General features: G+C 70.2%; 51 protein-coding genes and 1 riboswitch (1 of these 52 running past the window's edge). Of the genes, 20 read left to right on the top strand and 31 right to left on the bottom strand.

The features are described from left to right. The 11 genes from Q673_RS24260 to Q673_RS24210 all read left to right on the top strand — a co-directional run. A protein-coding gene (locus Q673_RS24260) for a sodium:solute symporter family protein (RefSeq protein WP_023005258.1) crosses the window boundary here: on the top strand, positions 1–772 show its 3' portion. Its footprint begins 689 nt before the window's first position; only the last 772 of its 1,461 coding nucleotides appear in the window; the start codon falls outside the window, past its left edge; its stop codon occupies positions 770–772. A gap of 194 nt (positions 773–966) precedes the next feature. Beyond that, entirely contained in the window at positions 967–2,268 is a 1,302-nt protein-coding gene (gene glyA, locus Q673_RS24255) for a serine hydroxymethyltransferase (RefSeq protein ID WP_023005257.1), read from the top strand. Positions 2,269–2,318: 50 nt separating this feature from the next. After that, positions 2,319–3,569, top strand: a complete 1,251-nt coding sequence (locus tag Q673_RS24250; protein ID WP_023005256.1) for a sarcosine oxidase subunit beta family protein — start codon at positions 2,319–2,321, stop codon at positions 3,567–3,569. Positions 3,570–3,581: 12 nt separating this feature from the next. Then, on the top strand, positions 3,582–3,956 hold the full coding sequence (locus tag Q673_RS24245; RefSeq protein WP_023005255.1) for a sarcosine oxidase subunit delta: 375 nt from the start codon (positions 3,582–3,584) through the stop codon (positions 3,954–3,956). Then, the gene (locus Q673_RS24240) at positions 3,953–6,991 is read left to right on the top strand and encodes a sarcosine oxidase subunit alpha family protein (RefSeq protein ID WP_023005254.1); all 3,039 of its coding nucleotides are present in this window, start codon (positions 3,953–3,955) and stop codon (positions 6,989–6,991) included. Before Q673_RS24245 ends, Q673_RS24240 begins: the two co-directional genes overlap by 4 nt. Beyond that, positions 6,984–7,634, top strand: a complete 651-nt coding sequence (locus tag Q673_RS24235) for a sarcosine oxidase subunit gamma (RefSeq protein ID WP_023005253.1) — start codon at positions 6,984–6,986, stop codon at positions 7,632–7,634. Before Q673_RS24240 ends, Q673_RS24235 begins: the two co-directional genes overlap by 8 nt. Positions 7,635–7,697: 63 nt before the next feature. Continuing rightward, the gene (gene purU, locus Q673_RS24230; RefSeq protein WP_023005252.1) at positions 7,698–8,564 is read left to right on the top strand and encodes a formyltetrahydrofolate deformylase; all 867 of its coding nucleotides are present in this window, start codon (positions 7,698–7,700) and stop codon (positions 8,562–8,564) included. A 99-nt stretch (positions 8,565–8,663) separates the two neighbouring features. Next, complete coding sequence (locus tag Q673_RS24225) at positions 8,664–10,043, top strand: L-serine ammonia-lyase (RefSeq protein ID WP_023005251.1); 1,380 nt, start codon at positions 8,664–8,666, stop codon at positions 10,041–10,043. Between the two features lie 175 nt (positions 10,044–10,218). After that, positions 10,219–10,980 (top strand): sulfite exporter TauE/SafE family protein, encoded by a 762-nt coding sequence (locus Q673_RS24220; protein ID WP_023005250.1) that lies wholly within the window; start codon positions 10,219–10,221, stop codon positions 10,978–10,980. 134 nt (positions 10,981–11,114) lie between these two features. Beyond that, positions 11,115–12,521 (top strand): D-alanyl-D-alanine carboxypeptidase, encoded by a 1,407-nt coding sequence (locus Q673_RS24215; RefSeq protein ID WP_023005249.1) that lies wholly within the window; start codon positions 11,115–11,117, stop codon positions 12,519–12,521. A 107-nt stretch (positions 12,522–12,628) separates the two neighbouring features. Next, the gene (locus Q673_RS24210; RefSeq protein WP_023005248.1) at positions 12,629–13,504 is read left to right on the top strand and encodes a DMT family transporter; all 876 of its coding nucleotides are present in this window, start codon (positions 12,629–12,631) and stop codon (positions 13,502–13,504) included. Positions 13,505–13,511: 7 nt separating this feature from the next. On the opposite strand, the gene thiE is transcribed toward Q673_RS24210, so the two are convergent. The 3 genes from thiE to Q673_RS24195 all read right to left on the bottom strand — a co-directional run bounded on the left by thiE (position 13,512) and on the right by Q673_RS24195 (position 15,405). Next, a complete protein-coding gene (thiE, locus tag Q673_RS24205; protein WP_023005247.1) occupies positions 13,512–14,129 on the bottom strand; it encodes a thiamine phosphate synthase in 618 nt (205 codons plus the stop codon). Then, the gene (thiM, locus tag Q673_RS24200; RefSeq protein WP_023005246.1) at positions 14,119–14,940 is read right to left on the bottom strand and encodes a hydroxyethylthiazole kinase; all 822 of its coding nucleotides are present in this window, start codon (positions 14,938–14,940) and stop codon (positions 14,119–14,121) included. Before thiM ends, thiE begins: the two co-directional genes overlap by 11 nt. 32 nt (positions 14,941–14,972) lie before the next feature. Then, positions 14,973–15,071, bottom strand: a riboswitch (TPP riboswitch). A gap of 73 nt (positions 15,072–15,144) precedes the next feature. Continuing rightward, positions 15,145–15,405, bottom strand: coding sequence for a hypothetical protein (locus Q673_RS24195; protein WP_023005245.1), 261 nt, complete (start codon positions 15,403–15,405; stop codon positions 15,145–15,147). A 197-nt stretch (positions 15,406–15,602) separates the two neighbouring features. On the opposite strand from Q673_RS24195, the gene Q673_RS24190 reads away from it, so the two are divergent. Both Q673_RS24190 and Q673_RS24185 read left to right on the top strand, forming a co-directional pair. Continuing rightward, the gene (locus Q673_RS24190) at positions 15,603–17,444 is read left to right on the top strand and encodes a DUF3413 domain-containing protein (RefSeq protein WP_023005244.1); all 1,842 of its coding nucleotides are present in this window, start codon (positions 15,603–15,605) and stop codon (positions 17,442–17,444) included. Between the two features lie 105 nt (positions 17,445–17,549). Continuing rightward, positions 17,550–18,068 carry a cytochrome b gene (locus tag Q673_RS24185; RefSeq protein ID WP_023005243.1) on the top strand — a complete coding sequence of 173 codons (519 nt, stop codon included), beginning with the start codon at positions 17,550–17,552 and terminating at the stop codon, positions 18,066–18,068. Between the two features lie 8 nt (positions 18,069–18,076). Here the strand turns inward: Q673_RS24185 and Q673_RS24180 are convergent, their stop codons facing one another. The 9 genes from Q673_RS24180 to Q673_RS24140 form a co-directional block, all read right to left on the bottom strand. After that, a complete protein-coding gene (locus Q673_RS24180; protein ID WP_023005242.1) occupies positions 18,077–19,768 on the bottom strand; it encodes a phosphoethanolamine transferase in 1,692 nt (563 codons plus the stop codon). 83 nt (positions 19,769–19,851) lie between these two features. Then, positions 19,852–21,237, bottom strand: coding sequence for an ATP-binding protein (locus Q673_RS24175; RefSeq protein WP_023005241.1), 1,386 nt, complete (start codon positions 21,235–21,237; stop codon positions 19,852–19,854). Continuing rightward, entirely contained in the window at positions 21,234–21,914 is a 681-nt protein-coding gene (locus tag Q673_RS24170; protein WP_023005240.1) for a response regulator, read from the bottom strand. Before Q673_RS24170 ends, Q673_RS24175 begins: the two co-directional genes overlap by 4 nt. 7 nt (positions 21,915–21,921) lie before the next feature. Beyond that, positions 21,922–22,605, bottom strand: a complete 684-nt coding sequence (locus tag Q673_RS24165) for a hypothetical protein (RefSeq protein WP_023005239.1) — start codon at positions 22,603–22,605, stop codon at positions 21,922–21,924. After that, positions 22,602–23,444, bottom strand: a complete 843-nt coding sequence (locus Q673_RS24160; protein ID WP_023005238.1) for an SDR family oxidoreductase — start codon at positions 23,442–23,444, stop codon at positions 22,602–22,604. The genes Q673_RS24165 and Q673_RS24160 overlap by 4 nt, the downstream gene beginning before the upstream one ends. Further along, a complete protein-coding gene (locus Q673_RS24155; RefSeq protein ID WP_023005237.1) occupies positions 23,431–24,123 on the bottom strand; it encodes a TenA family transcriptional regulator in 693 nt (230 codons plus the stop codon). Before Q673_RS24155 ends, Q673_RS24160 begins: the two co-directional genes overlap by 14 nt. Next, complete coding sequence (locus Q673_RS24150; protein WP_023005236.1) at positions 24,120–25,604, bottom strand: AMP-binding protein; 1,485 nt, start codon at positions 25,602–25,604, stop codon at positions 24,120–24,122. The genes Q673_RS24155 and Q673_RS24150 overlap by 4 nt, the downstream gene beginning before the upstream one ends. Next, positions 25,588–26,250, bottom strand: coding sequence for a thermostable hemolysin (locus tag Q673_RS24145; RefSeq protein WP_023005235.1), 663 nt, complete (start codon positions 26,248–26,250; stop codon positions 25,588–25,590). Before Q673_RS24145 ends, Q673_RS24150 begins: the two co-directional genes overlap by 17 nt. 95 nt (positions 26,251–26,345) lie before the next feature. Beyond that, a complete protein-coding gene (locus Q673_RS24140; RefSeq protein WP_023005234.1) occupies positions 26,346–26,831 on the bottom strand; it encodes a C40 family peptidase in 486 nt (161 codons plus the stop codon). Positions 26,832–26,983: 152 nt separating this feature from the next. Between Q673_RS24140 and gloA the strand changes: the two genes are divergently transcribed. Beyond that, a complete protein-coding gene (gene gloA, locus Q673_RS24135; protein ID WP_023005233.1) occupies positions 26,984–27,517 on the top strand; it encodes a lactoylglutathione lyase in 534 nt (177 codons plus the stop codon). 112 nt (positions 27,518–27,629) lie between these two features. Further along, complete coding sequence (locus Q673_RS24130) at positions 27,630–28,610, top strand: ABC transporter substrate-binding protein (protein WP_023005232.1); 981 nt, start codon at positions 27,630–27,632, stop codon at positions 28,608–28,610. Between the two features lie 79 nt (positions 28,611–28,689). Here the strand turns inward: Q673_RS24130 and Q673_RS24125 are convergent, their stop codons facing one another. From Q673_RS24125 to Q673_RS35530, 4 genes are all read right to left on the bottom strand, one after another. Then, positions 28,690–29,427 carry a DODA-type extradiol aromatic ring-opening family dioxygenase gene (locus tag Q673_RS24125; RefSeq protein ID WP_023005231.1) on the bottom strand — a complete coding sequence of 246 codons (738 nt, stop codon included), beginning with the start codon at positions 29,425–29,427 and terminating at the stop codon, positions 28,690–28,692. 135 nt (positions 29,428–29,562) lie between these two features. After that, positions 29,563–30,765, bottom strand: coding sequence for a lipocalin-like domain-containing protein (locus tag Q673_RS24120; RefSeq protein ID WP_023005230.1), 1,203 nt, complete (start codon positions 30,763–30,765; stop codon positions 29,563–29,565). After that, the gene (locus Q673_RS24115; protein ID WP_023005229.1) at positions 30,762–33,269 is read right to left on the bottom strand and encodes an FtsX-like permease family protein; all 2,508 of its coding nucleotides are present in this window, start codon (positions 33,267–33,269) and stop codon (positions 30,762–30,764) included. Before Q673_RS24115 ends, Q673_RS24120 begins: the two co-directional genes overlap by 4 nt. Beyond that, positions 33,269–33,955, bottom strand: coding sequence for an ABC transporter ATP-binding protein (locus tag Q673_RS35530; RefSeq protein ID WP_023005228.1), 687 nt, complete (start codon positions 33,953–33,955; stop codon positions 33,269–33,271). The genes Q673_RS24115 and Q673_RS35530 overlap by 1 nt, the downstream gene beginning before the upstream one ends. Positions 33,956–34,117: 162 nt before the next feature. On the opposite strand from Q673_RS35530, the gene Q673_RS24105 reads away from it, so the two are divergent. Further along, the gene (locus Q673_RS24105; protein ID WP_023005227.1) at positions 34,118–35,125 is read left to right on the top strand and encodes an AraC family transcriptional regulator; all 1,008 of its coding nucleotides are present in this window, start codon (positions 34,118–34,120) and stop codon (positions 35,123–35,125) included. A gap of 12 nt (positions 35,126–35,137) precedes the next feature. On the opposite strand, the gene Q673_RS24100 is transcribed toward Q673_RS24105, so the two are convergent. The 11 genes from Q673_RS24100 to Q673_RS36830 form a co-directional block, all read right to left on the bottom strand. Next, positions 35,138–36,790 carry a fatty acid--CoA ligase gene (locus tag Q673_RS24100; protein ID WP_023005226.1) on the bottom strand — a complete coding sequence of 551 codons (1,653 nt, stop codon included), beginning with the start codon at positions 36,788–36,790 and terminating at the stop codon, positions 35,138–35,140. A 17-nt stretch (positions 36,791–36,807) separates the two neighbouring features. Beyond that, positions 36,808–37,995 carry a beta-ketothiolase BktB gene (bktB, locus tag Q673_RS24095; RefSeq protein ID WP_023005225.1) on the bottom strand — a complete coding sequence of 396 codons (1,188 nt, stop codon included), beginning with the start codon at positions 37,993–37,995 and terminating at the stop codon, positions 36,808–36,810. A gap of 15 nt (positions 37,996–38,010) precedes the next feature. Next, positions 38,011–39,117, bottom strand: a complete 1,107-nt coding sequence (locus tag Q673_RS24090) for an acyl-CoA dehydrogenase family protein (RefSeq protein WP_043524515.1) — start codon at positions 39,115–39,117, stop codon at positions 38,011–38,013. 44 nt (positions 39,118–39,161) lie between these two features. After that, positions 39,162–40,706, bottom strand: a complete 1,545-nt coding sequence (locus Q673_RS24085; protein WP_023005223.1) for an acyl-CoA synthetase — start codon at positions 40,704–40,706, stop codon at positions 39,162–39,164. A 45-nt stretch (positions 40,707–40,751) separates the two neighbouring features. Next, complete coding sequence (locus Q673_RS24080) at positions 40,752–41,978, bottom strand: ABC transporter substrate-binding protein (protein ID WP_031217797.1); 1,227 nt, start codon at positions 41,976–41,978, stop codon at positions 40,752–40,754. Positions 41,979–42,238: 260 nt separating this feature from the next. Then, the gene (locus tag Q673_RS24075) at positions 42,239–42,766 is read right to left on the bottom strand and encodes a hypothetical protein (protein WP_023005221.1); all 528 of its coding nucleotides are present in this window, start codon (positions 42,764–42,766) and stop codon (positions 42,239–42,241) included. After that, positions 42,763–43,071 (bottom strand): nucleotidyltransferase domain-containing protein, encoded by a 309-nt coding sequence (locus tag Q673_RS24070; protein WP_023005220.1) that lies wholly within the window; start codon positions 43,069–43,071, stop codon positions 42,763–42,765. Before Q673_RS24070 ends, Q673_RS24075 begins: the two co-directional genes overlap by 4 nt. A gap of 97 nt (positions 43,072–43,168) precedes the next feature. Beyond that, positions 43,169–44,167: a metal ABC transporter substrate-binding protein gene (locus tag Q673_RS24065; protein WP_023005219.1), complete on the bottom strand. Its 999-nt coding sequence runs from the start codon at positions 44,165–44,167 to the stop codon at positions 43,169–43,171. Positions 44,168–44,186: 19 nt separating this feature from the next. Continuing rightward, positions 44,187–45,077, bottom strand: a complete 891-nt coding sequence (locus tag Q673_RS24060; protein ID WP_023005218.1) for a metal ABC transporter permease — start codon at positions 45,075–45,077, stop codon at positions 44,187–44,189. Further along, positions 45,061–45,795, bottom strand: coding sequence for a metal ABC transporter ATP-binding protein (locus Q673_RS24055; RefSeq protein WP_023005217.1), 735 nt, complete (start codon positions 45,793–45,795; stop codon positions 45,061–45,063). The genes Q673_RS24060 and Q673_RS24055 overlap by 17 nt, the downstream gene beginning before the upstream one ends. Further along, positions 45,795–45,944 carry a hypothetical protein gene (locus tag Q673_RS36830; protein ID WP_200861397.1) on the bottom strand — a complete coding sequence of 50 codons (150 nt, stop codon included), beginning with the start codon at positions 45,942–45,944 and terminating at the stop codon, positions 45,795–45,797. The genes Q673_RS24055 and Q673_RS36830 overlap by 1 nt, the downstream gene beginning before the upstream one ends. 154 nt (positions 45,945–46,098) lie before the next feature. Here Q673_RS36830 and Q673_RS36825 point away from each other — a divergent pair, with 154 nt between their 5' ends. After that, a complete protein-coding gene (locus Q673_RS36825) occupies positions 46,099–46,380 on the top strand; it encodes a hypothetical protein (protein ID WP_200861396.1) in 282 nt (93 codons plus the stop codon). A 7-nt stretch (positions 46,381–46,387) separates the two neighbouring features. Here Q673_RS36825 and Q673_RS24045 read toward each other — a convergent pair whose 3' ends face one another. Next, on the bottom strand, positions 46,388–47,566 hold the full coding sequence (locus tag Q673_RS24045) for an FAD-dependent monooxygenase (protein WP_023005214.1): 1,179 nt from the start codon (positions 47,564–47,566) through the stop codon (positions 46,388–46,390). A gap of 114 nt (positions 47,567–47,680) precedes the next feature. Here Q673_RS24045 and Q673_RS24040 point away from each other — a divergent pair, with 114 nt between their 5' ends. Next, complete coding sequence (locus Q673_RS24040; protein ID WP_023005213.1) at positions 47,681–48,151, top strand: TspO/MBR family protein; 471 nt, start codon at positions 47,681–47,683, stop codon at positions 48,149–48,151. Positions 48,152–48,243: 92 nt separating this feature from the next. Here Q673_RS24040 and Q673_RS24035 read toward each other — a convergent pair whose 3' ends face one another. Together Q673_RS24035 and Q673_RS24030 are read right to left on the bottom strand one after the other, a co-directional pair. Beyond that, positions 48,244–50,622 (bottom strand): putative inorganic carbon transporter subunit DabA, encoded by a 2,379-nt coding sequence (locus Q673_RS24035; RefSeq protein ID WP_023005212.1) that lies wholly within the window; start codon positions 50,620–50,622, stop codon positions 48,244–48,246. After that, positions 50,619–52,229 (bottom strand): NADH-quinone oxidoreductase subunit L, encoded by a 1,611-nt coding sequence (locus Q673_RS24030; RefSeq protein WP_023005211.1) that lies wholly within the window; start codon positions 52,227–52,229, stop codon positions 50,619–50,621. The genes Q673_RS24035 and Q673_RS24030 overlap by 4 nt, the downstream gene beginning before the upstream one ends. A gap of 128 nt (positions 52,230–52,357) precedes the next feature. Between Q673_RS24030 and Q673_RS24025 the strand changes: the two genes are divergently transcribed. Continuing rightward, positions 52,358–53,257 carry a LysR family transcriptional regulator gene (locus Q673_RS24025; RefSeq protein WP_023005210.1) on the top strand — a complete coding sequence of 300 codons (900 nt, stop codon included), beginning with the start codon at positions 52,358–52,360 and terminating at the stop codon, positions 53,255–53,257. Here the strand turns inward: Q673_RS24025 and Q673_RS24020 are convergent, their stop codons facing one another. Continuing rightward, positions 53,258–54,100, bottom strand: coding sequence for a Tim44 domain-containing protein (locus Q673_RS24020; protein ID WP_023005209.1), 843 nt, complete (start codon positions 54,098–54,100; stop codon positions 53,258–53,260). 106 nt (positions 54,101–54,206) lie between these two features. Between Q673_RS24020 and Q673_RS24015 the strand changes: the two genes are divergently transcribed. Then, entirely contained in the window at positions 54,207–54,782 is a 576-nt protein-coding gene (locus Q673_RS24015; protein ID WP_023005208.1) for an isochorismatase family protein, read from the top strand. The last annotated feature ends 15 nt before the right edge of the window (positions 54,783–54,797 follow it).

The raw sequence follows: 54,797 nt of genomic DNA, 5'->3' as shown, positions 1-54,797 counted from the left end.
ACTGCTTAACCCGACCACCGGGGCCCACTACGGCGACTCCATCGGCACCGTCTTCCTAGTGCTGCCCTACGCCTTCCTGTTCGCCGCGGTACTGCCCTACATGGCGATTCGTTTCCTGGCCATGAAGCCCGACGTCAAGCTGCACAAGGTCGGCGTCTATGTGGCGATCCTCGGGGCACTGCTGAGCCTGATTCCTATCGTCGGCCTCTACGTGCGGATGCAGGTGCCGGACCTGGCCGACCCCGACATGGCGATGCCGGTCTATCTGGAGCGGTTCATGCACCCGGCCATCCAGGGCGTCATCACGCTGTTCATCATCTTCGCCATGAAGTCCACGGGCAACTCGCTGCTGCACACGGTGGCGTCGGCGACCTCCCATGACCTGCGACTGTCGCTGTTTGGCCCGGTGGCCAGGGAGCGCACCGCACTGATGATCAACCGTCTGGCGGTGGTGGTGCTAGGCGTGGTGGCCCTGTTGATGATGCTCTACGCCCCGCCCTTCATGCTCTCTTGGCTGGGCATCCTGGGTTCCGGCACCCTGCTGGCCAGCATGATCGGGCCGGTGTTTATCTCCACCTTCTGGCAGGGCAGCGGCTGGGGCGCACTTTCCGCGATGCTGGTGGGCTTCTTTACCAGCGGCTACATGATGCTGTTCGCCGATGTGGGCTGGCTGATCGGGCCTTTGACCGGTTGTGCTATGTCGTCGGCCTGCTACGTGGGGGTGTCGCTGATGACCCGGCGGCGATCCTACCAGCCACGACTGGCTCGTTGATGACGACCACCTCAACCAGGACCACGCCCGCAGGAGACTGCGGGCGTGGTCGTTATGGGGCTTTCTCATCCTTAACTCACCCCGGCTCCCATCAAATCCCGGCATTTGCCCTTCTAATTGGTCCTTGGCCGCCATCGAAAATAGATTGCAGGCATGGGGTGTTTATCGACAACCAACAAAGACAGGAGTCCTCCATGAATCACGCCTCTCTCACCCGCTACGATGCCCAGATCGCCGCCGCCATCGCCGACGAGGTGGCCCGCCAGGAGGCCCACGTCGAGCTGATCGCCTCCGAGAACTACGCCAGCCGTGCGGTGATGGAGGCTCAGGGCACCCAGCTGACCAACAAGTACGCCGAGGGCTACCCGGGCAAGCGCTATTACGGCGGCTGCGAGCACGTCGACGTGGTCGAGCAGCTGGCTATCGATCGGGCCTGCGACCTGTTCGGCGCCGACTACGCCAACGTCCAGCCCCACTCCGGCGCCCAGGCCAACGCCGCGGCCTTCATGGCGCTGGTCAAGCCTGGTGACACCGTGCTGGGCATGAGCCTGGCCCACGGCGGCCACCTGACCCACGGCGCGGCGCCGAACTTCTCCGGCAAGCACTACCACGCCGTGCAGTACGGCCTGAATCCGGAGACCGGCGAGATCGACTACGCCGAGGTCGAGCGCCTGGCCAGGAGCCACAAGCCCAAGCTGATCATCGCCGGGTTCTCCGCCTATGCCCGCGTCGTCGACTGGCGCCGCTTCCGCACCATCGCCGATGAGGTAGGCGCCTGGCTGATGGTCGACATGGCCCACGTGGCCGGCCTGGTGGCCGCCGGCCACTATCCGAGCCCGCTGCCCCACGCCCACGTGGTGACCACCACCACCCACAAGACCCTGCGCGGCCCGCGTGGTGGCCTGATCCTCTCCGCCGCCGGCGACGCCGACCTCTACAAGAAGCTCAATGGTGCGGTCTTCCCGGGCCAGCAGGGCGGCCCGCTGATGCACGTCATCGCCGCCAAGGCGGTGGCCTTCAAGGAGGCCATGAGCCAGGAGTTCGTGCAGTACCAGCGGCGCGTCATCGACAACGCCCGCGCCATGGCAGGGGTCTTCCTGGAGCGCGGCTATGACGTCGTCTCCGGCGGCACCGACGACCACCTCTTCCTGGTCTCGCTGATCAAGCAGGGGGTCACCGGCAAGGATGCCGATGCAGCACTCGGCCGTGCCCATATCACCGTCAACAAGAACGCCGTGCCCAACGACCCGCAGAGCCCCTTCGTCACCTCCGGGCTGCGCATCGGCACCCCGGCGGTCACCACTCGAGGCTTCGACGAGGGCGAATGCGCCGAGCTGGCGGGCTGGATCTGCGACATCCTCGATGTGCTGGCCGAGCAGGGTAACACCGATGCCGTGGAGACCGAGGTGCGCGAGAAGGTGGCCGCCCTCTGCGAGCGCCATCCGGTCTATGGCGACGCCACTCCGGCCGCGGTACGCGAAGCCGCTACCGCCTGAACCCGCAAAGGATCGGCCCCGCCGCGCGGGGCCGGCCGAGGAGGAAGAAGATGCAACGCTATTCAGGCTTCGGGCTGGCCAAGCATGCGCTGAGCCACCACGAGAACTGGGAGCGCCAGTGGCGCAATCCCACGCCGAAGAAGCAGTACGACGTGATCATCGTCGGTGGCGGCGGTCACGGCCTGGCCACCGCCTATTACCTGGCCAAGGAGCACGGCGTGAAGAACGTCGCCGTGGTGGAGAAGGGCTGGCTGGGCGGCGGCAACACCGCGCGTAATACGACGATCGTGCGCTCCAACTACCTGTGGGACGAGGCCGCGGCGCTCTACGAGCACTCCATGAAGCTGTGGGAGGGGCTCTCCCAGGACCTCAACTACAACGTCATGTTCTCCCAGCGCGGCGTGATGAACCTGGCCCACACCCTGCAGGACATGCGCGACGTCCAGCGCCGGGTCAACGCCAACCGCCTGAACGGCATCGACAGCGTGGTGCTCACCCCCGAGGAGATCCAGGAGATCGTGCCGATCATGGACTGCTCGAAGAACGCCCGCTACCCGATCCTCGGTGCCTCCTGGCAGCCGCGGGCCGGCGTGGCGCGCCACGACGCCGTGGCCTGGGGCTTCGCCCGGGCCGCCGATGCCCTGGGTGTGGATATCCTGCAGAACACCGAGGTCACCGGCTTCAAGATCCGCGACGGCCGCGTCTACGGGGTGCACACCAACCGCGGCGACATCGAGGCCAAGACCGTGGGCTGCGTGGCGGCGGGCAACTCCGGGGTGCTGGCGAAGATGGCCGGCTTCAAGCTGCCGCTGGAGTCCCATCCGCTGCAGGCGCTGGTCTCCGAGCCGCTCAAACCGGTGCTGGATACCGTGGTGATGTCGAACCACGTGCACGGCTACATCAGCCAGACCGACAAGGGTGACCTGGTGATCGGCGCCGGCATCGACGGCTACAACGGCTACGGCCAGCGCGGCAGCTACCCCACCGTGGAGCACACCCTGCAGGCCATCGTCGAGATGTTCCCGATCTTCTCGCGGGTGCGCATGAACCGGCAGTGGGGTGGCATCGTCGACACCTGCCCGGACGCCTGTCCGATCCTCTCCGCCACGCCGGTGAAGGGGCTCTTCTTCAACTGCGGCTGGGGTACCGGCGGCTTCAAGGCCACCCCGGGCTCCGGGAACGTCTTCGCCTGGACCCTGGCCAAGAACCAGGCCCATCCCCTCGCGGCCCCGTTCTCCATCGACCGTTTCCACACCGGGGCTCTGGTCGACGAGCACGGCGCGGCCGGCGTCGCCCACTAAGGAGGCATCACCATGTTTCTCATCTACTGCCCCTACTGCGAGGAGCACCGCGAGGAAGAGGAGTTCCACCCCAAGGGCCAGGCGCATATCGCCCGCCCGGCGGACCCCGAGGCCTGCTCCGATGAAGAGTGGGGCGACTACCTGTTCTTCCGCGACAACCCCCGTGGCATCCATCACGAGCTGTGGGTGCACGCCGTCGGCTGCCGCAAGTTCTTCAACATCACCCGCAACACCGTGAGCTACGAGATCCTCGAGACCTACCGGATGGGCGAGCAGCCGCGCTTCACCGCCGAGCATCCAGAAGGCAAGCCTGCTGAGACCGTGGCTGCCGAGAAAGCCTCCGCCGCGGTGGAAGAGGTCGAGCGACAGGAAGGAGTCAAGGCATGAGCCAGGTCAATCGTCTCAAAGAGGGCGGGCGCATCGATCGTGCCCGCCGGCTGAGCTTCACCTACAACGGCAAGGCCTACCAGGGCCATGCCGGCGATACCCTGGCTTCGGCACTGCTGGCCAACGGGGTGGATGTCGTCAACCGCAGCTTCAAGTACTCGCGGCCCCGCGGCATCGTCGCCGCCGGCGCCGAGGAGCCCAATGCGCTGGTACAGCTGGGCAGCAACGAGGCGGCCCAGGTACCCAACGTGCGCGCCACCCAGCAGGCGCTCTTCGATGGCCTGGTGGCGCGCAGCACCAACGGCTGGCCCAATGTCCAGCGTGACGCCATGAGCCTGGTGGGCAAGCTGGGCGGGCGCTTCATGCCGCCGGGCTTCTACTACAAGACCTTCATGGCGCCGGCCTCCATGTGGATGACCTACGAGAAGTTCATCCGCAAGGGGGCGGGACTGGGCCGCAGCCCCATGGAGCGCGACCCCGACAGTTACGACCATCTCAACCAGCACTGCGACCTGCTGGTGATCGGCGCCGGCCCCGCGGGCCTCGCCGCCGCGCTCACCGCGGCGCGGGCCGGTGCCCGGGTGATCCTCTGCGACGAGCAGGAGGAGCTGGGCGGCTCGCTGCTCGACAGCCGTGAACTTCTTGACGACCGTCCCGCCGCCCAGTGGGCAGAGCAGGCCGTCGCCGAGCTCGCCGAGTGCGCCAACGTCACCCTGCTGCCGCGCACCACCGCCAACGGCTACCACGATCACCACTTCGTGACCCTGCACGAGCGGCGCACCGAGCACCTCGGCGAGACCGCACCGACGGTCGACGGCGTCCGTCCCACCCGCTCGCGCATGCACCGCGTGCGCGCTGGCCAGGTGCTCCTCGCCACCGGCGCCCACGAACGCCCGCTGGTCTACGCGGGCAACGATGTGCCGGGTAACCTGGTCGCCGGTGCCGTCTCCACCTATATCCGCCGCTACGGGGTGGTGCCGGGCAACAAGCTGGTGCTCTCCGTCAGCAACGACCACGCCTACCGCGCCGCCCTGGACTGGGATGAGGCCGGCCGCGAGGTGGTGGCCATCGTCGATGCGCGCCGCCATCCGGACGGCGAGCTGGTGGAGCAGGCCCGCGCCCGCGGCATCCGTATCATCGAAGGGTCGGCGGTGATCGAGGCCAAGGGCGACAAGCGCGTCAGCGGCGCCCGCGTCGCCACCATCGATGCCGAGGCCTTCTCGGTCACCGGCCAGGCCGAGACCCTGGCCTGCGACACCATCGCCAGCTCCGGCGGCTACAGCCCGGTGATCCACCTGGCCTCCCACACCGGCGCCCGGCCGACCTGGAACGAGGAGATCCTCGGCTTCGTGCCCAGCCTGGTGAAGGGCGTGCATGCCGCCGGCAGTGCCCGTGGCGTGCATGACCTGGCCGGTGGCCTTGCCGACGGCATGGCCAAGGCGCGCGAGGCACTCACCGCGCTGGGCCGGTCCGCCGATGCCATCGAGCTGCCCCGGGCCGATGTCATCCGCGAAGGCCAGGCCTGCGCGCTCTATCAGGTACCCCACGAGAAGCCCACCCTGCGCGCTCCCAAGCAGTTCGTCGACCTGCAGAACGACGTCACCGCGGCGGCCATCGAACTGGCCACCCGCGAGGGCTTCGAGTCCATCGAGCACGTCAAGCGCTACACCGCCATGGGCTTCGGCACCGACCAGGGCAAGCTGGGCAACATCAACGGCATGGCCATCGCCGCCCGCTGCCTGGGCAAGTCGATCCCCGAGGTGGGCACCACGGTGTTCCGCCCCAACTACACCCCGGTCACCTTCGGTGCCATCGTCGGCCGCCACTGCCGTGACCTCTTCGATCCCGAGCGCTACACCGCCCTGCACCAGTGGCACGTGGAGCACGGCGCCGAATTCGAGGACGTGGGCCAGTGGAAGCGCCCTTGGTACTTCCCGAGGACCGTCGACGGCAAGAAGGAGAGCATGGACGAGGCGGTCGCCCGGGAGTGCCTCGCCGTGCGCGAGAAGGTCGGCATCCTCGATGCCTCGACGCTGGGCAAGATCGACATCCAGGGCCCGGATGCCCGCGAGTTCCTGGGGCGCATCTACACCAACAAGTGGGCCAAGCTGGCGCCCGGCCGCGCCCGCTACGGGCTGATGTGCAAGGACGACGGCATGCTGATGGACGACGGCACCACCAGCTGCCTGGCCGAGAACCACTTCCTGATGACCACCACCACCGGCGGCGCCGCCGGCGTGATGGAGTGGCTGGAGCTGTGGCACCAGACCGAGTGGCCGGAGCTGGATGTCACCTTCACCTCGGTGACCGACCAGTGGGCGACCATGACGGTGACCGGGCCCGAGGCGCGCAAGCTGCTGGGTGAGATCACCGATATCGACCTCGACCGTGATGCCTTCAAGTTCATGGACTGGCGCGAGGGCAAGGTGGCGGACGTGCCCGCGCGGGTCTTCCGCATCTCCTTCACCGGCGAGCTAGCCTACGAGATCAACGTTCAGGCCAACTATGCCATGCATGTCTGGAAGACGCTGTTCGAGCACGGCGAGAAGTACGGCCTGACGCCCTACGGCACCGAGACGATGCACGTCCTGCGCGCCGAGAAGGGCTTCATCATCGCCGGGCAGGATACCGATGGCTCGGTGACCCCGGAGGACCTCGGCATGCAGTGGGCCATCGGCTACGACAAGCCCAACTCCTGGGTGGGCAAGCGCGCCCTGTCGCGCCCCGATACCCGGCGCACCGACCGCAAGCAGCTGGTCGGGCTCAGGCCCAAGGACCCATCGGTGGTGCTGGAGGAGGGCGCCCAGATCGTCTTCGATCCGGATCACGCTATCCCCATGCCCATGGTGGGCCACGTCACCTCCAGCTACTACAGCCCGACCCTCAAGAGCGGCTTCGCGCTGGCCGTGGTCAAGGGCGGCCATCAGCGCATGGGCGAGACCGTCTACCTGCCCATGGTCGACGGCAAGACCCACGCCGCGGAAATCGTCGGCACGATCTTTGTTGATCCCAAGGGAGAGCGCCAGAATGTCTGAGCAAACCGCCACCTGGTACAACCTCTACGACGCCCGTCCCCAGGTCGAGGTGCCGGCGGAATCGCCGCTGGCCTGGTCCTACCATCACAGCGGCCGTCCGGCGGTCGGCGAGAAGAGCCGCGTGGTGCTGCGTGAGCGCGCCATGGCGGGTCACCTGATCCTGCGCGGCGGCGCCATCGTCCTCGACGAGGCGGTGCGCCAGGTGCTCGGCTTCGGCCTGCCGGGACGCCCCAACACCCTGACCCATGACGACGGCGGCGAGCGCTCGATCCAGTGGCTCTCCCCCGACGAGTGGCTCCTGATCGTCCCCGGCGGCGAGGAGTTCGCCCTGGAGAAGCGCCTGCGCGAGGCGCTGGGCGATGCCCACACCGCCATCATCAACGTCAGCGGCGGCCAGACCCTGATCGAGCTCGAGGGGGAGAAGGCCCGGGAACTGCTGATGAAGTCGACGCCCTATGACGTCCACCCGGAGGCCTTTCCGGTGGGCAAGGGGGTGACCACGGTGTTCGCCAAGGCCAACCTGATCCTGCGCCGCCCCACCGAGGAGCGCTGGGAACTGGTGCTGCGTCGCAGCTTCGCCGACTACCTCTATCGCTGGATCCTGGACGCCGGCGCCGAGTACGCCATCGGCGTGGAAGGGTGACGGCTGTCGCCTGACAGAAGAGAGAGGGCCGGCATCCGCCGGCCCCTTTCGGGAGAGACAACCATGCAGGACAACAACAATCGCTGGATCCTGGCGGCCCAGTGCCCGAGTCGCCTGGGTACCGTGGATGTGGTCACCCGCTTCCTCAAGGAGAGCCGCTGCTACATCACCGAGCAGCACTCCTTCGACGATCGCCTCAGCGGGCGCTTCTTCATCCGCACGGAATTCAAGCCGGAGGCCGAGGGCTTCGACGCCGAGGCTTTCCAGGCCGAGTTCGCCGCCCGTGCCGCCGAGTTCGAGATGACCTTCGAGCTCACCGCCCCCGGCACGCGCATGCCGGTGGTGATCATGGTCTCCAAGGCGGATCACTGCCTCAATGACCTGCTGTATCGCTACCGCATCGGCCAGCTGCCCATCGAGATACGCGCCATCGTCTCCAACCACCCGGACCTCTCCGACCTGGCGGAGTGGCACGGCATCCCCTATCACCACTTCCCGATCACACCCGAGACCAAACCCGAACAGGAGGCCCAGGTGTGGCAGGTGGTACAGGAGAGCGGCGCCGAGCTGGTGATCCTGGCCCGCTACATGCAGGTGCTCTCAAGCCGGATGTGCGAAAAGCTCAGCGGCCGCGCCATCAACATCCACCACTCGCTGCTGCCTGGCTTCAAGGGCGCCAGGCCCTACCACCAGGCCTACGAGAAGGGGGTCAAGCTGGTCGGTGCCACCGCCCACTACATCAACGACGACCTGGATGAGGGGCCGATCATCACCCAGGGCGTGGAGCCTGTGAGCCACGCCGACTACCCCGAGGACCTGGTAGCCAAGGGGCGCGACGTCGAGTGCCTGACCCTGGCCCGCGCTGTGGCCCTGCACGTGGAGCGCCGCGTCTTCCTGCATGCCAACCGCACCGTGGTCTTCGATCGTTAGGCGCGTCAGTGGACGCGTAGCGCGTAGGAGGCCGGCTCTGCCGGGCGAACGGCGCCGTCAGGCGCCTATCGATCCATCCAATAACAAGGTCATCGCATCATGCCAATCAGCGTCTTCGATCTGTTCAAGGTCGGCGTCGGGCCGTCCAGTTCCCACACCGTGGGCCCGATGCAGGCCGCCTGCAACTTCGTCGCCGAGCTCGATGCCAGGGAGCTGACCGGGCACGTCACGCGCCTCGAGGTCGAACTCTACGGCTCGCTCTCCGCCACCGGTATCGGCCACGGCACCGACCGTGCGGTGATCATGGGCCTGATGGGCGAGCGCCCCGACCGCATCGACCCCGATGTCATCGCCCCACGCATCGAGGAACTCCAGGCGTCGGCCACGCTGCGTCTGGCCAATCGGCATGCGGTCGCCTTCGACTGGGCGCGCGACATGCGCCTGCTCGAGGAGAGTCTGCCGCGCCATCCCAACGCCATGCGCCTGCTGGCCTACGGCGAGGCCGGCGAGCTCTACCGCAATACCTACTACTCGGTGGGGGGCGGCTTCGTCATCGACGAGGCGCAGTCTGACGAGGGGGTGCTGGACACCGATCACACCGAGATCCCCTACGACTTCCAGACCGGCGACGAGCTGCTGCGCATGTGCCGGGAGAGCGGGCTACGGATCAGCGAGCTGATGCTGGAAAACGAGAAGGCGTGGCGCAGCGAGGACGAGATCCGCAAGGGACTCTGCGAGATCTGGCAGGCCATGAAGGCCTGCGTGGAGAAAGGGCTGGAAGCGGAAGGAGTACTGCCCGGTGGGCTCAACGTCCGCCGTCGCGCCCGCTCGCTGCACCAGCGCCTGCTGGACAGCCGCGACGACGACTCCCTGATCGCCACCACCATGTCGGCCATGGACTGGGTCAACCTCTATGCCCTGGCGGTCAACGAGGAGAACGCCGCCGGTGGGCGCATGGTCACCGCCCCCACCAACGGTGCCGCGGGCATCATCCCGGCGGTGCTCCACTACTACATGCACTTCCGCAAGGGCGCCTGCGAGCGTGACGTGGTGGACTTCCTGCTGGCCGCCGCCGCCGTGGGCATCCTGTGCAAGAAGAACGCCTCCATCTCCGGTGCCGAGGTGGGTTGCCAGGGGGAGGTGGGCTCGGCCTGCGCCATGGCCGCCGCCGGCCTCACCGAGGTGATGGGCGGCACCATCGACCAGGTGGAGAACGCCGCCGAGATCGGCCTGGAGCACAACCTGGGGCTGACCTGCGACCCGGTGGGCGGCCTGGTCCAGGTGCCCTGCATCGAGCGCAACGCCATCGCCTCGGTGAAGGCGATCAACGCCGCCCAGATGGCGCTGCGCGGCGACGGCCAGCACTTCATCTCGCTGGACAAGGTGATCCGCACCATGCGTGACACCGGCGCCGACATGCAGGAGAAGTACAAGGAGACCTCCAGGGGCGGCCTGGCCGTCAGCGCCATCGAGTGCTGAGTGCCCCTGGACCGGTCCCCCCTTCCATCCCCAGTGGGAGAGATCAGGCTCGGCGCTGGGGCGGTGGGTAACTCGGTAGGCCTGGCCGCCTCGGGTCGAGCAGGCGGAGACGAGATTTCCCGTTGATCTCTCGCTACCCTAGGGCGCTGCCATTCGCTCCTGCAGGACCCTCCCGATGCTGCTGCTCGACTTGCTCTCCCCGCTCTCCGCCGGCATCAACCTGCTGCTGGTCCTGATCTCGGTGTTCACCTCCGCCTTCACCGCGGCGGTGGGGGTCGGGGGTGGCCTGCTGCTGATCATGGCGCTGGCCCAGGTGATGCCGGCGGCGGCGCTGATCCCGGTGCACGGCATGGTGCAGACCGGCTCCAACGTGGGGCGGGTCGTGCTCACCTGGCGCCACGTCGACCGCACGGTGATCGCCGCCTTCCTACCCGGCGTGGTGCTGGGTGCCCTGGTCGCGAGCTGGCTGCTGGTGCGCCTGCCCGCCGGAGTGCTTGAGCTATGCATCGCCGCCTTCGTGCTCTACAGCTGCTGGGGGCCGGGGCTGCCCCGGCGTGCCCTGGGGCGCGTCGGGGTGCTGCTGGCCGGCGCCCTGACCACATTGCTCTCCAGCCTGGTGGGCGCCAGCGGGCCCATGGTGGCGGCCTTCATCAAGCAGGGGCAGAGCGACCGGCTGGCCAAGGTCGCCACCTTCTCGGCCTGCATGAGTGCCCAGCACCTCACCAAGGCCTTCGTGTTCGGCATGGCCGGCTTCGTGTTCCACGACTGGCTGGGTCTGATGCTGGCCATGGTGGCCTCGGGCTTCGTCGGCACCTGGCTAGGCCTGCGCCTGCTGCGGCGCCTCTCTGAGCATCGCTTCGATACCCTGTTCAAGTGGGCCCTGACGTTGCTGGCGCTGCGCCTGGTGTGGCTGGGGGCCTCCCGCCTGGCGGGCTAGAAGGGCAGGCGAATCGTGGAATTTTTGCCGCCACGCCCTGTACAGCGGCGCCATGCGGGCCATAATGCGGGAAGACGCCCCATCAAAAGCGTTATCGAGCACAGCACTATCGGGACATTCGAGGGAGCAAGCGTATGGTGACCGCGATCCAGGCCGTTGGCCGCTCACGGCTGTTGGCGTTCGGGCTGCTGGTGAGCCTGGCGGTGCTGCTGGCCACGGCGGCGCAGGCCAATCCCAAGTATGCGGCCATCGTCGTCGACGTGGAGAGCGGCGAGATCCTCCACGCCGCCAACGCCGAGGAGACCCGCTACCCGGCCTCGCTGACCAAGATGATGACCCTCTACCTGCTGTTCGAGGCGCTGGAAGGGCGCAGCATAAGCCTCGACCAGCCGCTGCCGGTCTCCTCCTATGCCGCTTCCAAGCCCGCCTCCAAGCTCTACGTGAAGGCCGGCTCGACCATTCCGGTGGAGACCGCCATCCAGGCGCTGATCATCAAGTCGGCCAACGACGTGGCGGTGGTGGTGGCCGAGGCCCTCGGCGGCAGCGAGAGCCACTTCGCCCGCATGATGACCGCCAAGGCCCGCGAGCTGGGCATGCACGACACCACCTTCCGTAATCCCCACGGCCTGCCCGACGCCGGCCAGACCACCACCGCCCGCGACATGGCGACCCTGTCGCTGCGCCTGATGCAGGATTTCCCCCAGTACTACCACTACTTCTCGCGCACCCGCTTCGCCTGGAAGGGCAAGACCATCACCGGCCACAACCGCCTACTCGACAACTACCCCGGTGCCGACGGCCTCAAGACCGGCTTCATCCGCGCCTCGGGCTTCAACGTGGCCACCTCGGCGGTGCGTGATGGCCGTCGCCTGGTGTCGGTGGTGATGGGGGGCTTCACCGCCGCCTCCCGCGACGCCCATATGGCGGACCTGCTGGATCGCGGCTTCGTGCGTGCCTCGCTGTTCGGGCGCGGCGACTGGGTCGCCTCGGCGGACTTCTCCGGCGAGCGCATGAACCTCGAGCCGACGTTGCCCGCGGCGCGCCCGGTGGTGCCGTCTTCGCCGCCCGCGGTGCAGCTGGCCGCTCGCCAGGCACCGGCCGAGCGCGTCGTCGCACGCCTCGAGCCCGAGCCTCGGCTGGCCAGCCTCGAGGCCCCCGAGCCGCTGCCCCGCGCCAGCTCGGCGCTGCCGGAGACCGCCCAGGGCTCGGCCAACGACCCGATCCGTGAGCTGATCGCCCAGGCCGACGAGCCGGCGAGCCGCACCACCCAGCGCCTCGAGCCGCTGGGGCGCAGCGGCGGCTGGGGCGTCCAGGTGGGCGCCTTCAGCAACCCCGACAACGCCCGCAGCCTGGCCGGCCGCGCCGCCGACCGCCTGGCCAGCGACCTGGCCAACGCCCGGGTCGACATCCACGAGGCGCCGGGGCCCCAGCCGCTGTTCCGGGCCCGGCTGGTCAACCTCGACGAGAACCAGGCCTACCGCGCCTGCCGCAGCCTGGCACGCGACGGCATCGACTGCATGGTGGTCGGCGCCGGCATGTAGCGGTTGCCGTTCGCCTGCGAAGCTTCTAGTCTGATCCCTCTTCCCACCCCGCCGGCTCCCTGCCGGCGTGGTGGCGCCTTTGGAGGCCAGTGCCACGAGGAGACGGGATGTCGGCGTCGATCAAGGGGATCGGGTTCATGTGCCTGGGGGTGCTCTGCCTGGCCGTCGGCGACGCCATCTCCAAGTGGCTCGGCGAGGTGCACTCGCCGCTGCAGATCATCTTCTTCCGCACCCTGGTATCGCTGCCGCTGATCGCGCTGCTGGCCCACTTCGCCGGCGGCCTGCGCAAGCTGCGCACCCGGCGGCCCGGGGTGCACCTGCTGCGCGGGCTGATCTACACCGGCACCATGGGCTGCTTCGTGCTGGGCCTGACCCTGCTGCCCCTAGCCGAGGCCACGGCCATCGCCTTCGTGGCGCCGCTGTTCGTGACCCTGCTCTCGGTGCCGCTCCTCGGCGAGCGCATCGAGGGGCCGGTGCTGGCCGCCTCGCTGGTGGGCTTCGTCGGTGTGCTGATCGTGGTGCGCCCCGGTGGCGAGGCCTTCCATCCGGGGTCCCTGGTGCTGGTGGGGGCGGCGTTCTTCTATGCGCTGATGCTGATTACCGCGCGGCGCTGGGGGGCCACCGAGCACCTCTGGGCCATGGTCTTCCACATGACCCTGGTGCCCTTCGTGATCACCGGGCTGCTGCTGCCCTGGGTGTGGCAGGCGCCGCTGCCGTGGCACTGGCTGGGCTTCCTCGGCTCGGGGCTGTTCGGGGTGGGGGCCACCGCCTTCATCACCCTGGCCTTCCGCCATGCCCCGGCGGCCATCGCCGCCCCTTTCGACTACACCGCCATGCTCTGGGCGGTGGTGCTGGGCTGGTGGTTCTGGGGCGAGATGCCGGACCTCTGGGTGTTCGTGGGCAGCGCCCTGATCATCGGCAGCGGACTGGCCATCGCCTATCGCGAGGGGCGCACCTCGCTCAAGCGCCGCCCCACCGCCTGAGCCGACCTCAGCCCCGCGGGCCGAAGGCGCGCGCCGCCGCCTCGGGGTCCGGCATGCCGCAGATCGCCGAGATCACCGCCAGGCCCTGGGCGCCGGCCTGGCGTGTCGCCGCCACGTGCTCCGCCTTGAGCCCGCCGATGGCCACGCCGGGCAGGGGGCTCGCCGCCGCCAGGGTGGCCAGTCCCGCGAAGCCCAGCGGCTCGGCGTGGTCGTGCTTGCTGGGGGTGGCGAACACCGGGCCGAGCCCCAGGTAGTCGAGGCGCTCGGCGTCGATGCGCGCCAGCTGCTCCAGGGTCTGCACCGAGAGGCCGAGGATCGCCTGCTCCCCCAGCACCGCCCGGGCCTCGGCCACCTCGCCGTCGTCCTGGCCGATATGCAGGCCGTCGGCGCCGCTCTCCACCGCCACGGCCAGGCGGTCGTTGATGATCAGCGGCACGCCGCTGCCGGCCAGTGCCGCCTTGAGCCGCCGCGCCTGGTCGATCAGCTCGCCGTCCGCGGCGTGCTTGTCGCGCAGCTGGACCACCGTGGCGCCGCCGCGCACCGCGGCGACGACGGTCTCCACCAGGCCGTGGCCGGCGCACAGGGCGGGGTCGGTGATCAGATAGAGGGAGAGGTCAAGGCGCATCGATCACCTCCAGGGGCGGCAGGGCAGAGAGTCGGTGTTCGTCGAGGGCATACAGCGCGTCGAGGAAGGCCACGGCGAAGCTGCCGGGGCCGGCCGCCACCTCGCCGGCCTGGCGACCCGCCTCGCCGTAGCAGGCGAGCGCCGCCACAGTGGCGGCGAAGGGATCCTCGGCCCCCACCAGGAAGGCGGCCACCACCCCGGTGAGTGCGCACCCCAGGGTGGTGACCCTTGGCATCAGCGCATGGCCGCCCGGGATACGGGCGAGGCGCCGGCCGTCGGTGACCCGGTCGACCTCGCCGGTCACCGCCACCACGGCATCAATGCGGCGGGCCAGGGCCACTGCGGCCTGCTCGGCGGCTTCGGTGGGATCGCTGCTGTCCACGCCGCGCCCACCGCTTCCCTGATGCTCCAGGGCCAGGATCTCAGAGGCGTTGCCGCGGATCACCGTGGGGCGTCGCTCCAGCAGTCGCCTGCCCGCCGCGCGGCGGTAGGCGGTGGCACCCACCGCCACCGGGTCCAGCACCCAGGGCCTGCCCGCCAGCCGTGCGGCCGCGGCGGCCTCCTCCATGGCCTCGACCCAATGGGGGGAGAGGGTGCCGATATTCACCGTCAGGGCATCGGCGAGGGCGGCGAACTCGGCGGCCTCCTCGCGGGCATGCACCATGGCCGGCGAGGCGCCCAGGGCCAGCAGCACGTTGGCCATGGGGTTCATGGCCACCAGGTTGGTGATGTTATGAATCAGGGGTGCGCGCTCGCGCAGGCGAGCGAGATGGGCGGCGGGGTCGATCGGGCCGCGGGTGGCGGTGGTCATCGTTCCTCCCGGGCGCGGGAGGTGCAGGCGGCGGGGCGGGCTGCACGACTCCCTACGCCGGCATGATCCGGGTCAGGTTCCAAGGGTGCGTCTCAGCCACGGCGATTGCCGCGGCGCCCCTGTCGTCGAGCCACACTATCCACGTCCCGGGGAGGACTGTAAAGGCCGAGCAATGCCTCTGGCGAGGCGCTCGAGCAGCGAGGTTCATGCCATCACATGGAAGCCCGCCAGGGTGATCAGGCTGGCCAGTACCAGGCTGTTGACGGTGTCCCGTGCTTCCTCGTCTTGCCAGCGCTCGGGGGTGAGCAGGACCAGCGCCAGGGTGCCCAGAGCAGCAAGCCCCAGCGGCAGCTCGATGGGTTCCCAGCCGGCGGCCAGCACGCCCAGGGCCAGCAACGCCAGGCCGATGAGCAGCAGCGGCACGATGGCGCGATTCTCGGCGACGAGGGTGTCTGCGAGTGTCATTATCGGACTCCGGGTCATGGTGTTGCCTCGGGTTGCGGCGGTATCAGCATGCACCATGACTGTGGCGCGCCTTCCTTAAGGATTGCTTAAGGTGGCATGACCAGAGTGTGACGGCGCCGATCCCGGTACCTTTCCACCACCCGACAGGCCGTGTATCGCGGCTTGGTGTCGGGCCCTTTCATGATCGTGGTCATCACATGCTTGCATCCCTTCTCCATCGCTGGCGCTGGCTGGGCGCCTGGACCCTGGCCAACCTGCTGCTCGCCTGGCTGATCAGTCTGCGCTACCTCCCCTACATGGCCCCCGAGGGCGCCGAGCAGTGGGGCTACCTGCTGCTGGTGTTCCTCGGCCATATCGGGCTTCTGGTGTGGCTGGGGGCCTTGCCGCTGCTGCTGCTGGCCCCGCTGCTTCGGGCGCCCTGGCTGTGGCTGGTCACCACCCTGTGGGCCGGCCTGTTGCAACTGGTGCTGCTGCTCGACACCTTCGTCTACGCCCAGTACCGCTTCCACCTCAGCGGTTTCATCCTCGATCTGCTGGTCAACGCTGGCGGCGACGTCTTCAGCTTCTCCTGGCTGGCCTGGGCCCTGGCCATCGGCGGTGTGCTGGCGATGCTGGCGCTGCAGGGGGCCCTGGGGTTATGGCTCAAGCGGCGCCCACTGTCGCGGCCGGTGCTGCCGGCACTCGCCCTCGGCCTGCTGGCCCTGCTCGGGGTGCATGGCTGGCACGCCTGGGCCGACGCCCACTACGACCGCGACATCACCGGCATGACTCGCCATGTGCCGCTGTTCTATCCCGCTACCGCCAAGCGCCTGTTCGTCAAGCGGGGCTGGGTCGACCCCCAGGCGGTGCGCGACCGGGTGGAGCTGGAGGCGGCCGAGGGCAAGGCCCATGACCTGGCCTATCCCTCGGCGCCGCTGAGCTGCTCGCCGGCGGCCGCGCCCCACAACCTGCTGCTAGTGGTGCTGGACAGCGTGCGCCACGACCTGCTGACCCCCGAGGTGATGCCCAACCTGAGTCGCTACGCCGGTCGCCCAGGCTGGTACCGGGCCGCCGAGCACTTCAGTGGGGGCAACTCCACCAAGGCGGGGGTGTTCAGCCTCTTCTACGGCCTGCCGGTCACCTACTGGGATGCCTTCACCGGCGGCCAGACGCCGCCGGTGCTGATGGAGAAGCTCGAGGCCGCCAACTATCGTTTCCAGGTGCTCTCCTCGGCGACCCTGGTGAGCCCCGCCTTCGACCGCAACGTCTTCGCCGGCCTTGAGGACGTCTCGCTGACCCCGGCCCAGGGCGAGCCCTGGGAGCGCGACCGGAAGATCACCGACGACTGGCTGGCCTGGATGGAGGCCTCGGCGGAGGCGCCCGACGCTGCGCCCTTCTTCGGCTTCCTCTTCTATGACGCCGTGCATGGTTACAGCCATCCCCCCGACTTCCCGCGCTTCACTCCCTACTGGGAGCAGATCAACCATATGGCACTGGGTCCTGACTTCGACCCCGAGCCCTACTGGAATCGCTACCGTACCGCGGCGCGCTACGTGGATGCGCAGCTCGGACGAGTGCTTGACGACCTCGAGCGACGCGGCAGGCTCGACGATACCGCCGTGGTGATCACCTCGGACCACGGCGAGTCGTTCAACGAGCATGGGCGGAACTACTGGGGACACGGCAGCAACTACACCCCGGAGCAGGTCCAGGTACCGCTGGTGATGCACCTGCCGGGGCGCCCCGGCGGTGTGCTCGAGGGGCGCACCCAGCATGCCGATATCGCCCCGACGCTGCTGGAGGAACTGCTCGGCTGTGAGGCCGCCCCCGAGCGCTATACCCTGGGGCGCAGCCTGCTCGCCCCCGGCGCCCCACGCGACTGGCTGCTCTCCGGTAGCTACATGGGCTACGGCATCCTGTTGCCGGAGTACCAGATCGCGGTGCATCCGACTGGCGCCTTCGAGGCCTACGACTACCGCATGAACGAGCTCGAGGAGGTGCGCCCGGCCCCCGAGGTCTCCCGCGAGGTGCTGCAGGCGCTGTCGCGCTTCTATCGTTGAGCGGCACCGGGTGAAGATGAACGGCGCATGAATGCGGCGTTAAGGCTGGCGTCAGCCTGGGTGCGGTACAACGGTCGTCGTGCATCGACCGAGGAGGATGACGACATGAACTGGCTGGATTCCGAACAACGTTACGGCGCCGTCTCGCGGGCGCTTCACTGGAGCATGGCCACGCTGCTGCTTCTGATGCTGGGCACCGAGTGGCTGGCGGAGATCGTCGGGATGAGCGAGCGCGAGGCGATGGCACTGCACAAGAGCGTGGGGGTGCTGCTGCTGGGGTTGCTGGTGTTCCGGTTGCTGTGGCGCCGGGTCAACCACGGCCGGCTCGAGGCCCATGCGCACTGGAAGTGGGCGGCCCGGTTGGGGCACCTGGCGCTCTACGCGGCGATGCTGGTGATCCCTGTGAGCGGCCTGCTCGTCGCCCTGGGCAGCGGCCAGGGCGTGGAGTTCTTCGGCCTGCCGCTGATCGCCCCGGGGGCGGAGATCGAGTGGCTGGAGGAGGCCGCCGAGGAGACCCACGAGGTGCTGGCCAACCTGCTGTGGCTGCTGATCGGCGGCCACGTGGCGGCCAGCCTGGCGCACCAGTTCTGGCTGCGCGACCACACCCTGAAGCGCATGGCCTGAATATTCTGCTACTCCTGCGTGATCAGCGCTCCGGGGGCTTGTGCCTCCGGGGCGCGGCAGTTTGCCGTCAGGTCCAGGGCGTCCTTGCGAACCTCGCTCTCCACACCAAGCAGCCCGAGCAGAGAGTGGAACAGGTGGGCATGGCTCAGTGAGGCGTCACGCTGGGCAGTGAGGCAGTCGCTCGTCAGTCGTTGGCTGCCCAGGAAATCATCGGATGCCCACCACACCATGGGCACGCGGGTCTGCTCCCGAGGAGCGATGGCGTAGGGCAGGCCGTGCAGATAGATCCCCTTCTCGCCCAGTGACTCCCCGTGGTCGGAGACGTACAGCATGGCCGTGGTCAGGGATTGACTCTCCTCCAGCACGCCGATGATCCCGTCCAGTACGCTGTCGGTATACAGGATCGCGTTGTCGTAGCTGTTCACGATCGCCTCCCGTTCACACTGGGCCAGGTCGGCCGTGTCACAGGTAGGCGTGAAGGCCCGAAAGTCCTCCGGGTAGCGCTGGAAGTAGCTGGGGCCGTGGTTGCCCAGCATATGCAGCACGATCACCGTATCGCCGCTGATCGAAGCAACCTGACCTTTCAACGCCTCGATCAGCACGCCATCGAGGCAACCCTCCTCTCCGCACAGTTCGGGGTGGGCATCCGGCGATGGTGAGACCCGTTCCACGCCATCGCAGATCCCCTTGCAGCCCGACTGGTTGTCGATCCACACCACGCGGTAGCCGGCGCGCTGCACCACATCCAGCAGCGACTCGTGGCTGCGGGTGAAGCGCTCGTCGTAGTCGTCTCGCCCCTGGGGGGAGAACAGGCAGGGCAGCGAGACGGCGGTGCTGGTCCCGCAGCTGGCGACGTCAGGGAAGTTGACGACGTCACGCTCGGCCAGGCGCGGGGTGGTCTGCCGTGCATAGCCGGAGAGTCCCCAGTTGGCGGCGCGCACCGTCTCGCCGACCACCAGCACCAGCAGCCGGGGTGTGCCGTCGGCGCGCGGCAGGCGCCGTGCATCCTCGCCGATGGGTAGGCGCTCCTCGGGCAGCGGTGGGGGCGCCGCCATCACCTGGCCGGTGGAGACGATGGCATTGCCCGGTGTCACCAGATAGCGCAGCTCGTGATGGTTGCGCATCAGCGAGGAGAGGCTCTGGAAGGAGAGCAGCAGCGCCCCGGCGAGCACGACGACACTGCCCAGCCACCACACTGCGCCGGCCCCCAGGCCACGCTGCCAGCTGCGCCGCCGCAGAGGCCAGCCCCATACCAGGGACAACGGCAGCAGGCCGAACAGCAACAGGTAGAGCGCCAGTCCCGGGGTGAGCAGCTCGCCCGCCTCCCGGGTATCGGTCTGCAGCACGTTGTCGATCATGTGGGTATCGAAGTAGGTGCCGTAGTGGCCGGTGAAATAGCTTACCGCAGCGGCGACCAGCACCAGGGCGGTCAGCAAGGGTTTGGCGGTGGTCCGGTTGACGAAAGGCAGGAAGACGACGAGGTGCAGGCCGGTCACCACCACACCGTAGGCGGCCAGCAGGCCCCAGTCGCCGAGTCCCGTGGGCGGCTCGGCCTCGATTACCGCCGACCAGAAGCGTCGGTTGTAGAAGAGTGTGAAGCTCAGGCACGCCAGCAGGGTCAGGCCCTGGGGGGAGAGCGCTGGCAGTCGGGAGCGGAACCGCAGGAGACTGTCTATCGGTGAGTCATTGGTTTCAGGCATTGGCTGCGTCCAGAAAGGTAACGCAGCCATGCTGACGGGCTCATCTTAACGAAGCCTTATTTCAGCGGCCCGGGCGTAAAGACTCAGGCGGCCCGCGGCAGCGTCGCCACGGCGCGCAGGCCGCCGCCGGGGGCCTCCTCCAGGCGCAGGCTGCCGCCGTGGCGGGCCAGCAGGCGCTCGACGATGGAGAGCCCCAGGCCGGCGCCGGCGCCGGGGCCGGCGCGATGGAAACGCTCGGTAACGCGTTCGCGCTCCGCGGCGGGAATCCCCGGGCCCTGATCATCCACTCGCAGCGTCAGTCGGGTCGCCTCGGCGGCCAGGCTCACCGTTACCCGGCCGCCGTCCGGGGTGTAGCGCAGGGCGTTGCCGACCAGGTTCTGTACCAGGGTGGCGATGGCACCGGGTTCGGTAGCCAACCGCCAGTCACTCTCCTCGTCCGCGGCGAGGTCCAGCGCCTGGCCGCGCTCCACCGCCAGCGGCGAGAGCTCGGCCAGGGCCTCGCGAACCTCGACCAGCAGGTCACTGGCAATCCGGGCGCTCGCCTCCTGCTCCTCCTCCTCGGGCTCCAGGCGCGCCAGCGTCAGCAGCTGGGTGACCAGCCGGGTGGCCCGGGCCACGCCGCGGCGCAGCTCCTCCAGCGCCTCGCGACGGTCGGCGGGGTCCTCGGTGGCCAGGGCGTTCTGGGCGTGCAGGTCGAGCACCGCCAGGGGGGTGCGCAGCTCGTGGGCGGCGTCGGCGATGAAGCGCTTCTCGCGCACCCGCAGCCCGCGGATGCGCTCCAGCAGCCGGTTGAGGGCGCCGACGATGGTGTCCAGCTCCCGGGGCAGGGGGCGCATCACCAGTGGCTGCAGGTTGTGGGGATCACGCTGGCGGATCGCCGCGGCCAGCCGTGACAGCGGCCGCAATCCCCAGCCGGCGGCCCACCACAGCAGCAGTGCCAGCAGCGGCAGGCCGACCAGGTCCGGCAGCAGGGTGCGCAGGGCCACGGCGCGAGTCAGCTCGCCGCGCACGTCGTCGCGCTCGGCGACCATCACCCGCCGCGACGGCTCGGGCAGGTCGAGGACATAGACCCGCCAATCGTGGCCGGCCACCCGGCTGCTGGCATAGCCGGGTGGCGCCTCGGTGAAGGGCTCGGGCGGGGCACTGGCCGAGCGCAGCAACAGCCTGTCTTCCTCCCACAGCTGGAAGGCCAGCTTGCTCTCGTAGCGGTGACCGGGGAGCTCCTTGTCAGACTGCTCGGCGCGCGCCACTGCGCTCTCCAGGCTCGCCAGCAGCGCCTCGCGCTGGTCGTCCGGCAGCGGCGCCTGGATCAGGCCCTCCAGCAGGCGGGCGTTCTGGGCCAGGCTGGCATCGTAGAGCTCCTCGATCTCGTGGGCAGCATAACGATAGCTGACCAGGCCGATGGCCAGCATGCTGACCCCGAACACCAGCAGCACAAGTCCCAGGGTTCGGCGACGAATGGAGGTCACACCTCGGCCTCCTGCGGCGCGCGGTCCAGCACATAGCCGATGCCGCGCACTGTGCGGATCAGGCCGGGGAAGAGCTTGCGACGCAGGTGGTGGACATGCACCTCGATGGCGTTGCTCTCCACGTCTTCCTCCCACCCGTAGACCAGCCGGGTCAGGGTGTCGCGGGTGAAGACCCGCCCGGGGTGGCCCATGAATTCCTGGAGCAGGGTGAACTCGCGGCGCGAGAGCGGGATCACCTCGCCGCGATAGCACACTTCCCGGCTGGCGGGATCGAGGCGGATGCCGCGACACTCCAGCATTGGGCTGGCCTGGCCCTGGCTGCGGCGCAGCAGGGCACGCAGGCGTGCCTTGAGCTCGGCGACCTCGAAGGGCTTGACCAGGTAGTCGTCGGCGCCGGCGTCGAGGCCTTTGATGCGGTCGTCGACGGCGTCCCGGGCGGTCAGCACCAGCACCGGGATCCGATTGCCGCCGCGCCGCACGGCTTCCAGCACCCGCATGCCGTCGAGCCCGGGCAGGCCCAGGTCGAGGATCACCGCGTCGAAGGGTTCGCTGCCCTGCAGGGCGGTGAGTGCCACGGCGCCATCGGCGAGATGGTCCACGGTGTAGTGCTCTGGCTTGAGGGCCAGGCGGATGCCCGAGGCCAGGCTCGGGTCATCCTCGACCAGCAGGATGCGCATCGTTGGGTCATTGCTCCAGTTGCGACAGCAGGTGGCGGATTTCCTCGCGGCGGCCGGCATCGGCGAGCTCGCGGCCGGGCCGCGGCGGCGCCTGCAGGGCCTTCTCCAGGGCCTGGCGCGCCTCGGCATCGCGACCCTGCTGGTGCAGATAGTCGCCCCAGAAATAGAGGCTGTCGAGTCCGTCGGGGTTGATGGTGAGCGCCCGCTTGAGGTGCCACTCGGCCTTGTCGTCGTCGCCGAAGCCGATCGGCCAGCCCGGTACCTGGTAGTAGAGGGCCCCCAGGCTGGTGTAGGCGGAGCCGTTCAGCGCCAGCGGGTCCTGCGCCAGGGCGGCCTCCAGATAGCCGCGCGCCTGCTTGACCAGGCCCAGCGCCCCCAGCCCGCCCTCGGCGCCGGCCTGGCTGGAGCGCACGATGCCGGACCAGATCAGCAGCTCGGCGGAGTCGGGGTGCTCGGCCAGCTGGCGTTCGGCCTCCTTGCCCAGCTCTTCGAGGGCCTTGGCCTGCTGGCTTTCGGGCAGTTCGTAGCGGATCTCGGCCCAGCGGGACTGCAGTGCAGCCACACTCGGGTCGGAACCACCGCCATCGCTCGCGGCCAGGGCGGTGATGGCGCAGAGGCCGCCGAGGCCGGCGACAAGCAGCGTGGCGACAAGACGAGAGATGACAGGGTGAGAGAAGCGTAGCGTGTTCATGGCGTGGTCTCCGAAGTGCCGATAAAGCGGCGGATGACGGGAAGCTGGCGCGCCAGGGCGCGGTCGACCACCCCCGGCAGCAGGGCGTTGAGGCGCACGAAGAGGCGTTCGGGCCTGCCCAGCTGGGCCTCCTGGCGGCCGCGCTCGACGGCGCTGAGAACCGCCTGGGCTACCCGGGCGGGGCTGTCCATGGCGTTGCCCAGGGCCGCGTTCATGGCTTCCACCTCGGGGGCGTTCATGGCGGTGCGGGTGGCCCGGGGCGAGACATGCAGCACCCGCACCCGGGTGTCGGCGAGCTCGCGGCGCAGGGCCTGGCTGAAGCCGCGCAGGGCGAACTTGGTGGCGCAGTAGCCGACCTGGCCGGGGTAACCCAGGGTGCCGAAGGTGGAGCCCAGGGTGACCACCCAGCCCTGGCGTGCCGCCATCAGCTGGGGGAGCAGGGCGCGGGTCAGCTGCAGGGTGGCGGTGAGGTTGAGGGCAATGAGCCGCTCGATCTCGGCATCGGAGCCCTCGGTGAATAGCGCCACCCGGTTCACCCCGGCGGCGTTGATCAGCATGTTGATGTCCGCCTCTCGCGCCGCGGCGACGAGCCTGGCGCGCTCCTCGGCGCGGGTCAGGTCGGCGGGCAGCGCGGTGACCCGGTCGGGATGGCGGTCCGCGGTGGCCGCGAGGGCCTCCGCTCGGCGGCCGGTGATCAGCAGTTGCGCCCCGGCGGCGGCCAACTCGTCCACCAGCGCCTGGCCGATGCCGCCGCTGGCCCCGGTGATCAGCACCCGCTGGGCGGGCCAGCCCCCCTCCGGCAGCCGTGGGCGTCGGGCGAGGCGGTCAGACCAGCGCATCGGAGAGCTCCCGGGCGGCATTGCCGCCGGCACAGCGTGTCTCGACGCCGCGGAACATGGCGCCGTAGAGGCGGTAGACCAGCTTGGCGGTGTCGATCACCGCCGCCAGGTCCTGCTCCTCCAGGCGGTTCACCAGCCCCTCGAAGAAGGCCAGGTGGCCGATATCCAGGCTGCCGTGGGAGGTCAGGTAGCGCACCGCCTCGTCGGGGAGGTCGAGGCTCGCCTGCAGCCGTTCGGCGGCCTGGGTGGCCAGCGCCGTGCTGGTGCCCTCCAGCACCTGGACCATGCCGAAGAAGCCCACCGGGTGGCCATGCTCGATCTCGTCGCGCACGGCAGCCACCATCAGCCGCGTGGCGGGGTCCGCCGGGCGGGCGGCGGCCGCCGCGGCATCGCCACCGGCGGCGCGGATGTCGTCGAGGATCCACTGCTCGTGGCCGTGCTCCTCCTCGATGTACTCCACCAGGGCGCCACGCAGCCACTCCAGACGCTCCGGCAGGCGGGCGCCACAGGCCATCATCAGCGGTACCGTGAAGCGCACGTGGTGGTAGGCCTGGCCGAGGAAGGCGAGGTATTCGTCACGGCTCACCCGGCCGGCCAGGGCGCGGGTCAGCAGCGGAGTGGAGAGCAGCCAGTCGCGCTCTTCACGGGTGGCGTGCTGCAGTTGCTGGTATGGGGTCATGGGGTCACTCCTTGTGGCGCCTGTGAAAGGTGCGGCTCGGGTCGAGTGGGTGCGGCACACAGCCAGCCGCCATGGGCGGCGAGGATGGCGTCGCGGCGCAGGCGGCCGTTGGCCGTCAGCTGGTGGTTGTGGGGGGTGAAGGGGGCGCTGCGGCGCCATTCGTGGACCCGGGCGTAGTCGGGCAGCCCGGCGTTGGCCTCGGCCACCGCGGCAGCCAGCATGGTGTCGTCGACCTCCGCCGAGGCAGGCACCAGCAGCGCGCGGTTGGCGGGCAGCGCCTCGCCGTGCACCAGGGCCTGGGCAATGGCGGGGCGGGCGCAGAGCTCGCCCTCCACCCACTGGGGGTCGACGTTGCGGCCGTAGGCGGTGATGAAGACCTCGCGACGTCGTCCCTCCAGCACCAGGGCGTCGCCCTCCCAGTGCCCCAGGTCACCGGTGGCGTGCCAGGCCGAGGTGGACGTCGGCTCACCGAGATAGCCGAGCATGTTGGCCCCCTGGACCTGCACCTCGCCGTCGTCGGCCAGGCGCACCTTGGCATGGGGCAGCGGCCGGCCCACGCCTCGGGCGGACTCGCCGGGACGGTTGAGGCAGACCACCGAGGCGCATTCCGAGAGGCCGTAGCCCTCGAAGACCGGCCAGCCGCCGTGCCGGGCACGCGCCAGCAGGGTATCGGCGACCCTGGCGCCACCCACCGCCGCGAAGCGCAGGCTCTCGGGGGCCTTCGGGGACGCCTCTACCAGCGCCTGCAGCAGCTGGGGTACCAGGATCAGGCTGTGGGGCCGGCAGGCGTCGAGGGAGGCCAGCGCCCGGTGCGGGTCGAAGCCGCTGGCGCCGCTCCAGCCCAGCTCGGCGACCCCGGGCAGGCAGACGGTGGCGCCCAGCCACAGCGGCACATAGAGGCCGCCGATGTTCTCCAGCAGGGTGGCGAGCGGCAGCATCGCCAGGTGCCGCTCGATGCCCAGTGGTTCGACTACCGCGGCGATACTCTCGGCCACGGCCAGCGGGGCGGCGGCATCCAGGCAGACTCCCTTGGGAGTGCCGCTGGTGCCGGAGGTGAAGGTGATGCGGGTGGTGCCGGGATGCAGCTCCGGTGGCGAGGCGATGTGTCGGGTGGCGAGGGCCGGGTCCCGCGTGGTAGCGAAGCCATGGGCCTCGCCGCCGGGGCCGATCCAGGCGTCGAGCCCGGCAGCCTCCACCAGGTGGTGGCGCTGGGCAGCGCTGAAGAAGGCGGGCACCGGCACCGCCACGCGGCCATCCTGCAGCAGCGCCAGGTCCCACAGCGCCCAGTCGATGCCGTTGTCCAGGGCCAGGGCGACCCGCGCGGCGCCGGCATCGGCCAGCCGCTGTCGGCGTGACTCGATCTCGCCCGGCAGTTCGGCGAAGGAGACCCGCCGCTGCCCCTCCTCCAGGGCGATACGGGTCGGGCGCTCCTCGGCGTGGTGGGTCAGCTGCGCGAGGAAGGCCTCAGGCGAGGTGCGCATGGGCTACCTCCGCCGGACGGGGCAGGCTCGAGGGCAGCAGGCCGCGTTCTCCCAGTTCACGATGGGCGCGGCGCAGGTCGCCGGCCATGACCCAAGGGCGGCGCTCATAGTAGCGGCCCCAGCTGGCCTGTTCGGCGCCGAGGCGTGCCGGGTCGGCGACCATCACCGGCTCCAGGGTAAGGCCCAGGCGACGAATGCCGTTGGCCACCTCGGGGGTGGCGGTGAACAGCAGCCAGCCGATGCCCTCGCGGCCGAGCTGGTCCACCAGATGCAGGAAGAGCGGACGCTGCAGGCCGGGACGGCGGCTGGCCAGGTTGCCGATCTCGGCGACCTGGTGGCGGGCCACGGGGCGGGCGAAGCGTTCGGCCAGCAGGCGCTCGGCGCAAACGTCCAGGTAGCGCTCCTGGAACAGCGGGCCGCTCGCCGCCGAGCGCACCCCCACCGCGGCCTCGGCCCGCTCACCCAGCCACAGGCCGAAGAGGCGCGGCAGCAGCTGGGTGATGGAGGCGCCATGCTCCTCGGCGAAGCGGCGACGGATCAGGTGCTCCAGGCGGCGGCGCCGGGTCCAGTGGCGCGCCTCGCGCCACTGCAGCGGCGAGGGGGTGGTCGCGGCCGGCAGGCAGGGCAGTCGTCTCGGTTCAGGCATCGGGTCGTCTCCATGACGTTTCACCGATACTCTGGTCTCGACAACTTAACGCAGGCTTAAGCCCTGGCCCGGAATGCTGTGCGCTACCTCGGGCGTCAGGGGGCCGGGGCGGCGGCGCCCAGGAAGCGCTCCTGCCAGTAGGCGATCTCCACCGGCGAGGTCTCTACCCGGCGGCCACGGCCGGGGGCGTGGATCATCTGCCCGTCGCCGCGGTAGATACCCACGTGGCTGGCCTTGCCACCCCCGCTGGTATCGAAGAACAGCAGGTCGCCGGGGCGGGCGCGATCCACTTCCGGCAGGGCCCGGAATTGGTCATCGGCGGTGCGCGGCACGGGGATACCGGCGGCCTGATAGGCCAGTTGCACCAGTCCCGAGCAGTCGACGCCCGAGGGCGTGTTGCCACCGAAGCGGTAGGGCGTGCCCAGGGCGCGCTCGGCGGCGGCCAGGATCAGCACACGGTCGATGGAGAGGCCCTCGTGGGGCGGCGGGTCCTCCACCGCCAGCTCCTTGCCGGCACAGCCGGCGAGCAGGGTGAGGGCGACCATCAGTAGCCACACCCGCCAGAGATCACGAACCGGCATGCGAATCGCTCCTTGCAGTGGATATCCCCCTACATTAGCGCTGGCCGCCACTGGTGGGGAAGCCATGGGGGAAAGACCGCGGGAAGCTCCTGGAAAAGTGCCACCATCATCCCCATATCCGAGCGTACAGCCACGCATCACAAGGAGTCGACATGAGCTTTACCGGCGAACAACACCCCGGCGTAGAGGCCCCCACCGCCGAGTCCCAGGGCTTCCGCCTCAATCACACCATGCTGCGGGTCAAGGATCCCGAGAAGGCCCTGGCCTTCTACTCGAGGGTATTCGGCATGTCGGTGGTGCGTCGCCTCGACTTCGAGGAGATGCAGTTCTCGCTCTACTTCCTGGCCCGGCTGGAGCAGGGCGATGACGTGCCGGAGGACGCCGGCCAGCGCACCGTCTGGACCTTCAGCCAGAAGGGCCTGCTGGAACTGACCCACAACTGGGGCACCGAGGAGCAGACCGACTTCGCCTATCACGACGGCAATGCCGAGCCCCAGGGCTTCGGCCATATCTGCTTCAGCGTGCCGGATCTCGACGCCGCCGAGGCGTGGTTCGACGCCAACGACGTCACCTTCGTCAAGCGCGCCGACCAGGGCAAGATGAAGGACGTGGTGTTCGTGAAGGACGCCGACGGCTACTGGATCGAGGTGGTCCAGGCCGATCGCCTTGCCGCCATGGGCGACTGAGGACGCGCCACTGGCCAGGTGCCGCCTGCGGGCGGCGTTTTTGCCATCCTCTCCGACGGGCGATAAGGTCATGCTCGAATCCATGCATGGCATGACCTGCCAAGGAGACCCGATGAACCTGTCCCGTCGTCCCCTTACCCTTACCCTTACCCTGGCGCTGGCCGGCGCCCTGCTGGCTGCCCCTCTGACCTGGAGCAGTGCGGTCCTCGCCGAGGAGCCGGCCCAGGTGCGCTTCTCCGTGCCCGCCTGGCCCGGGGTTACCGTCAAGACCGCCCTGGCTGCCCAGCTGCTCGAGACGCTGGGCTATGAGGTGAGCCAGGAGGAGCTCGGTTCCACCATTACCTACGAGGCCCTCACCCAGGGCGAGCTGGATGCCTTCCTTGCCGCCTGGCTGCCGGGCCAGCAGGGCATGTACGAGACCACCATGGAGAAGGAGGTGCTGGTCGATCTGGGCAACAACGTCGACGGTGCCCGCCTGGGCTTCGCCGTGCCCACCTATGTCTATGAGGCCGGCGTGACCTCCGCCGAGGATCTGGCCGACGAGGAGTTCGCCGAGAAGCTCGAGCGCACCATCTACTCCATCGAGGTAGGCTCCGGCATGAGCGAGATCCTCAACGGGGCGGTGGACGACGACACCTACGGCCTCGGCGACTGGACCCTCTCCGAGACCTCCACGCCGGGCATGCTCAGCGCAGTGGACTCGGCGCTGGACCGCGAGGAGTGGATCGTCTTCGCGGGCTGGACGCCGCACTGGATGAACATCGAATACGACGTCAGGTACCTGGAGGACCCCGAGGACATGTGGGGGCCGGACCAGGGGCGCAGCGACGTCAAGACGCTGGTGACCACGGACTTCTCCGAGTCCAATCCCAACGCTACCCGGCTGCTCGACCAATTGGTATTCAGCGCCGACGACCAGAGCGCCATGATTCTCGGCTTCAGCTACGAGGAGCGCGAGCCCGAGGAGGTCGCCCTGCAGTGGCTGCGCGACAATCCCGAGCGGGTCGAGGCCTTCCTCGAGGGCGTGACCACCCGTGATGGCGAGCCGGCCTGGCCGCTGGTGCAGCAGGCGCTGGAGATTCCCGACGCCTGATTTCGCGACATTGGCTCGCAATGAGACGAGGCCGCCCCGGTAACGGGGCGGCCTCGTTACTGTCGGGGAGCATCGCTCCTCACGCGAAGGCGTAGACGTCCATGGCCAGCACACCGTGCTCCACGCTGTGGTGCAGGCGTCTGCCCGGCCCGCCGGCGCCCAGCGCCACCAGCAGCGGCTGAAAGTGCTCCGGCGAGGGGTGGTTCTCGCGGGCCTTGGGGCCCTGCTCCCAGGCCAGCAGCGCCTCGCGGTCGTCCGCCGCCAGCCGCGCCTCGACCCAGTCGGCGAACTCGCCCACCCAGGGCGGCATCTCGGCGTCCAGCGGCAGCATCTCGTAGAGGTTGTGAGTCAGGCTGCCGGAGCCGATGACCAGGATATCCTCCTCGCGCAGCGCGGCGAGCCGCTCGCCCAGGGCGACCAGCTCAGCGTTGGACCACAGCATCGGCAGCGACAGCGAGACCACCGGCACCTCGGCCGCGGGGAACATCAGCGACAGCGGCACCCAGGCGCCGTGGTCCAGGCCGCGCTCGGTGGGCACGGCGTTGAGCTCCCGGGCCAGGCGCCTGGCCAGCTCGGGCTCGCCGGGTGCCGGGTACTGGACCGCGAAGAGCTCCCGGGGGAAGCCGCCGAAGTCGTGGATGGTCTCCGGGCGTGCGCTGGTGCTGACCAGCAGCTGGCGGCTGGCCCAGTGGGCCGAGACCACCACCACGGCACGCGGGCGATAGTCGCGGCCCAGGTCGCGCAGGAAGGCGTGGGCCGGGGTCTCGGTCAGGGCCAGCATCGGTGAACCGTGGGAGATGAACAGGCTGGGCAGCATCTTGGCTCTCCTTGAATGGGTGGCGTCGGTGATGCCGACCACTCTACCAGCACCCCGGGAGGAGATAATCGGGGCTTGGCGAGAAACATTATCGCTCACTCAGCGATAATCCTGTGTTCCCCGCCCCCAAACGGCTCAGTAGCCGGTCATCTCCAGGTAGCCGACCCCCAGCCGCTCACCGCTCCGTGGGTCCCGGGCCACCACCTCGCCCTCCCAGTAGGGCACCGTGGTGGTCATCCAGCGCTCGGCATGGGGCGCCTCGACCACCAACGCGAGATCCTCCCCGGGCACCGCCAGCCGCCAGCGGGTGGGCACCTCGCGCCCCGCCACCGGGGAGGTGGCCAGCGGGGTTATCGCCAGAGCCTGCGGGCCCAGCGGGCGGGTGGTGCCGTCCGGTGCGATCCAGCTGCCGGAGCGGTAGTCGCCGTCGTCGGCCCCGCCGCCGCGCAGCCGGAAGGCCATCAGCCGGCGGCCATCGTCCAGGTGCAGCGAGAACCAGTCCCAGCCCGCCTGGTCGGGGCTCAGCAGCTGGCTGCTCCACTCGCGGTCGAGCCAGCCGCGGCCGCTGACCGCGTGGCTTTCGCCGTCCAGGGTGACCTCGCCCTCTACCCGCCAGAAGGGCTGGCTGTAGTAGTGGGAGCCCTGGCCGTCGGCGGCCTTCTGGCTGAAGCCGTCGTCACCGTGCCGCACCAGCGGCCCCTCGGCGGTGAGGGTGAGGCGGTAGCCGAGGCGCGCTTCTCCTTCGCCCTCGAAGGCGGTGAGGGTGAGGTGCTCGAAGGTGTCGCTCCCCGGGTCCGTCACGGCGCTTGCCAGCTCCCAGTCGTCGAGCCAGGCGCGGAAGGGGGAGGCCTCCGCGCCGGCCTGGCTCTCGATTCCCCGAGAAGGTGCCGCCGAGTGGCTGCGGGCGAAGCGCTCGGCCACGGCGTGTCGCTCGCCGCGCGAGACCGCCATATGCGCCATCCACAACTGTTCGGCGGCCCAGGGGGTAGGCGCGGGGCGCTCCGCCGGCGGCGTCGTTTCCGATGACAAGAGCGCCTGGCGGAAGAGGGTCCACTGCAACCCCAGCGGCTCGCCGTGCTCATCCTCCAGGTTGGCGGTGAGGTACCACCACTCGATGCGGTAGTCGGGGTGGGCACCGTGATCCTCGGGGAAGCGCAGTGTGGTGTCCGGGCCGGCCTGCACGAAGCCGGCGGTGCTCTCGCCGAGCCCGGCGAAGCCGGCCCCCGAGCGCTCGGGTGGGGCCTCGTCGCAGCCGGCGAGGGCTACCAATATGCCCAGCAGGGCGGCCGGCAGCAGGGCGCGCCATGGGGCGGCATGCTTGGTCGCTCGTGGCATCATCTTGCCTCCTCGGCCAGCAGGGCCCGGGGCGGGGTGCGCCACAGGCGCAGCGCCGGCAGTGCCGCGGCGAGCAGCGCCACCGCCACGGCCGTTCCCAGGGTCAGGGCGATCTCCCCCGGGAAGAGGTGCAGCGGCAGCCGCCAGCCGAAGGCCGCCACGTTGATCACCGCCACCAGGCCCCAGGTGATGGCGATACCCAGCGGCACGGCGACCAGGCCCACCGCCAGCGCCGCTCCACCCAGCTGGGCGAGCTGGACGCCCAGCAGCTGGCCTCTCGGTACCCCCAGAGCCCACAGCGGTGCCAGCCGTCGGCGGCGCTCACGGGCCTGGGCCAGCAGGCTGGCCAGCAGTGCCAGCGCCGCCACCGCCAGGGTCAGGGCGTTGAGTGCCCGGGTGATGGTGAAGGTGCGTTCGAAGATGCCGGTGGCGATGCGCTTGACCTCGCCCTGGTCACGCAGGGCGTCGCGGCCCAGGGCGAATTCGCTGCCCAGCGCCGCGCCCAGGGCCTCGTCGTCGGCACCCGGGGCCAGCACGATGCCGATGGAGTCCGGCGGTGCCGAGAAGCGCCTGCCCAGCTCGGCGGCGGTCATCAGCACCTCGCCGCGAGGGTTGCCGTAGTCGGGATAGATCGCCGCCACGGCGAGCGCCTCCCCGCCGCCCGGCGTGGCCAGAGTCAGGCGGTCCCCGGGGGCGATGCCCTCGGCGACGGCCAGCTGCTCGTTAATGAAGGCGCCGCCCTCACGCAGCGAAGTCCAGGCCGCGTCCACGCCCCGCTGGGTCTCCAGCAGCGGCCAGGTCGGCGTCAGCCGCTCCCCCGGGGTCAGGCCGAACAGCGACACCGGCCGCTCCGGCAGGCGCGGTGCCCCCGCGGCCTCGACCGCCAGCAGGGTGCTCTCGCCATGGCGGGTGACCAGGCGCTCGACCACCTCGGGGCGCTCGCCCAGCCAGGCGTGGACCGCCGCGAAGCGCTCCGCCGGGGGATCCAGGTAGAGGTCGGCCACCAGCCGCTGGTCGAGCCACTCCAGGAAGGTCAGGCGGAAGCCCCCCACCATGCTGTTGACCCCGAGGCTCGCCGAGAGCGCGATCAGCAGCGCCATCAGCGCAAGCGACAGGCGCGGCAGCTGCAGCTCGAGGTCGGCTAGGGCCCACTGGGCCAGCGGGCGGCGTCGTGCCAGCCGGGCAAGCCCCGCCAGGGTCGCCGCCAGCAACGGCGGCAGCCACAGCGCGCCCACCAGCAGAAGGACTGCCATCAGCACGAAGCCCGCCGCCAGCCCCTCGCCGGCGGGCTGCCGCGACAGCCAGCCCCACAGCGCCAGGCCGGCAACCGCGATTACCGCGCCGGCCAGGGTCATGCGCCCGAGCTGGCGCTGATAGCCGCTGCGCCACGCCTGGGCGCGGCCCAGGTCGAGCACCGACAGGCGCGCGGCCCGCCACAGCACGCCCGAGCCGGCCAGCAGCAACCCACCCAGGGTTACCGCCAGTCCGCCGAACCAGTAGTGCCAGGGCAGGCGCAGCTCCACGCCTACCCCGGCGCCGTAGAGGCTGCCCAGGGTAGCGGCCACGTCGGGTAGCAGCGCCCGGGCCAGCCAGACGCCGCCGGCGATACCGGCCAGGGCGCCGACCACGCCGAGCAGCACCAGCTCCAGGGCCAGGCCCGTGACCAGGGTGCGGCCGGAGACCCCCAGGGCACGCAGGGTGCGCAGCATCTCCAGGCGCTGCTCCAGGGCCAGGCCCAGCGCCGCCTGGACAATGAACAGGCCGACGATCAGCGCCAGCAGCGCGAGTGCCGTCAGGTTGAGGTGGAAGCTCTGGGTCAACTGACCCGGCGAGACCAGGGCGGTGGCGCGGGTCAGCGCCAACCCCGGTGGTGCGGCCGCGAGGGCCCCCGGTGCGGAGACCAGCCGACTCAGGGTCTCGCCGCTCTCCAGCAGCGTCGCGGCGGCGGCGATATCCATCACCAGGGTGTGCGGCGGCAGCGAGGGGGCGAGGCTCAGCGGCGGCAGCCGGCCCGCCGCCAGGCGCGGGGTTGCTCCCCGGGCAGCGTCGCCATCGAGGCCCAGGCTGGGCAGGGTGTCCGGGGCGAGCCGGGTCTGCCACGGCGGTGACAGGAAGCCGGTGAGCTCTACTGTGCTTCCGGCAGTGGCGAAGGCGCTGTCGCCGGGCAGGGTGAGGGGGTCGATGCCGATCAGCGTCAGCCGCGTGCCGTCGGGTGCGCTGAGCTCGCCCTCCAGCAGCGGCGAGACCGGTACCCCCTGGCGGCGCAGGGTGAGGAAGTCGTCGTGCGCCAGGGGCTTGCCGTCGAGGCGCTCCAGGCGGTCGAGCCCGGTGGTGAACAGCGCCTCGGCGCGGGCGTAGCTCTCCTTCGCCGACGCATTGATCGCCTGGACGCCGCTCCACAGGGCGCTGGCCACCCACAGGCCCAGCAGCAGCATGGCCAGCTGGCCGGGGTGGCGGCGATAGTGGGAAAGCAGGGTGGTGAGCAGCGTGACGAGCTGGGTGGCCATCACGATGACGCCTCCTCCGCGGCCTTGTCTGCCGAGATCAGCCGGGCACGGGAGAGTACCAGGCGGCGATCCAGCGGCGCGGCGATGAGCGGACTATGGGTCACCATCAGCAGCGCACAGCCGGTCTCGTGGACCAGCGACAGCAGCAGTTCCAGTACCTCGCCGGCGGTGGCCTCGTCCAGGTTGCCGGTGGGCTCATCGGCCAGCAGCAGCGGTGGACGCGGCGCCAGGGCACGGCCGATGGCCAGGCGCTGCTGCTGGCCACCGGAGAGCTGCTCCGGGTAGCGGCCCTCGAGTCCCGCCAGGCCCAGCTGCGCGATCAGCTCGGCCGACCAGGCGCTATCCTCGCGGCCGGCCAGGCGGGCCTGCAGGCGGAGGTTGTCGAGTACCGTCAGGCTGGGCACCAGATGGAACTGTTGGAATACCAGGCCCAGCGACTCCCGGCGCAGGCGTGCCCGCTCGGGCTCGGCGAGGGTGGAGATCGCCCGGCCCCCCAGGCGCACCTCGCCGGTATCCGGCAGGTCGAGCCCCGCGGCCAGGTGCAGCAGGGTGGACTTGCCGCTGCCCGACTCCCCCATCAGCGCCAGGCTCCGACCTGCCTCCAGGGTCAGGTCGACCCCGGCGAGCACCTCGAGGGGCCCCTGGGGCGTGGCATAGGCCTTGTGGACCTGGCGGAACTCGAGCATGGCGGCCTCCCTGGCGCTGGAATGGGCTGACACGGGTCAGGCCGGAATGGTGGCACAGAACGCCGGCCAGCCACAGGCGACGGAGGGAGGAGTGTCGGCGATGCCGCGATCGGGTATAACCGGTGGCACTCAGGGGCCAGGCGACGCGAGGAGGCGAAGAACATGACGGTGACGGTGTCGCGGCATTTCGTCGGTGAGCTGTTCCAGGGCGTGCCCGGAATGGCGGCCGAGCGCGCCAGCCTGCTGCGCCGCGCCGGCATCTCGCCGCGGCTGCTGGAGTCGCCCCATGGCCGGGTCACCGTGGAGCAGTTCGCCACCCTCTACCGGCTGCTGGTCAACGCCTGCGACGACGAGACACCGGGCTTCTTCGCCCGTCCGCTGCGCGGCGGCACCCTCAAGCTGCTCTGCCTGAGCCTGCTCGAGGCGCCGACCCTCAAGGTGGCACTGCACCGCTATCGACTGTTCTTCCGTATCCTGCTCGACGACTTCGGCTACGAGGTCAGCCATGGCGATGACCTGGTGCGTATCGGCCTGGTGGAGCACCGGCCACCCGCGGGCAGTCGCATCCTCGTGCACGAGCTGATGCTCAAGCTGCTCCACGGCATCGCCTCCTGGATGATCGCCCGCAAGATTCCACCGATCACCCTGGAGTGCGCCTACCCGCAGCCCGAACATAGCGCCGACTACCGCTACTTCTATCCCGGGCGGCTGCTGTTCGACCGACCCCAGACCGCCATCTACTTCGATGTGGCGGTGCTCGACGAGCCGATCCGCCAGACCAAGCGACACCTGGGCGCCTTCCTGCAGCGCGCCCCGGCGGACTGGTTCTACGTCTCCTTCGAGGAGCGCCTGCTCTCCCACCGCGTGCGCGAGCACCTCACCCGCCACGGCGCCTATGCCGCCGGGGTGGCGGAGGTGGCCGCGGCGCTGCACATGTCGGTGCGTACCCTGTCGCGGCGCCTCGCCGCGGAAGGCACCCGCTTCCAGGCGGTCAAGGACGAGTGCCGGCGGGACTTCGCCATCCAGGCGCTGACCCGCAGCGAGCAGCCGCTGACGACCCTGGCCGAGGCGCTGGGGTTTCAGGACCAGGCCTGCTTCAGCCGTGCCTTCCGCGCCTGGACCGGGGATACGCCCGCCGCCTATCGGCGGGCGCTGGCGCTGCCCCGGTAGCGGCCGGGGCCCTCACGCCTCCTGACGGATACGCTTCTTGTCCAGCTTGCCCACGCTGGTCTTGGGGATCTCGTCGACGAAGCGGATGGAGGAGGGCAGCGCCCAGCGGTTGATGCGCCCCTCGCTGACGAATCGCTTCAGGAAGGCCAGCACCTCGTCGCTTGCCGGTGGGGCGTTGAGGTCCTTGGGCACCACCAGGGCGGCGGGACGTTCGCCCCATTGCTCGTCGGGCACGCCGATCACCGCCACCTCGGCCACGCCGGGGCACTGGGCGATCAGGTTCTCCAGCTCCAGGGAGGAGACCCACTCGCCGCCGGTCTTGATCACGTCCTTGATGCGGTCGCGGATCTGCAGGAAGCCGCGCTCGTCGAGGGTGGCCACGTCGCCGGTATGCAGCCAGCCGTCGCGCCACAGCTCCTCGCTGCGGGTGGTCTCCTTGTAGTAGGCCTGGGTGAGCCAGGGGGCGCGGACGCGCACCTCGCCGACGCTCTCGCCATCGTTGGGCAGCGGGGTGCCGCTCTCGTCCACCACCTGCAGCTGGACCAGGGGGATCGGCAGGCCGGCCTTGCAGCGCCAGGGCAGCTGGGTCTCGAAGTCGGCCTCGGCGATATCCCGGGGCAGCACGTCGGCGGTGAGCAGCGGGCAGGTCTCCGACATGCCGTAGGCGCTGCGGGTGTCGATGCCCAGCTCATGGGCGCGGCGCGCCAGCGCCTGGGTCAGCGGGCTGCCGCCGATCAGCAGCTTCCAGCCGGAGAGGTCGACCTGGCCTGAGGCGACCGGCTCGGCGTTCAGCACCATGCCGAGCAGCGTCGGCACGCAGTGGGAGAAGTCCACCTTCTCGCTGACCAGCAGCTTGATCAGCATCTCCGGCTCGTAGCGCCCGGGGTAGACTTGGGTGGCGCCGAGCAGGGTGGCGGTATAGGGCACGCCCCACGCATGCACATGGAACATCGGCGTGATCGGCATGTAGACCTTGTCGCGATTGAGCAGCTCGACCCCCGGTGCCTGCAGCGTGCTGGCCTCGGTCAGGGTGTGCAGCACCAGCTGGCGATGGGTGAAGTAGACCCCCTTGGGGTTGCCGGTGGTGCCGGTGGTATAGAAGAGCGTGGCCACCGCGTTCTCGTCGAAGGTGGGGAAGTCGTAGTGGCGGGACTGGTCGGCCAGCAGTGACTCGTATTCGCCCACCAGCGGCAGGGCACTGTCCACCTCGGCCGCTTCCTCCTGGCAGAGCAGATAGCCGCGAATGCGCGGCAGCCGCTCGTGTAGCCCCTCCAGCAGCGGCACGAAGTCCTGGTGCACCAGCACGAAGTCATCCTCGGCGTGCTCCATGGTGTAGTGGATCTGCTCCGGGGAGAGGCGCACGTTCACGGTGTGCAGCACCGCCCCCAGCATGGGGATGGCGAAGAAGGCCTCCAGGTAGCGGTGGCTGTCCCAGTCGAGCACCGCCACCACGTCGCCGGCACGCACGCCCCGGGCGGTGAGCAGGTGGGCGAGCTGGTGCACCCGCTCCCGGAAGCGGCGATAGTCGTGGCGGCCGAGGTCGCGGTAGACGATCTGGTTGTCGCCGGCCATGCGCACGCCGCTCTCCAGCAGCTCGCCGATCAGCAGCGGCGGGTTGGTGGCCGAGGGCGTGGGCGGCAGGATCTTCGGGTTGACGGTGGTCATGGGGGGCTCTCCTCTCGTCACAGGCGCTCGATCAGCAGGGCGATGCCCTGGCCGCCGCCGATGCACAGGGTGATCAGGCCGTAGCGGCCGCCGGTGCGTTCGAGTTCGGCCAGCGCCTTGATCACCAGGATGGCGCCGGTGGCGCCCACCGGGTGGCCGAGGCCCACGGCGCCGCCGTTGGGATTGAGCTTGTCGGCCGGGAACGCCAGTTCCTCGGCGACCGCCATGGCCTGGGCGGCGAAGGCCTCGTTGGACTCGATGACATCGATATCGTCGATGGTCAGGCCGGCCTGCTCCAGGCAGCGGCGCACCGCGGGAATCGGACCCAGCCCCATCAGGTGCGGCTCGACCCCGGCGGCGGTGCCGGTGATCAGCCGTGCCCGGGGTGTCAGGCCGCGGCGCTCGGCCTCCTCGGCGCTGGCCAGCACCAGGCTGGCCGCCCCGTCGTTGAGGCCCGAGGCGTTGCCGGCAGTGACCAGCCCCTCCTTCTGGAAGGCGGGCCTGAGCCGCGCCAGGTCCTCCAGGGTGACGCCGTCGCGCACGTGCTCGTCGCGGTCGAAGACGCGCTCCTGGCGGCCCTGGCGCACCGTGACCGGCACGATCTGCTCCGTGAAGCGCCCCTCGGCGATGGCTCGGGCCGCCTTGTGGTGGCTCTCCATGGCGAAGCGGTCCACCGCCTCGCGGCTGAGGCCGTAGTGGGCGGCGATATTCTCGGCGGTACAGCCCATGTGGCCGCTGCCGAAGGGGTCGCTGAGGATGCCCAGGGTCAGGTCGGTGACGCTGGCGTGGCCCATGCGCAGACCGTTGCGCGCCTGGGGCGGCAGCAGGTAGGCGCCGCGGCTCATGGACTCGGCGCCGCCGGCGAGGGCCAGGCGGCTGTCGCCCAGGGCGATCTGCTGTGCGGCGGAGAGCAGGGCCTGCACCCCGGAGCCGCACAGACGGTTGACGTTGAAGGCGCCGGCCTCGTCGGGCACCCCGGCCTCCCGGGCGATATGCCGGGCCAGGTAGGCGTCCTCCGGTCCGGTGGTGATGATATGGCCGTAGACGGCGTGGTCGATGGCCGCGGCCTCGACGCCGGCACGCGCGAGTGCCTCGCGGGCGGTGACGGTGCCGAGTTCATGGGGGGCGAGGCCCGAGAGGCTGCCGCCGAAGCCGCCGATGGCGGTGCGGGCTCCCCCCAGGATGACGACGGAATCAAGGTGCATGGGAATTCTCCAGTGTCAGGCCTTGCCCAGCAGCGAGCGGGCAACGACCTCCTTCATGATCTCGGAGGTGCCGGCGTAGATGGTCTGTACCCGGGCATCCAGATAGAAACGCGAGATGGGGTATTCGCGGGTGTAGCCGTAGCCGCCGAACAGCTGCAGGCAGGTGTCGGCGGTGGCGCACTGCATCTCGGTGAGGCGCAGCTTGAGGATGGCGGCCTCGGTGGGCCCCATTTCCCCTTGTCGATACTGCGCCATGCACTTCTCCAGGTAGGCGCGGCCCATCTCGATGTCGGCCTGCACTTCGGCCAGGGTGAAGCGGGTGTTCTGGAAGTCGCCCACCCGCTGGCCGAAGGCGCGGCGCTCCTGGACGTACTCCAGGGTGAGCTCCAGGGCCCCCTGCATGGCGCCCAGGGCCTGGGCGCCGACACCCAGGCGCTCCCGGGGCAGCTCCTGCATCAGATAGGCGAAGCCGCGGCCCTCCTCGCCGAGCAGGGCATCCTCCGGCAGCTCGATGCCGTCGAAGAACAGCTCGGCGGTGTCGCTGGCGTGCTGGCCGATCTTCTTGATCGGCTGGCCCCGGGAGAAGCCGGGGAGGGTGGTGTCGACCAGGAACAGCGAGACCCCCCGGGCGCCGGCTTCCGGGTCGGTCTTGGCGCAGACGATCACCAGGTCGGCCACCTGGCCGTTGGTGATGAAGATCTTGCCGCCGTCCAGCCGCCAGCCGCTCTCGGTGCGCCGGGCGCGACTCTTCATACCTGCCAGGTCACTGCCGGCGCCGGGCTCGGTCATGGCGATGGCGCCGATGACCTCGCCGCTGGCCATGGCCGGCAACCAGCGCTGCTGTTGTGCCGGGGTGGCGATATGCAGCAGGTAGGGCATGACGATATTGGCGTGGATGTTGTAGGCGCTGGCCAGGCCACCGAAGCCGCGCCGCGAGATCTCCTCGGTGACCAGCTGGGTGATGGCGAAATCGGCGCCGGCACCGCCCAGTGGCTCCGGCATGTCGATGCCCAGCAGTCCCGCCTCGCCCATGCGCCGCCAGAGCGCGCGGGGCACCTCGCCGGCCTCCTCCCAGTCGTCGTAGTGGGGGTCGACCTCCTGGTCGAGGAAGCGGCAGATCATCTCGTGGAACAGCGGGGTCAGCTCATCCCGGGGAGTGGCCTGGGTCACGCTTGAAGCTCCTTGCGCAGGTGTCGCTTGAGAATCTTGCCGGCGGTGCTCTTGGGCAGGGCATCGCTGAAATAGATCTGCTTGGGCACCTTGTAGTGCGCCATGTGCTCGCGAGCGTGCTCGATCAGCGCCGCCTCGCTGACCTCCTCGCCCTCCTTGAGCACCACCACGGCGGTGATCGCCTCGATCCACTTCTCGTCGGGAATGCCGATCACGGCCACCTCGGAGACGGCGGGGTGCTGGAACAGCACCTCCTCCACCTCGCGGCTGGCCACCACCACGCCGCCGGTGTTAATGACATCCTTGATGCGATCGACGATGAAGAGATAGCCCGCCTCGTCGAGGTAGCCCACGTCACCGGAGTGGAACCAGCCGCCCAGGAAGGCCTCCTCGGTCATCTCGGGCTTGTCCCAGTAGCCGGTGAGCAGCTGCGGTGAGCGGTGGACGATCTCGCCATGCTCGCCCGGCGGGACGTCGTTCATCTCGGCGTCGACGATACGCGTCTCCACGGTGAGGATGGGGCGGCCCGCCGAGGCTGGCCGGGTAGCGTGCTCCTCGGGCCGCAGCACCGTGGCCAGCGGGGCGATCTCGCTCTGGCCGTAGCAGTTGTAGAGCCCCACGCCGGGAATGCGCCGGCGCAGCTCCTCGAGCACCGGCACCGGCATGATGGAGGCGCCGTAGTAGGCCTTCTTCAGCCGGCTCAGGTCGTGGCGGTCGAACTCGGGGTGGCGCAACAGGCCGATCCATACCGTGGGCGGGGCGAAGAAAGAGACGATGCCGTGGCGCTCGATCTGCGCCAGGCAGTCGTCGGGGGCCGGCGCCTCGCGCAGGTGCACCGTGGCCCCCAGCAGCAGGGCTGGCATCAGGAAGACGTGCATCTGGGCCGAGTGGTAGAGGGGCAGGGCGGCCAGCATCGGCTCGTCGGCCTTGATGTCGAGCTCCACCATGCAGGCCATGTACTCGGCGAGCAGCGCCTGGTGAGTCATCATCGCCGCCTTGGGCGCGGCGGTGGTGCCCGAGGTATAGAGCAGCTGGGCCAGGCTCTGGCCGTCGAGTTCCACCGCTGGCTCGGTGTCGTCACCCTCGGCGAGGGCCGCCTTGAGAACGTCGAAGCCGTCGCTCTGAGGGGCGTGCAGGGTGCCCGAGAGCGTCAGGTCCACCGCGCTGCTGGCGGACTCCACCTTGTCGGCCAGGCTGAGGTCGCTGAGCAGGCCGCTGGCACCCGATTGCTCGAGGATATAGCTGAGCTCCTCGCTGCTCAGGGCGAAGTTGATCGGGACATGGACCAGGCCGGCCCGGGTGGCGGCCAGCCAGGCGATCACGTAGGCATCGGAGTTCTTGCCGTAGACCGCCAGGCGATCACCGGGGGTGAGGCCGGCGCCGATCAGGGCGTGGGCGACCCGGTTTACCGCGCGGTCGAGCTCGGCATAGCTCCACCGGCGATCATCGAAGGCCAGGGCCAGGCGGCTGCCGTTCTTGCGGGCGCTGCGCGCCAGTGCCGCGCCGATGGTGTGCTGCTGGATGCGGCTCTGCATGGTCATCTCATCTCCACGAATTGTGCTGTTGTGATGGGGAGGGCGAGGTGCTCAGGTGTCACCGTTCTGGACCAGGTGGCAGTCGCTCTGGTCGAGGGGGCGGAAGGCCTCATCGGCGGGGATGGTGCGCACCAGGCGGAAGAGGTCGTCCTCGTCGACGGCTTCCTCGGGGGACTTCACCTCCACCAGGTACATGTCGTGGACCATGCGGCCGTCCTCGCGGATATAGCCGCCGCTGGCGAACATATCGTCGATCGGGGTCGCCGCCATCTGCTGGCGAACCGCCTGTGCCTCGTCGTTGCCGATGGCATCGATGGCCTGCAGGTAGTGCAGGGTGCTGGAGTAGAGGCCGGCGTGGACCTGGGTGGGCATGCTGCCGGTGCGCTCGCGGAAGCGCTCGGCCCAGGCACGCGCCTCCTCGTCGAGGTCGTAGAACCAGGCGGTGGTGAACTGCAGGCCCTGGGCGATCTCCTGTCCCAGGCTGCGAATGTCGGTGCTGAACAGCACCATGCCGGCGAGGATCTGGCCGGCCTGGGTGATACCGAACTGACCGGCGGTGCGAATCGCATTGATGGTGTCGGAGCCGGCGTTGTTCAGCGCGATCACATCGGCGCCGGAGGCCTGGGCCTGGAGCATGAACGACGAGAAATCGCTGCTGGGGAAGGGGTGGCGGGTGCTGCCGACGATGCTGCCGCCGTTCTCTTCCACCACGCGGGTCACGTCGCGCTCCAGGGCGTGGCCGAAGGAGTAGTCGGCGCTGAGCAGGTACCAGTCGGTGTTGCCCTCCTGGGTGATGGCGCTGGCGGTGCCGTTGGACATGGCCCAGGTGTCGTAGACCCAGTGGATATGGTTCGGCGAGCAGCTCTCGTTGGTCACGCCGGAGGAGACGGCGCCGTTGACCAGGCCCAGGCGATTCTCTTCCTCCAGCAGCTTGACCGAGGCGAGGGTCACCGAGGAGGCTACCAGGCCGGTGACCATGTCGACGTTGCGCTCGTCGATCCACTCGCGCACCACGCTGGAGCCCACGTCGGGGCTGTTGCGGTCATCGGCGCTGAACAGCACCACCTCGGCACCGGCCACGCTGCCGCCCATGTCCTCGATGGCCATCCGGATGGCGTCCTCGCCCAGCGGGCCGATGGGGTCGCGGTAGGCGCCGGTCATGTCGGCCAGGTAGCCGATACGGATCTCGTTGTCGGTGATCTCGGCGGTGGCGGCCTGGGAGGCGAGCAGCATGGAGGCAGCGAGAGTGCCCAGAGCAAACTGACGGGTTGGGATCATGGAGATGCCTTTGCGTTGTTGTTGTCCGTTGGTTGGCGCCACGGGAGCGCCCGGATCCATGGTAGGAGCAAAGGCGAGAGCAGGGTTGACCTATCGAGCCAGGGTGTTTGCATTTTGTGCCAAATTTGGCGGCAAATTTGCCAAGCTTGCGAACGAATAGTGCGACTTGGCGACATATACGGCCAAGGTAGTAGAGGGGCTTCCCTCAAAGTAAAGAGGCGCCCGAAGGCGCCTCCCGTGGTGGTCGTGTGAGGCATGTATCAGACGAAGATGCGCTCGAACTCCGGCGAGAAGTCCTGACTGGCAGGCGAGATGCCGAGCTGTTCGTCACTCCAGGCGATCAGTCGGCGGGCAGCATGGAAGAGTACATCGGCGAGTTCGTGCAGCAGGTTGAAGTGCTCCGCGATCTCCGCGTAGTGGGTGGCGTAGTCATGGGCCGCCATGTTGCGTACCGCACGGCAGCGTTGCCAGTCGCTGGTGGCGTCGATGATGCCTTGCTTCTCGAAGAAGGCCAGCACCTTGAGAAAGCTGTCGGATGGCTCTCCTGCCAACAGGGCACTGTGGCGCATGGCCGAGGCCAGTGAATCCTGCAGCTTGGCAAATCGTTCGTTGATGGCGGCCAGCGTCTCGAAGAGATCGACATCCTTCTTGTGTTCTGACAGCCACTCGGGATCGATGGGCCAGTTGATCTTGGCATCGGACCGATGAAGGAACCAGGCACAGCGCTGGATGGCCTCCAGCAACTGCGCCAGGTAGTGCTGCTGCTCGTGGAGGAGATCCTGGCTCATGCCGCATCCTCGGCATCGATCGGGCTGGCCTGTTTCAAGGCGATGGCCTGGAAGGGTGCTGGCTCATCTCCCTGTGCATAAGTCACGATATCCACAGGCAGCTGCAGCCGAGCTTCGAGGGCCTGCTTAAGTTCGGCTCGCTGAAGGCGGGAGATGGGGTGATTCGAGACCAGCAGCAGGTCGAGGTCACCTCCTCGGCGGGTGTCGTCAAGGCGTGAGCCGAAGAGGCGTACCTCGACCTCCTTGCCGAGGTGCGCCTGCACATCGGCAAGGATGATGTCTCGCTGGGATCGGGTGAGTCGCATGGTGGCTGTCTCCCGCCTCGCTGGTTGGCAATGCCCGCTTAGCCAGTCTAGCACCTGTCGAGTAGCGAAAGGCCCCTTGGCGAGTCCCCCCGTGAGCTCAATGCTCGTGACCATGATCCCCGGAGTCGCCCATGTCGGCCGCGTCGTGGTTGCCCGGCTCGGCCAGGGCGTCGTGGAGGGTATTGGCGTTGTGGCGCATCATGCCCAGCCAGGTGCTGGCCTCGCCTTCGCTGGCCAGGGCATCGGCGTAGAGGGTGCCGGCGATGGGCAGGCCGGTCTCCTCGGCGAGCTGCTCGAGCAGGGCCGGGCTGGTCATGTTCTCGTGGAACAGGGCGCGCACCTCCTGCTCGCGGATCACCTCGATCAGAGCGGCCATGTCGGCGGCGCTGGGGTCGGCCTCGGTGGAGAGGCCCTGGGGCGAGAGGAAGCGCAGCCCGTAGGCGTGGGCGAAATGGCCGAAGGAGTCGTGGCCGGTGATCACGCTGGTGCCGGCGGGGATCTCGGCGAGCAGGGCACGGATCTCGGCATCGGTGGCCTCGATCTCGCCAAGGTAGCCCTCGGCGTTGGCCCGGTAGGCCTCGGCGTTGTCGGGGTCCGCCGCGATCAGGCCGTCGCGGATATTGGCCACATAGACGCTGCCGAGCCCCAGGTCCTGCCAGCCGTGGGGGTCGATATCGCCGTGGTCGTGGCCCTCATGGCCATGCGCGTCCTCGGCGGCATGGTCGTGATCGTCGTGGCCATCTGCCTCCTCGGCCTCCGCTACCTCTTCGATGCCCTCGGCGGCGACCACCAGCGGGCCCGGGTAGCCACTGGCGTCCACCAGGCGCTCCATCCAGCCCTCGAACTGCAGGCCGTTGAAGACCACCAGGTCGGCCTCGGCCAGGGCGCGGGCGTCGCTGGGGCGCGGCGAGTAGACGTGGGCGTCGCTGTCGGGGCCCACCAGGGCGGTGACCGCGACATGCTCGCCGCCGACGTTCTCGACCATGTCGGCGAGTAGGCTGAAGCTGGCCAGTACCTGGATGCGCTCCGCGGCGTGGGCGGGCAGGGCGAGCAGGGCGGCGAGGCCCAGGGCGGCGGCGGGGCGGAAGGCTTTCATGGCAGGTTCTCCATCGGGACTAGTCGGGTTCCGGGGCGCCCAGCGGGGCGGCGCGGCGGCGGTAGCGGGCGAGCAGGCTGTGGTGGCGGCCCAGCAGCGCGGAGAGCAGGTAGGCGGCACCGGCCAGCAGGATGATCGCCGGGCCCGAGGGCAGGTTGAGGTGGTAGGAGAGCAACAGCCCGCCGCTGCTGGCCACCAGGGCCACCAGGATGGCGATGCCGATCAGCCCCTCGAGGCGCTGGCTCCAGAAGCGTGCGGTGGTCGCCGGCAACATCATCAGCCCCACCGCCATCAGGGTGCCCAGGGTCTGGAATCCGGCAGTGAGGTTGAGCACCACCAGGCCCAGGAAGAGGCCGTGCACCAGCCCCACCGGACTGCCTTGGCCGCGCAGGAACAGCGGGTCGAGGCACTCCACCACCAGGGCGCGGAAGATCACCGCCAGGATCACCACGATCAGGCTGCTGATGGCGGCGATCAGCAGCAGGGCGGTGGTGTCGACGGCCAGTATCGAGCCGAACAGCACATGGGTAAGGTCGACGCTGCTGCCCCCCAGCGAGACCAGCATCACCCCCGCGGCCAGCGAGATCAGGAAGAAGCTGGCCATGGCGGAGTCCTCGCGATGGCCGGTCATCTGCGACACGCTGCCGGCGAGCACCGCCACCAGCAGCCCCGAGAGGATGCCGCCCAGGCTCATGATCGGCAGCGAGAAGCCGGCGGCGAGGAAGCCCAGGGCCACGCCGGGCAGGATGGCGTGGGCCATGGCGTCGCCGATCAGGCTCATGCCACGCAGCATCAAGAACACGCCCAGCGGCGGGGCGGCCAGAGACAGCGCCAGGCCGGCCACCAGGGCGCGCTTCATGAAGCCGTAGTCGAGGGGGGCGAGCAGCCAAGCGTCAAGCAGTTCCAGCATCGAAGGTATCCGGGAAGGTGAGGGGCAGGCGCGGTGCGCGGGGCGGTTGCCCGGCGTAGTGCTCGAGCAGCGATTCGGGGCTCGCCCAACGGCCGTGACCGCCCGCCAGTATCAGCACGTCATCGGCCAGGCGCGAGAGCTGCTCCAGGTCGTGGAGCACCACCACGATGGTGGCACCGTCGCGGGCCATGTCGCGCAGCACATCCATGAGCACATCCACCGTCTCGACGTCGACGTTGGCGAAGGGCTCATCGAGCAGCAGCAGCTCGGCCTCCTGCATCAGGGTGCGGCCGATCAGGGCGCGCTGGCGCTGGCCGCCGGAGAGCTCGCCGAGCTGGCGATGGGCCAGGTGGGAGATGCCCAGCCGCGCCATGATCTCGCGGCCGCGGCGGTAGTGGGCCGCGCAGTAGCCCCTGAGGGCGCCGTGGCTGGGCCAGGTGCCGGTCATGATCAGCTCTTCCACGCTCATCGGGAAGGTGAGGTCCAGGGCCAGCTGCTGGGGCAGCCAGGCGCGGCGCTCCTTCGGGACCTGGCAGGCCACGCGGCCGCCGACCGGGCGCAGCATGCCCATGATGGCGCTGATCAGGGTGCTCTTGCCGGCGCCGTTGGCGCCCACCAGGGCGGTCACGGCGCCGTCCTGGAAGCGCCCCTCGAGGTGCTCGAGCACGGTACGCCCGCCGCGGGCCAGGGTCAGGTCCTCCAGCTGCAGGCGCGACATCACGCCCCCCCGCCGATGGCCCAGGCCACCGCCAGCCACAGCGCGGCCAGCGGCAGCGCCGCCAGCAGCAGGCGCCGGGTCGCCGAGAGCGACATCAGCGAGAAGTGGCAGGGCCCTTCCGGGCGGTGCCGGTGTCTGCGGTGTGCCATGGGGTCCTCTGGGCGCCGGAAAAACGTGGCGAGGTTATAACATAACAAAACGCCGGCTGGCCAGCGCCGCCAGGTGCCCGCGACATCGCGTCGGCTGACGCCGCGGCCGCCAATGCGGAGAATGGGCGCGAAGGCGGGGAAACGGGAGAGCCGGATGGTAGCAGCATGGTGGTGGGCATTACCCCTCGGGGTCGTGGGTGTGGTCGGCGCTCTGCTGCCGCTCTTCCATCGGCGCCTCAGGGTCAGCCTGGCCGCGCCCCGGGTGATCCCCGCCGAGGATGCCGAGCGGCTCTACGCCGGCCGCGGCGAGACCCCGACCCGGCTGCACCTGCTGCCTGGCGACCACGACCTCAGCCGGCATATCGAGGCGGAACTGCCCGAGCTGCTGGCGTTCCTGCAGGCCGCGCTGGCCGAGAGGGCCGGCGAGCCGGCCTGAGGCGGGGTCACACCCCTAGGGCGTGGCGCATCACCGCGCGCTTGGCACCCTCCAGGCGCTCGGCCAGCGCCAGCCCGGCGGCGCCGGCGTGGCGCAGCGGCGCCGCCCCGGTGAACACATGGTGGAAGGTCTCCATGGCGGCGATCATCGCCAGGGTCTGGGGGCGCCGCTCGCGGGCATAGCCGGCGAGGACCGCGCGCTCGCCCGGGTCGCGGCCAGCGTGGAAGGCGGCGATCACCCGCCGGCTCAGCGCCTCGGCGTCCTGCAGCCCCAGGTTGAGCCCCTGGCCGGCCAGCGGATGGATCACATGGGCGGCGTCCCCCACCAGCGCCAGGCGTGAGCGCACGTAGCGCTCGGCGTGGCGACGGCGGATCGGGAAGCTGGCGCGCCCGAGCACGGCCTCCACCCCGCCCAACCGGGCGGGGAACTCATGTTCGATGGCCAGGCGCAACGCCTCGTCGTCCAGCGCCTCCCGGGCCAGGGTCGCCTCGGCGCCGTCGTACCACACTAGCGAGGCGTGGTGGCCGGGCAGCGGCAGCATCGCCTGGGGGCCGGCGGGGGTGAAGCGCTGCCAGCTGACGTCCTGCTGGGGCAGGCGGGTGCGCACGTTGATGATCAGCGCGCGCTGGCCGTACTCCTCGTCGCGCGTGGCGATGCCGGCCAGCTCCCGGGTATGGGAGCCGGCGCCGTCGGCGCCCACCACCAGCCGCGCGGCGAGCATCCGGCCGTCGTCAAGCTCCAGCAGGCTATGGTGCCCGCCGGGCAGCCAGGCCACCGGCCGCACGTGGCAGAGCCTGGTCACCCCGGGGATCGACTCGAGGCGCCGCCACAGCGCCTGGCGGATCACCCGGTTCTCGACGAAGTGGCCGAAGTCGGGCAGCTCCAGAGCCTCGGCGCTGAAGCGGATATGGCGCTTCTCGGCGGCGTCGCTCGCCTCGATATGGCGGAAGGGGCAGCGCCTCGCTTCGGGAATGAATGCCCAGGCGCCGACCTCCTCCAGCAGCCGCCGCGAGGCCAGGTTGAGCGACGACACCCGCAGGTCGAAGGGGGCCTCAGGGGGGATGGCCGCTGGGGGCGGGCCGCCCTCCACCACGGCCACGCGCAGGCCGGCCTGGCCCAGCGCCGCGGCCACCGCCGCCCCCACCATGCCACCGCCGACGATGATCGCATCCAGGGTCTCGTCCATGCCGTCCTCCACGTGGCCACCTCCCGCTGCCGATGTTCGGGTACCGCGGGAAATCCCTTTCGGGCCGCGATCGCTAGCGCCTAGGATACCGGAACCGCATAGCAAGGAGGCACCATGACCCCGACACGATCCGCGCTGATCCTGCTGGGCTGGCTGGCGCTGGTGATGCTGGCCGCCCTGACCGGCATCGCCACCCCGCCCGGCGCGTGGTACGCGGGGCTTTCCAAGCCCCCCTTCACCCCGCCGAACCTGGCCTTCCCCATCGCCTGGACGCTGCTCTACCTGCTGATGGCGCTGGCCGCCTGGCGGGCGACCCTGGAAGCGCCCGCGGCGATGCGCTGGCACACCCTGTGGCCCTTCGTCGCCCAGCTCGCCGCCAACGCCCTGTGGTCGCCGCTGTTCTTCGGGCTGCACTGGATGGGCGCGGCGCTGGCGGTCCTGCTGCTGCTATGGGGGCTGATCCTGCTCACCCTGTGTCGCTTCGCCGCGGTCTCGCGTCCAGCCGCGTGGTTGCTGGTGCCCTACCTGGCCTGGGTCAGCTACGCCGCCTACCTTAATGCCGCCACCTGGTGGCTCACCGGCTGAAGCGCCAGAGTCAGCGTCGTCGGCTACGCCCCGCAATGCCTCAACGCCGCCACCTGGTGGCTCAACGGCTGAGTGATCCAGGCCGCCCCTGCTCAGTCGAGGGGGCGCCAGCCGCCCACCGTGTAGCGCTCCAGCCCCGCCTCGGTGAGGCGGCAGAGCCACAGCCAGCGGTGCTCCACCAGCCGGGCGACGTCGGGCTGGCGGGCCAGCACCGCCTCGATGCGCTCGCGGGGCGCGTCCACCACCACCGTCAGGCGCAGGGGCTCGTGGCGCCAGTCGTTGCCGTCGTGCAGCGACTGCCACGGCAGGCCGATGCGCAGCTGGGGGGAGTTGCCCTCGATCACCCCCAGGTGCCCCCCCACCACCGAGTGCAGCAGCTTGTTGCCGGCCCCGTGGCGCTCGTGATCCACGGAGGCGGCGTAGTACTGCAGGTTGATCCAGTTGGCCACCAGCATGGGGGCGCTCATCAGCGCCTCCAGGGTGCGGCCGTCGGGGTCGCGCTCGGGGTGGTACTCGTGGAGGAACACCCGCCCCTCCAAGTCGCGGCCGCGGCTCGCCGCCCGCGGGGCCAGCAGCAGGGCGGCGTTGTTGGCCAGCCCCCACTCGGGGCGCGGCTGGGACCAGTCGCCACCGCGCCGGGCCAGGGCGGCGAGGCGTGTCCCGTCGTCCTCGGCCGCGACCCCAAGTGCCGCCGCGCGGGCCTCGCGGTTAGCCTGCCCGGCCTCTTCCAGCGCCTGTTCGAAGCGCCCGAGCAGGGGGGTGAGTGCCGCTGGCACCGTCTCCGTGTCATGCAGGGTGACGCGGTCGGTGAGGGTGCAGTGGGTGGCGGCGAGCACGTGGGTGCCCTCCGGCAAACCGGCACCGTGGGCGGCCAGGCCCTGGCGCACCTCGGGATCGTTGAGCAGCCGCGCGGCCAGGCGGGCGTTGAGTCCGCCGCCCTGGCCGCCGCAGGCGCCGCAGGTCAGCCCGGCGTGGTGCGGGTTGTTGTCGCTTGCCGAGTCGTGGCCCACCAGTACCATCAGCGGGGCGGCCTCGCCGCCCGGCGCCAGGGCGTCCAGCAGCCCCCGGGCGAGCTCGACCTTTTCCACCGTGGTCAGCGGCTCGCCGCCGACGGCGTGGAAGGGGCCCTCCAGGGGCGTCGGCGCGGGGGTGGTTGCCGGGCGCCGGCGGCTGTCCCGGATCAGCTTCCAGGCCCAGGCGAGACCGGTGGTCTCCACCAGGGTGAAGGTGGAGAGCGCATGGTACTTGGCATGGCGGACCCCCTGGCGGCTGGCCTCCCGGCGGTGGCAGCGACGGTGCAGCGGGGCCAGCGGCGGCGCCTCGGCGGTGCGGTAGCGCGGGGCGAGAAGGCCGGGGAGGCGCGGCAGGTCGCGCTCCGGCCCGGCGCTCGAGTGGGTGATGGGCATGCCGAAGAAGCCCGCCACGCCCTGGGTGGCGACCTCTTCCCAGGCGGCCTCCAGGTGGCGCCGCAGTGGCTCGGAGCGCACGTCGATGCAGAAGGCCGCCTGCACGCTGGGTGCCGGGCGCGGCATGGGGCTTGGCTCCGGGGGCGTGGCCAGGGTCGCCGCCAGGCGGCGCTGGTAACCGAGCTCCAGGGCGTCCTGCCAGCACCACAGGGCCTCGTGGTCGCGATCGGTGGGCGCCGGCGTCGCCTCCCACTGCGCCGCCCAGCGGGCACGCCGTGGGGGATCCAGCTCGGCCAGCCCCAGCCACTCCCAGGCTAGCAGGATCACCAGCAGCTGATCGATGCCGGCGTGGGTGGCGGCATGGGGGGTGTGCCAGGCCAGCCCCTGGCACCAGGAGGCCCAGCCATTGACCCGTAGCAGCAGGGCATGGGCCAGCGCCTCCAGCGCCTCGGGCGGCAGTGCGAGCTCGGCAAGCAGTAACTTGCGGGCGGCCGAGGCGTCGTCAGGCAGCGTGGCCACCCGCCGACGCTGGGTGGTGCTCAGGCGCCGGTCGTGACGGCTCTGGTCTTGCCACCAGGCGTAGAGCGGGGTCGTGGTGTCGCGCTCCCAGCGCTGCTGGTGGTGGTCGAAGTAGCCGGCGCAGCACTCCGCCACCGCCTCGAAGGCGTCGTCGGTCGTCGGGGCGGTGTCCTCGCCGGCCAGTTCCCAGGCGCTCGCCAATACTCGGGGGGCCGCCTGATGGCGTTCCAGGCTCGCCAGCAGGGCGGCCTCGTCCAGCGAGGCGTCGCTCAGGGCGATCGCCGCGCGCAGCTCCTCGGGGCGGATGCGTCCGCGCTCCCAAGCCTGGCGATAGGCCTCGGGGGCGAGGGTCAGGCGGCCCCCGCCGCGCCGGGCGAGCAGCGCCTCGGCCCGTTCGATGGGCAGGTCGCGCAGCCCCCACCAGGGGTTGACGGCGATCCAGCGGTCGAGCGGCCAGGTGGGGGCGATGCGCTCGGCGGCACGCGAGAGGGCCAGTTGATGCTCGGCGGTGACGCTCGGGACGGCGGTGGCGGCGACGGCGGTCATGACACCTCTCCTCTGGCGGTGACGGTCCGGGACGGGCGGCTAAGCCGGGTGGGTTCGGGCAGGCGGTGGCGCATCAGGCGATCGGTGGCGCGCTCCAGCGGCAGGTGGGCGTAGAGGCCCTGGCGGAAATGGGTGCGCCAGCGTGCCACCGCGGGATGCCGGGGCCACAGCGTGACCGCCAGGGCCAGGCCGACCAGCGTCATCAGCAGCGCGGCACCAAGCAGGCCGGCGGCCAGGGTCAGCGGGTCGGCGGCCCGCGGCAGAGCCGGCGCCACCACGGCGTGGAGCAGCGCATAGAGCGGCACCAGGGCCAGCGCCAGGGCCGCGAGGAGCCGGCGGCGCGGGCGATCCAGCCCCGCCGGCAAGCCCAGCAGGGCCCCGCCCACCGCCAGGGTCAGCAGTACGCCGAGCAGCGGGTTGTGGCTGACCAGGGCGGGCCAGGCCAGCAGCACGGCCCCCGCCGCCGCGGCGGCGAGGCCCGCCGCCGCCAGGCGTTCCTGCAGCGGGGCCAGCGGCAGCCGCGAGCAGCGCGCCGCGCGCACCGTGCGCCCGCTGGCCAGGAAGGAGTGGGCCTTGTAGAGGGAGTGGGCGAGCAGGTGCACCAGCGCCAGGGTGTAGGCGCCCAGGCCAATCTCCAGCAGCATGAAGCCCATCTGGGCGCAGGTGGACCAGGCCAGGGCGTGCTTCACCGAGGCCTGGGTGAGCATGGTCAGCACCGCGACGATGGCGGTGGCGCCGCCGATGGCGACCAGCAGCAAGTGGCCCGGGGTAAGGCCGTCGAACAGCGGATAGAGGCGCAGCCAGACATAGCCGCCGAGGTTGATCACCCCGGCGTGGAGCAGCGCCGAGACCGGGGTGGGGGCCTCCATCACCTTCATCAGCCAGCCGTGCAGCGGCAGCTGGGCGCACTTGCAGAGTGCGGCCAGGGCCAGCGCCACGGAGGCCGCCGGCAGTGCCCAGCCCTCGCCGGTGGTGGCCTCGGCGGCGGCCAGCAGCACCGGCAGCTCGAAGCTGCCGTAGTGGTGGAAGAGCAGGCCCACCGCGGCGAGCAGGGCGAGGTCGCCCAGGCGGCTGACGGCGAACTTCTGCCAGGCGGCGCGGCGCGCCTCGCGGCGCTCGGGATAGAGGGTCAGCAGGTGGTGGAGGGCCAGGCTGACGCCGACCCAGGCCACCAGCATCACCAGCAGGTGGTGGGTGAACACCAGCAGCAGCACGCTGGCCAGCACCACCAGGCACCAGGGCAGGAAGCGGGTGCGTCCGCGGTCGCCCTCGAGGTAGCCATCGGCGAAGCGCAGCAGCACCACGCCGAGGAAGCTGATCAGCAGCGCCATCCACACCGCCAGGCCGTCGGGGTAGAGGCCCAGGGGCGCGGCGACCTCCGGCAGGCCGGTGGCAAGGCCCGCGGCATCGGCCACCAGCAGGGCGCCGATGGCCGCGCTGGCCAGGAAGCTGCCGGCCATCAGCGCCTGGCCCAGGCGCCAGGCGCGCCGCTGGCGGGCGGGGGTGGTGGCGCGGCCGGACCAGCCGGCGAGCAGCAGCAGCGCGACCGGCAGCGCCAGCCATACCGCCAGCGACGCATGGATCGCCGCATCGAGCAGGGTCGTCATGGTAGGGCTCCTGTTGAGAACGGGTTGCCCGTACTATGCCGCCTGCACCATGTTGCAAAAAAATGGTTTATCGAGAAGGTATCGTTCGTTTAAAAAGAACGAATCACGCCATCGCCCGGAGCGCGGCCATGAAGCTCAACTACCACCACCTCTACTACTTCTGGCAGGTCGCCCGGTCGGGGCACCTGACCCGCACCGCCGAGGCGCTGCACGTCTCGCAGTCGGCGCTCTCCCACCAAATCCGCCAGCTGGAGGAGCGCCTAGGTCAGAAGCTGTTCCTGCGCGAGGGGCGGACGCTGCGCCTCACTGAGGCGGGGCGGCTGGCCTTCGACTATGCCGAGGCCATCTTCCGCCAGGGGGAGGAGCTCACCGCGCTGTTTGCCGAGGGCGGCCATGCCCATCGCGAGGTGATCCGGGTGGGGGCGGTGGCGACGCTGTCGCGCAACTTCCAGGAGGAGTTCCTGCGCCCGCTGCTCGACCGCGAGGACCTGGAGCTGAGCCTGCAGAGCGGCGGGCTCGACGACCTGCTGCGGCGCCTCTCGGCCCACCGCCTGGACGTGGTGCTGGCCAACCAGTCGGTGCGCGGCGACGACCAGCACCCCTGGCGCTCCCAGCGCCTGGCGCGCCAGCCGGTGAGCATCATCGGGGCGACGCGCCTGGGGCCGCTGGCGCCCTTCCCCGAGGGGCTCGCCGGCCGCGGCCTGATCGTGCCCGGGCCGGAGAGCAGCGTGCGCCAGGCCTTCGACGGACTCTGCGAGCTCCATCGGCTATCGCCGACGATCATCGCCGAGGTGGACGACATGGCCCTGATGCGCCTGCTGGCCCGCGACACCGGCCACCTGGCGGTGATGCCGCCGGTGGTGGTGCGCGACGAGCTGCGCGCCGGAAGCCTGAGCGACTTCGGCGCCCTGCCCGGCGTGTTCGAGGAGTTCTACGCCATCACCATCCGCCGGCGCTTCGAGTCGCCGCTGCTCAAGCGCCTGCTGAACCAGTCCAGCGAGGCGCTGCTGCCCGGCAGGCGGGAGTGATCAGGCGTTCTGCTCGATGCCCTGCACGTACCAGGGGGCGCCGTCCTTGAGTTCGCGCACCAGGTGCCAGGTCTCGTTGAACTCGTTGTGCTCGCCGTTCTCGTCGAGTATGCCGTGGAAGATCACCGTGGCCTCGGCCTGGCTGCCCTCCTCCTGCACCATGCCGAGCTCGGCGAACAGGCGTACCACCTCGGTGCGGTTGTTGGCCGGCTGCTTGGCGCGCTCCTCGCGCAGCAGGTTGTAGAGTTCAGGGGTGACGTACTCCTGGATGCCGGCGAGGTCGTTGTTGTCCCAGGCGCGTTGCAGGGTCATGAAGTGCTCCTTGGCGCCACCCAGGAAGCGCTCGCGGTCGAACCACGCGGGCTCGCCGGCGAAGGCGCCGCCGAGCGGGGCGCCGCTGGCCTGGAAGGGCTGGGCGGTGGCGCCGCCACGGGGCTGTTCGGCGCCCGGTGTGGGGCCGCCCGCCACCGCCGGCCGGCGCCGGGCCAGCAGCCGGAAGAGCAGGAAGGCGATGCCGGCCACCACCAGGATATCCATCAGCCGCAGCTCGTCGAAGGCGCCGCCGAAGAACAGCGCGGCGAGCAGCCCGCCGGCGAGCAGCCCGCCGAGCATGCCCGGCATGCGCGAACCGGCGCGGCCCTGGGTGGAGCGGGTGCCGGCGGCCTGGTTCTGGGTGGCGGCCGGCTGTTGCTGCACGCTGCGCGACTGGGTGCCGAAGCTCTTGCCGCCACCCAGACGGCGCGCCTCGGCGTCCTGCAGGGCCGGGCCCAGGGTGAAGAGGCCCGCCACCAGCATGATCAGCAGGTGGCGGAAGAGCGAGGTGTTGGCGAATCGTGTGGTCATGGGGGTGTCGTCTTCGGTGAGGGGAGGGAGGAAGAGTCGAGTCAGGCCATTCTAGCGGCTATTCTGGGAGCTTCCACGACAAACACACCACAGGGGAGCGAGTGCCATGCGCCTGACGCGAGAAGAGAGCCTGCTGCTGATCGTCGACCTGCAGGCGGGGCTGCTGCCGGTCATCGAGCACGGCGACCAGGCGGTCAACGAGGCCGCCTGGCTGGGCGGCCTGGCCGAGTCCCTCGAGGTGCCGGTGTGGCTCACCGAGCAGTACCCCGAGGGGCTCGGCGGCAGCGAGCCGCGGCTGCTCGAGGCGCTGCCGGGGCATCGGCGCTGGCAGAAGCTCACCTTCGACGCCTGCGCCAACCGGGAGTTCAGCGCGGCCCTGGCGGAGAGCGGTCGGCGGCAGGTGGTGCTGTGCGGGACCGAGGCGCATATCTGTGTGATGCAGACCGGGCTCGGCCTGCTGGCGGCGGGCTACGAGGTCTACTGGCTTACCGAGGCCTGCGCCAGCCGCCGCGCGGCGGAGGCGCGCCTGGCCCGGGAGCGGCTGGTACAGGCGGGGGCGGTGGCGGTGAGCGCCGACATGGTGGCCTACGAGTGGTTGCGCCGCTGCGACGACGAGCGCTTCAAGCAGGCCCACCGCCGCTTCCTCAAGGCTCGTGCCTCGCGGCCACTGGTGTTTGCCTAGCAGCCTGTCGGACTT

The sequence above is a fragment of the Halomonas sp. PBN3 genome (assembly GCF_000475415.1).
Lineage (GTDB): Bacteria > Pseudomonadota > Gammaproteobacteria > Pseudomonadales > Halomonadaceae > Halomonas > Halomonas shengliensis.
The sequence above is the reverse complement of the archived record's forward strand: the minus strand, read 5'-3'. Positions and strand labels throughout refer to the sequence as shown.

What these genes read in the sequence shown, in the direction of transcription:
- Q673_RS24140 (WP_023005234.1), bottom strand. Translation starts at nt 26,831, where the DNA reads ATGCCGGTTCGTGATCTCTGGCGGGTGTGGCTACTGATGGTCGCCCTC.
- Q673_RS24130 (WP_023005232.1), top strand. Translation starts at nt 27,630, where the DNA reads ATGAACCTGTCCCGTCGTCCCCTTACCCTTACCCTTACCCTGGCGCTG.
- Q673_RS24240 (WP_023005254.1), top strand. Translation starts at nt 3,953, where the DNA reads ATGAGCCAGGTCAATCGTCTCAAAGAGGGCGGGCGCATCGATCGTGCC.
- Q673_RS24015 (WP_023005208.1), top strand. Translation starts at nt 54,207, where the DNA reads ATGCGCCTGACGCGAGAAGAGAGCCTGCTGCTGATCGTCGACCTGCAG.
- Q673_RS24045 (WP_023005214.1), bottom strand. Translation starts at nt 47,566, where the DNA reads ATGGACGAGACCCTGGATGCGATCATCGTCGGCGGTGGCATGGTGGGG.
- Q673_RS24120 (WP_023005230.1), bottom strand. Translation starts at nt 30,765, where the DNA reads ATGATGCCACGAGCGACCAAGCATGCCGCCCCATGGCGCGCCCTGCTG.
- Q673_RS24025 (WP_023005210.1), top strand. Translation starts at nt 52,358, where the DNA reads ATGAAGCTCAACTACCACCACCTCTACTACTTCTGGCAGGTCGCCCGG.
- gloA (WP_023005233.1), top strand. Translation starts at nt 26,984, where the DNA reads ATGAGCTTTACCGGCGAACAACACCCCGGCGTAGAGGCCCCCACCGCC.
- Q673_RS24245 (WP_023005255.1), top strand. Translation starts at nt 3,582, where the DNA reads ATGTTTCTCATCTACTGCCCCTACTGCGAGGAGCACCGCGAGGAAGAG.
- Q673_RS24035 (WP_023005212.1), bottom strand. Translation starts at nt 50,622, where the DNA reads ATGACCGCCGTCGCCGCCACCGCCGTCCCGAGCGTCACCGCCGAGCAT.
- Q673_RS24125 (WP_023005231.1), bottom strand. Translation starts at nt 29,427, where the DNA reads ATGCTGCCCAGCCTGTTCATCTCCCACGGTTCACCGATGCTGGCCCTG.
- Q673_RS35530 (WP_023005228.1), bottom strand. Translation starts at nt 33,955, where the DNA reads ATGCTCGAGTTCCGCCAGGTCCACAAGGCCTATGCCACGCCCCAGGGG.
- purU (WP_023005252.1), top strand. Translation starts at nt 7,698, where the DNA reads ATGCAGGACAACAACAATCGCTGGATCCTGGCGGCCCAGTGCCCGAGT.
- Q673_RS24020 (WP_023005209.1), bottom strand. Translation starts at nt 54,100, where the DNA reads ATGACCACACGATTCGCCAACACCTCGCTCTTCCGCCACCTGCTGATC.
- Q673_RS24225 (WP_023005251.1), top strand. Translation starts at nt 8,664, where the DNA reads ATGCCAATCAGCGTCTTCGATCTGTTCAAGGTCGGCGTCGGGCCGTCC.
- Q673_RS24105 (WP_023005227.1), top strand. Translation starts at nt 34,118, where the DNA reads ATGACGGTGACGGTGTCGCGGCATTTCGTCGGTGAGCTGTTCCAGGGC.
- Q673_RS24165 (WP_023005239.1), bottom strand. Translation starts at nt 22,605, where the DNA reads ATGAACACGCTACGCTTCTCTCACCCTGTCATCTCTCGTCTTGTCGCC.
- Q673_RS24195 (WP_023005245.1), bottom strand. Translation starts at nt 15,405, where the DNA reads ATGACACTCGCAGACACCCTCGTCGCCGAGAATCGCGCCATCGTGCCG.
- bktB (WP_023005225.1), bottom strand. Translation starts at nt 37,995, where the DNA reads ATGCACCTTGATTCCGTCGTCATCCTGGGGGGAGCCCGCACCGCCATC.
- Q673_RS24100 (WP_023005226.1), bottom strand. Translation starts at nt 36,790, where the DNA reads ATGACCACCGTCAACCCGAAGATCCTGCCGCCCACGCCCTCGGCCACC.
- Q673_RS36830 (WP_200861397.1), bottom strand. Translation starts at nt 45,944, where the DNA reads ATGGCACACCGCAGACACCGGCACCGCCCGGAAGGGCCCTGCCACTTC.
- Q673_RS24210 (WP_023005248.1), top strand. Translation starts at nt 12,629, where the DNA reads ATGTCGGCGTCGATCAAGGGGATCGGGTTCATGTGCCTGGGGGTGCTC.
- Q673_RS24145 (WP_023005235.1), bottom strand. Translation starts at nt 26,250, where the DNA reads ATGCCTGAACCGAGACGACTGCCCTGCCTGCCGGCCGCGACCACCCCC.
- Q673_RS36825 (WP_200861396.1), top strand. Translation starts at nt 46,099, where the DNA reads ATGGTAGCAGCATGGTGGTGGGCATTACCCCTCGGGGTCGTGGGTGTG.
- Q673_RS24170 (WP_023005240.1), bottom strand. Translation starts at nt 21,914, where the DNA reads ATGCGCATCCTGCTGGTCGAGGATGACCCGAGCCTGGCCTCGGGCATC.
- Q673_RS24185 (WP_023005243.1), top strand. Translation starts at nt 17,550, where the DNA reads ATGAACTGGCTGGATTCCGAACAACGTTACGGCGCCGTCTCGCGGGCG.
- Q673_RS24030 (WP_023005211.1), bottom strand. Translation starts at nt 52,229, where the DNA reads ATGACGACCCTGCTCGATGCGGCGATCCATGCGTCGCTGGCGGTATGG.
- Q673_RS24235 (WP_023005253.1), top strand. Translation starts at nt 6,984, where the DNA reads ATGTCTGAGCAAACCGCCACCTGGTACAACCTCTACGACGCCCGTCCC.
- Q673_RS24180 (WP_023005242.1), bottom strand. Translation starts at nt 19,768, where the DNA reads ATGCCTGAAACCAATGACTCACCGATAGACAGTCTCCTGCGGTTCCGC.
- glyA (WP_023005257.1), top strand. Translation starts at nt 967, where the DNA reads ATGAATCACGCCTCTCTCACCCGCTACGATGCCCAGATCGCCGCCGCC.
- Q673_RS24190 (WP_023005244.1), top strand. Translation starts at nt 15,603, where the DNA reads ATGCTTGCATCCCTTCTCCATCGCTGGCGCTGGCTGGGCGCCTGGACC.
- Q673_RS24080 (WP_031217797.1), bottom strand. Translation starts at nt 41,978, where the DNA reads ATGATCCCAACCCGTCAGTTTGCTCTGGGCACTCTCGCTGCCTCCATG.
- Q673_RS24250 (WP_023005256.1), top strand. Translation starts at nt 2,319, where the DNA reads ATGCAACGCTATTCAGGCTTCGGGCTGGCCAAGCATGCGCTGAGCCAC.
- Q673_RS24065 (WP_023005219.1), bottom strand. Translation starts at nt 44,167, where the DNA reads ATGAAAGCCTTCCGCCCCGCCGCCGCCCTGGGCCTCGCCGCCCTGCTC.
- Q673_RS24090 (WP_043524515.1), bottom strand. Translation starts at nt 39,117, where the DNA reads ATGATCTGCCGCTTCCTCGACCAGGAGGTCGACCCCCACTACGACGAC.
- Q673_RS24115 (WP_023005229.1), bottom strand. Translation starts at nt 33,269, where the DNA reads ATGGCCACCCAGCTCGTCACGCTGCTCACCACCCTGCTTTCCCACTAT.
- Q673_RS24075 (WP_023005221.1), bottom strand. Translation starts at nt 42,766, where the DNA reads ATGAGCCAGGATCTCCTCCACGAGCAGCAGCACTACCTGGCGCAGTTG.
- Q673_RS24155 (WP_023005237.1), bottom strand. Translation starts at nt 24,123, where the DNA reads ATGACCCCATACCAGCAACTGCAGCACGCCACCCGTGAAGAGCGCGAC.
- Q673_RS24055 (WP_023005217.1), bottom strand. Translation starts at nt 45,795, where the DNA reads ATGTCGCGCCTGCAGCTGGAGGACCTGACCCTGGCCCGCGGCGGGCGT.
- Q673_RS24160 (WP_023005238.1), bottom strand. Translation starts at nt 23,444, where the DNA reads ATGCGCTGGTCTGACCGCCTCGCCCGACGCCCACGGCTGCCGGAGGGG.
- Q673_RS24220 (WP_023005250.1), top strand. Translation starts at nt 10,219, where the DNA reads ATGCTGCTGCTCGACTTGCTCTCCCCGCTCTCCGCCGGCATCAACCTG.
- Q673_RS24060 (WP_023005218.1), bottom strand. Translation starts at nt 45,077, where the DNA reads ATGCTGGAACTGCTTGACGCTTGGCTGCTCGCCCCCCTCGACTACGGC.
- thiM (WP_023005246.1), bottom strand. Translation starts at nt 14,940, where the DNA reads ATGACCACCGCCACCCGCGGCCCGATCGACCCCGCCGCCCATCTCGCT.
- thiE (WP_023005247.1), bottom strand. Translation starts at nt 14,129, where the DNA reads ATGCGCCTTGACCTCTCCCTCTATCTGATCACCGACCCCGCCCTGTGC.
- Q673_RS24150 (WP_023005236.1), bottom strand. Translation starts at nt 25,604, where the DNA reads ATGCGCACCTCGCCTGAGGCCTTCCTCGCGCAGCTGACCCACCACGCC.
- Q673_RS24085 (WP_023005223.1), bottom strand. Translation starts at nt 40,706, where the DNA reads ATGACCATGCAGAGCCGCATCCAGCAGCACACCATCGGCGCGGCACTG.
- Q673_RS24040 (WP_023005213.1), top strand. Translation starts at nt 47,681, where the DNA reads ATGACCCCGACACGATCCGCGCTGATCCTGCTGGGCTGGCTGGCGCTG.
- Q673_RS24215 (WP_023005249.1), top strand. Translation starts at nt 11,115, where the DNA reads ATGGTGACCGCGATCCAGGCCGTTGGCCGCTCACGGCTGTTGGCGTTC.
- Q673_RS24070 (WP_023005220.1), bottom strand. Translation starts at nt 43,071, where the DNA reads ATGCGACTCACCCGATCCCAGCGAGACATCATCCTTGCCGATGTGCAG.